The following is a 55,726-nucleotide window of genomic DNA, read 5'->3' on the forward strand; positions in this document are numbered from 1 at the left end:
GCCGCGTGCAACGGGCTGCATGATGATTTGCGGGCAATCGTAGCTGTGGTTCTGTATGATGAGTTTTTCGATGGCAGCGTAATGGCAGCGTGCGGTTTTGATAAGCATGCGGATTTCGCTGTCGCGGCAGAGTTTGCCTTCCCAAAGGTATTGGCTTTGAATGGTTTCGTATTGGATGCAGGCGGCCAGCTGCTTTTCCAGCAGCAGTGTGCCGGTTTTATCGGCTTCTTCTTGGTTGGGAAAGGTGGTGGTGATGACGACGGGTTTGAATACGGGCATTTTTCAGACGGCCTTTTGAGTAGTCATTCGGAATCGGAGAGATTTTTTTTTCCGGCTTTCCAGCGCCAGAAAATCTGTATCAGGGCATAGCCGCTGGCGGCAAAGGTGGAAGCCATGAGTATGCTGCCGAGCAGCCAGGGTTTGCCGAAGGTGGCTATCCAGGTGCCGATGTTGCGCCAAAAGTTTTCGCTGCCCAATTCGGGCATGATGAGTTCGGGATGGGCGACGTCGCCTTGCAGAATCCAAATGCCGAGTTCGTAAGCCAGAATATATAAGGGAACGAGGGTAACAGGGTTGGTGTAGAGCGTGGAAAACAGGGCGACCGGCAGTTGGGCGCGCAGGAAATAGGCGAGTATGAAGGCGCAGATAAATTGAAACGGCGTGGGAATCATGCCGCAATAAAGGCCGATGGCGGCGGCCAGTGCTACGCGGTCGCGGTCCAATGCCCAATAGTGGTCGTGTTCAAACCGCGGGGCAAAGGGTTTGAATATGGGAGAAGCAAAGATTTTTTCTCTGGTAGGCAGCTTCTGTATCCATTTGTTTTTATTCATGAGAGACGGTGCCAGGGGTTTGTGTTGTTATATTGGGTCGGTTTGTGTCGGAGCGGCGGGCATTTAGACGGCGGCATCCGAGCGTTCGCCGGTACGGATGCGGATGGCTTCTTCAACGGGCAGGATAAAGATTTTGCCGTCGCCGATTTTGCCGGAACGGGCAACTTCGACAATGGTTTCGGTAACGCGCTCGACATCGCTGTCGGCAACCACCAATTCGATTTTGACTTTGGGTAGGAAATCAACGGCATATTCTGCGCCGCGGTAAATTTCGGTATGGCCTTTTTGGCGGCCGAAGCCTTTGACTTCGCTGACGGTCATGCCGGTAATGCCCAACTCGGTTAGGGCTTCGCGAACGTCGTCGAGTTTGAAAGGTTTGATGATGGCTTCGATTTTTTTCATGATGTACTCCGTTCGGGAAAATGGTTTGAACAATCCGGCCAACGGCATGGATGCCGGCTTTTCAGTTGGAATGGGGTGGCTTGAGTCGGATAAACATTTGGCCGCGTTGGTTTTATCGGGCGGCTTGCGCGGAAAATTAGCACAAACGGGCGTTTTCTTCAATCGGATTCGCCAAACATGGATTGGTGTCATGAAGAAAACCGTTTGAGTGAATCTTGTATCGGCTGCCTGTGTTTTGAGGCCGTCTGAAAAAAGATAGGATTTGCCGGAAAAGCCAAGTACAATGCGCGGTTTGTTTTCGATTAAATATTGAATGTATTGAAATAAGATGACTGAGCAAAACGATTCTATCTTGCATGATGAAAACGGCGGTGCCGTTTCGGAAGATCCTAAACGCAGTATCCGCAGTTTTGTGTTGCGGCAGGGGCATATGACGGCGGCGCAGCAAAGGGCGATTGATACTTTGTGGCCGCAATTCGGCGTGGATTATCAAAGCAGTCCTGTCGATCTGAACCGTTGCTTTAACCGCGACAATCCGAAAATTCTCGAAATCGGTTTCGGTATGGGAACGGCCACGGCGGAAATCGCAAAGCGCTTGCCTGAAAAAGACTTTTTGGCCATTGATGTGCATGGCCCGGGCGTCGGCAATCTATTGAAACTGGTCGAAGAACAGCAGCTGGGTAATATCCGCGTGATGCGCCATGATGCGGTGGAAGTGGTGGAAAATATGTTGGCTGACGGCAGTTTGGACGGTATCCATATCTTTTTCCCCGACCCGTGGCATAAAAAACGCCACAACAAACGCCGTCTGATTCAAACGCCTTTTGTGGCCAAACTGCTGCCTAAGTTGAAAGTGGGCGGTTATATCCATTTGGCGACGGATTGGGAAGAATATGCGGTGCAGATGTTGGAAGTTTTGCAGGGATTCGAAGCTTTGCAGAACACCGCAGAACATTATGCGCCGACCCCGGATTACCGTCCGGAAACCAAATTTGAAGCACGCGGCAAACGTTTGGGGCACGGTGTTTGGGATTTGGTATTCGTCCGTAAACAGTAAATATTGATTTGAATGATTATAGGCCGTCTGAAATTTTCAGACGGCCTTTGGTTTAAGGGAAAGATGGATTAACGGTGTTTGTGTAAGTCCAATATCGCTTGCCGGTTGGAAGGCGAAAAGACTTTCTCCGCAGCCGCTTCGGCCGGCAGCCATTGATAGGCTGCATGTTCATCAGGGTTTAAGCAGACGGGTGTATCGGCAGGAATGCAGGCTGAAAACACATGCTCGGTATTGTGCGTGATCCCTTCGGGATAGCGGTGCCGCCAATGGTGGTAGATTTCGTAAACATTGGTTTGTTGCCAGTCGTTTAAAACCTGTTCAGAAAGACGGATGCCGGTTTCTTCCCAAACCTCCCGCAACGCCGTCTGTTGCGGCATCTCGCCCATTTCGATACTGCCGGTTACGGACTGCCAAAAACCGGGATTGGCAGCACGCTCTATCAGCAGAATACGGTTTTGGCCGTCGTGCAGCACAACCAAAACCGAAACGGGTTGTTTTAAAGGCTTGTTCACGCCTGTTCCTTAGTAGTTTGGGTTAAGGCGTTGTCGCTGTCGTTCAACACCCTAACTTCTCGTTGCGGGAATGGGAACTCGATATCGTTTTCTTTAAAGCGCTGCCAGATGTCAAACATAATGTCGGAAAATAAAACCGCAAAGCCGTTTTCAGGGTCTTTTACCCAAAAACCGATACGTAAATCGATGCCGTTTTCACCGAAATTTAAAATGACCGCTTTGGGAGCAGGTGAAGTTTCCACGCGCTCTTGCGCAGCGGCGGCTTGCTCCAACAGCGATAATGCCTGTGGCAGATCGGTTTTGTAGGCAACTTGGATATTCAGACTTTGCCACAGGGATTTACTGGTATAGGATTCGTTGATTACCGTTGAAGTTACAAAGGTCTCATTCGGAATCAGCGCTTCCGCACCCGAGGCATTTTTCAGCACCACGAAACGGGAAGTGATTTTGGTTACGTAGCCGGTAAAATCGTTTACGGTCAGCCGGTCGCCGGGGCGGATTGAGCGGTCGCCCAAAATAATAAAGCCCGAAATATAGTTGCTGGCTACTTTCTGCAAACCGAAACCGATACCGACACCCAATGCACCGCCGAAAACAGATAAAACGGTTAGGTCGATCCCGATTAAAGGCAGGGCAATCAATACGCCGAAAACCAGCATTAAGGTTTTCACGATTTTAGAAAGCACGATTCTCAAATTAATATCCAAGCGTTCGCTTTCCATCAATTTGACCTCGATGAATTTGGCTGCCCAAAGTGCCAACAATATAAACAGCGACAACCAAATCAAGCCGGTTAAAACCGTATAAAGATTCAAATTTACAGCTCCCACTGAGAAGGAAACCGATTGCAGAGATTGGATGATCAGATTGTCGATGCCTGAAATCCACAGAAGGAAAGCCACCCATAATGCACCGGAAAGAAAACGTTCCAGCCAGTCGGAAATACGGGTTTCGGGCAGAGCGGCATTAACAACGGCTAACACAAGGCGGATAAGGATCATCCAGCGCGCCGCCATGGCAAGTAAATGCAGCCAAATGGCGTTATGCCCCAATTTAGTCCAGATAAACAGGGCAGGAACGGCAGTAATCAGCAACAGCAAGGGCCACAGCATACGGTGCAGAATATGCAGCAAAAGCCGTTTCTTGTCTTCAGACGGCCCGAAGCGCTTTTTCCATAAGTAACGGGAAAGCAAAAATGTTAACACCATTAATGATATAGCGATTCCCAATTCAAGCCATCCCATAGGTTGGTTGAAGTTACGCTCTAAAAGGTGGGTGGTAAATTGCTTACGGGCGAAAAGATTGGCGAAAAAACCGGAAAGAAAATTAGCATCTACAGATTGAAGAGTGTTGCCTGTTGAGTGTGTATCCATAACTTAATTGTATTTTGTTTGGTTGCAAAATGTGAAAAACTTCGGATTATAGCTTATATATATCAAGTCTATAAAGATCAATCATCTAATCGTTATCTTTTAGTACCGATGAGGAAATGATGAGACATTATGAATGATATGTGAATGCGGCTGAATATATTTATTGTCAATGTCAGAAAATAGCGTACTTGCGTAAGGTTTCTTACTGGGTTATAATGCCACGTTTTTACAACCTTGCCTTTTACTTTCGCATGGTAAAAGGCTTTTATTAGCCGTAAGGAGATAACATGCGTCATTATGAGATCGTGTTTATCGTTCATCCAGATCAAAGCGAGCAAGTTAACGCTATGGTTGAGCGCTACAAAACCATGATTACTGAAGCCGGCGGTAAAATCCACCGCCTGGAAGATTGGGGTCGTCGCCAATTGGCTTATCCGATCAACAAAATCCACAAAGCACACTATGTTTTGATGAATATCGAAACTTCTCCGGAAGTTGTTGAAGAGCTGGAAACCGCATTCCGCTTCAACGATGCTGTATTGCGTCACCTGACCATCAAAACCAAACATGCTGTAACCGAAGCTTCTCCGATGATGAAAGAAGAGAAGTCTAAAAATTTGTTGGCCGGTGCAGCTGCACAAGCTGCTGCTGAAGCTTAATTTAGATTGAACAATTTTGTAAGGCTTACTGCAAAAATTGCCGAATGCGGTGAATTAAGATTTACCCCGGCAGGTATTCCGGTTTTAAATTTGCTGTTAAAACATGAATCTTGGCAAATTGAAAACGGACAACAATGTTTAGTTAAGTTTGATATACCTGCAAGACTCATCGGCAATCAAGCAGAGCTGTGGCAGTATCGTATAAATGACATGGTGGAAGTTGAAGGCTTTCTAACTCAAAAAAGCCTGAAATATACCAAAACGGTATTGCGAATACAGAATATTAAAGAATATAAAGGTTAAATGACATGGCTCGTCAATCATTCAAACGTAGAAAATTCTGCCGTTTCACGGCTGAAAAAATTCAAGAAGTCGATTACAAACAAGTAGACCTGTTGAAAGACTTCATCTCAGAAAACGGTAAAATTATTCCTGCCCGTATTACCGGTACAAAAGCAGGTTACCAACGCCAATTGTCTGTAGCGGTTAAACGCGCGCGTTTCTTGGCGCTGTTGCCTTACACCGACCAACATAAATAATTAACGGAGATTGATAAGATGCAAATTATTCTGTTAGAAAAAATCGGTGGTTTGGGTAATCTGGGCGATGTAGTAACCGTTAAAAACGGTTATGCACGTAACTTCTTGATCCCAAGTGGTAAAGCAAAACGTGCAACTGAAGCAAACATGAAAGAATTCGAAGCACGCCGCGCTGAGTTGGAAGCTAAGCAAGCTGAAATTCTGAAAGATGCCCAAGAACGCAAAGCCAAATTGGACGGTACTACGATTACAGTAGCTCAAAAAGCCGGTGTTGATGGCCGTCTGTTCGGTTCTGTAACCAATGCTGATATTGCTGCTGCTATCGTTGAAAGCGGTGTTAATGCTGCAAAAGCAAATGTACGTTTGCCTAACGGCCCTTTAAAAGCTGTTGGCGAATACGAAGTTGAAGTAGCATTGCATACCGATGCAGTTGCAACCATTACTGTAGCCGTTGTTGCTTTGGCTGAGTAATAGCAAAAAATTAGTTTAATCATTGAGTGTATTAAACTCGAAAAAACCGAATCCTTTAAGGATTCGGTTTTTTATATTGTTGTTCAGCATTAAAAAAAGTGTCGTTGGTTTGTTGTGCTATTTCATGGTTTTGTAATAAAGTGGCAATTTGATTGAAGATGAAAAAATTATTGAAGGGCACCTGAGAATTTCAGACGGCCTTTAAGGGTTTGGGCTTTTTAGTCGGTTGGAAAATAATCAATTTACTATATAAGACCATGCATACCACGCTAAAGCCAATAAAGCTGCGACTATAAAGACTTTAACGATTTCATGTAATGCGTGTTTTTGTTGCCGGTTGAAAAGTCGGTGGATGATAAAAGCGATAAATGCGGCCAACAAAATCAAACGTAGAATGCGACTGATCACTGTTTTACTCCGAATGCCGCCTGAAAAAAGCCTGTCATGCACAAAAGGCAGTCAAACCGTTATAATACCGTTTTTGTTGATTTTACCTAATAATCATGAGTCAGAATGCCGATATGGGAATTGTAGTTCCTGAAAAAATTGCGTTTGAAACCCCGTTGGTTTTACAAAGCGGGCAGACTTTACCGCGTTTTGATTTAATGATTGAAACCTATGGTGCGCTGAATGCTGAAAAAAATAATGCAGTTTTGATTTGTCATGCTTTGTCGGGAAACCATCATGTAGCAGGCCGTTATTCTGTTGAGGATAAATATCCCGGTTGGTGGGATACGATGGTGGGGCCTGGGAAGCCTATCGATACCAATCGTTTTTTTGTTGTGGGTTTGAATAATCTCGGTGGTTGTCATGGCAGTACCGGACCGTTGAGTATTAACTCTGATACAGGTGAAGAATATGGTGCAGATTTCCCTGTGGTAACGGTAAAGGATTGGGTAAAAAGCCAAGCGATGTTGTCGGATTATTTGGGCATCGAACAGTGGGCGGCAATTGTAGGCGGCAGCTTGGGCGGGATGCAGGCGCTGCAATGGACGATTGATTTTCCAAGTAGGGTACGCCATGCTTTGGTTATTGCTTCGGCAACGCGTTTGTCGGCGCAAAATATCGCATTTAATGATGTTGCTCGCCAGGCGATTTTGACAGATCCTGAATTTCATAATGGACATTACCGCCGGTTTAATGCGATTCCGCGCCGAGGTTTGCGCATTGCTCGCATGATGGGGCATATTACTTATTTGGCCGAAGAGGGGTTGGGTAAAAAATTCGGCAGAACGTTAAGTTCAGACGGCCTCAGCTATGGTTATGGCGTTGAGTTCGAAATTGAATCTTATCTGCGTTATCAAGGCGATAAATTTGCGGAGCGTTTTGACGGCAATACTTATCTGCGTATGACTAAAGCCTTGGATTATTTCGAGCCGGCTGCTGCTTTCGGCAATAACCTGACTGAAGCTTTGAAGACTGTTCAGGCCAAATTTTTTGTGGCAAGTTTCAGTACCGATTGGCGGTTTGCACCGGAGCGTTCCAGGGCGTTGGTTAAACATCTGATTAAGGCAGGTAAGTCGGTTCAATATATCGAAGTAGAATCTCATCATGGCCATGATGCTTTCCTGATGACGGATGAACCTTATATCCGTGCGGTTCGCGCTTATATCAACAATATCTATAAGGAGTTGCAGGCATGAATTTGCGCGATGACTTGCAATTGATTTACGACTGGATTCCTGCAAATAGCAGGGTTTTAGATTTAGGCTGCGGTAAAGGCGAGTTGCTTTCTGCTTTGGTAAAGAGAAAAAATTGTACTGGTTACGGTGTGGAAATTGATACTGAAGGTGTAATTGCCTCAATGGAGCGAGGTGTCAACGTTATCCAGGCTGATTTGGAGCAGGGTTTGCGAGATTTCGACGATAATAGTTTTGATGTTATTGTCTTAAGCCAAACTATTCAAGCGATGCAGAATACAGAGGATATTTTGAGGGATTTGACTCGAGTGGCGAAACAGGCGATTGTATCGTTTCCAAACTTTGGTTATTGGAGAAACAGACTCCAGATTGCATTGGGCGGACATATGCCTGTTAGCGAGAGAATGCCTTACCAATGGTATAACACGCCGAATATTCATTGGTGTACGTTACATGATTTTGATGCTTTATGCGCGAAAAACAATATCCGGGTTTTAGAAAGGGCGGTGATGACGGCTGGTAAGCGGATAGAAAAAATGCCTAATTTATTGGGGAGCTTGGCTTTTTACCGAGTAGGTTGATTAGATTAATACGTTTAACTTGAAAAATTAGCCGGTGTGCCATTATCCCGTTTAGTGTTGAGATGTGTATTTTTTATATAAAAAAGCTGCCGGAAAATTCGGCAGCTTTTTTATGGCTTATCAAGTTAAGCAAACGGATGTTGCAATACGATGGTTTCTTCGCGGTCCGGACCGGTTGAAACGATTGCTATCGGTGCTCCACATGCTTCTTCTATACGTTTTAAGTATGCTTTTGCATTTTCTGGAAGCTTGTTGAATTCTTTCACGCCGAAAGTGGATTCTGTCCAACCGGGCATGGTTTCATAGATCGGTTTGCAGCCTTCCACTGCATCCGAGCCGAAGGGCAGAATGTCGGTTTTGCTTCCGTCAGGTAATTCGTAACCGACACAGATGTTGATGTTTTCAATACCATCCATTACATCCAGTTTGGTAATACATATGCCTGAAATGCCGTTGACTTGAATAGAACGTTTTAAAGCGGCAGCATCAAACCAGCCGCAGCGACGCGCACGACCGGTTACCGAGCCGAATTCGTGACCGCGTTTGGCCAAACCTGCACCGATATCGTCAAACAATTCGGTAGGGAATGGACCCGAACCGACACGGGTAGTGTAAGCTTTCACAATGCCTAAAACGTAGTTCAGCATTTGAGGTGGCACGCCCGCGCCGGCAGAGGCGGCACCGGCTAAACAGTTGGAAGAAGTGACGAACGGATAAGTACCGTAGTCAATGTCCAATAAAGTGCCTTGGGCACCTTCAAACAACACTTTTTCACCTTTTTCATATTTTGCGTACAGCGTGCTGGATACATCGGTAATCATAGGTTTGATGCGGTCAGCAAATTTTTCGATGACAGCAAACACGTCTTCGAATTTTACTGGTTCGGCTTTATGCAGGTGCTCCAATTGGACATTGTAGTATTCAATATTGCTTTGCAATTTGGTTTTCAATTTCTCAACATCAAACAGATCTACCATGCGGATAGAACGGCGCGCTATTTTGTCTTCGTAAGCCGGGCCGATACCGCGTCCTGTCGTACCGATTTTACCGCTACCGCGAGATGCTTCGCGGGCTTGGTCTAATGCAATATGGTAAGGCAGGATTAAAGTACAGGTTGGTGCAATTTTCAGACGGCCTTCAACATTTTTAACGCCTGCTGCATTCAGCTCATCGATTTCTCCCAGCAGGGCTTCAGGGCTAACTACTACGCCTGACCCGATAAAGCAATCCAGTTTTTCATGCAGAATGCCACTTGGAATCAGGCGGAGAATGGTTTTCTTGCCGCCGACAACCAAAGTATGTCCGGCATTGTGGCCACCTTGAAAACGGACTACGCCCGAAGTTTCTTCAGCCAACCAGTCAACGATTTTGCCTTTGCCTTCATCACCCCATTGGGCGCCGATTACTACTACATTTTTAGCCATTTATTCAAACCTTTAATTGAGAAATTGATTTAAATTGGATATTCGGGTTTTTAATTTTCAGAATGGATGTTGTTTTCGGACACGATCCATTCACCGTTCTGTTTGGCCAAACGTCCTGTACAGATATGTGAAACATTAGACTTCAAGCCATAATCAATAACAACGCATTGCCCTTGTTTGCGTAATCTTTCGATTGTATCTCGCGCTTCCGAAACATCCTGATAATTAACCATGATGACTTTTGGGCGTTCATGCTTAGGCAGATGATCTGTGAAAGCACGCAAATCAAAGCTGAAACCGGTAGCCGGTCGGGCTCTTCCGAAATGTTGGCCCAGATCGTCGTAGCGTCCGCCACGAGCTACGGCATTGTGTGAATTATTGCCGTAAGCGGCATACAGTAAACCGGTATGGTAATTGTCGACACGCAGTTCGGATAAATCAATATGCACTTTTTGTTGTGGAAATGCGTTACAGATGGCTTGTAAATCATCCAGTGCTGTTTTGACAGCAAATAAATCCGGAAGCTTTTCACGTGCATATTGTAAAACTTCGCGCCCGCCGTAAAGTGTCGGAAGAAGAGTGAAGGCTTTTGACCACATGCCGTCCAACCTCCATGCTTTAACCCGCTCTGCTACTGCTTCGGTATCTTTATCCTGCATCAATTCCAACAAACGGGAGGATTGTTCTTGATCCAAGTTTGCTGCCGAAGCTAAAGCACGGAATACGCCTATATGGCCTAATGACAGCAGAATGTCTGCCATGCCGCCGATTTTCAAACTTTTTAACATTAGGTCGATTAATTCGACATCGGCTTCTATACCTTTGAAGCCATAAAGCTCAGCCCCTATCTGTAGCGGTTCGCGGGTGCTCAATAAACCTTCCGGGCGGGCATGGAGAACCGAACCGGCGTAACACAAGCGGTTTATGCCGTTATTCGCAGACAAAAGGTGTGCATCGATACGTGCAACTTGGGGAGTGATATCTGCCCGTATACCCAATTGGCGGCCACTGATTTGATCAACCACGCGAATAGTTTTTAACGATAGGCCGTTGTCTATTCGGGTCAGCAGGGACGTGCTGTATTCCATGAGCGGCGGTTGTACCAATTCGTAACCATGAACACGGAATAGAGCCAACAATTCTTCCCTAGCGCTTTCCAGTTGTCGTGCAGTCGACGGGAGAATGTCGGCAATATGTTCGGGTAATTGCCAGGATTTCATGGATTTCCTTTAATTAAACATGATAAAGGACTGTTTAAGCTTAAAACCGGACAAGCTTGAGTGATCGCTTATTGTTTCCAGATTTTAAATTTAAACAGTCCATTCGAATGGCGGTGTAAACCGCAGAATAATTAAAATCAGACTTTAACATAAAAAGGCATTTGATGCAGTCTGTTTTTTCTGAAAAAACGGAATTTGTATGGATTGGCTGCCAAAGTTCCCGATGAGGCCGTCTGAAAATTGTAGGGGTAGCATAAAATCCGGTGTTACGAGGTAGGATGGATGTTGTGTTTGATATTTTTTTCAAATTTAAGGTTATGTTTTTATTTTATATTTTTTAGTGTTTGTATCGGGATGTAGGGTAATGGATATATTGAATAAATTTAATGTACTAATTTACATTAATAATTACTTGCAACGGTAATCGTTTTTATTTATCATTGGGTAAAAATGAAATTAAGTATCAATTGTAAACTGATTTAATCAAGTTTAGATTGGGGGCACGCCATGTTTGTTTGTATCTGCAACGCAATTACTGATCATCAAATCAAGGAAACTATTGCTGCCGGCGCTTCTTCGTTGAGCGATTTGCAGGCGCAATTGGGTGTGGCTACTTGTTGCGGTTGTTGCAGCGAGGTAGCGTCTTCTTATTTAAGCAATGCCGCTCAAAGCCAAAGCAGTACTGTCATTGCCGGTATTAATGTTCAAAGCTGAATTTTGTTTTTAATGTTTGTTTGACAAGTTTTTAGTAAAACCGTCTTTTGTTTAAAACCAGGCGGTTTTATTGTTTGTGTAGGATATATTTATCGGTTGAAGAAACACCGGCTTCCATAATTCGGAAGCCGGTGTTTTGTTTTATGACTGTTTAAATAAGTTTGCTTTGATGTGTAATTTGAAAGCAAACGAAATTATTTTTTACAGCTCAAACCTTGGATTTTAGGTTTGTCACCTTCGCCTACTTTAAATTGGCAACTGGTGTGGTTGCTTCCGGTTACGGTCAGGGTGCCGTTGGTAAGATTAAGGTTAACGGGTTCGCCGACGCCCATGCTAACTGCTGTGGAGGCTAGTTGCTGTACGTCACTTGCTGTATATGGTGTATTGTTGTCGGCGATTTTGATTTCTTTGGCTGCGTAAGCTTTTACGCCGAAAGACAGGGCAGCAGTTGCGGCTAATAGGGTAAAAACTTTACTTTTGTTCATTGTATTTCCTGTGTGTTAAAGGGTTTGTAGCGTTTGCTACGTTTTTAGAATATAGGATAAATCGGCATTTTGGCAAGGTTTTGCTGCGTTTTTACGGAATTTTATGGTGTTGCCGTCTGATTTTACAGTTTTGCGGGGCGCTTTGTGTTTAAACGGTTGCAATGATATAGACCACTTGGTAATCCAAGGGATATCTGCCTTCCTGTGTTCGGTATTGCTCATAGGCCGTCTGAAAATTCTGCCATGTTTTTTTGCCTGTCAGCCCTGGTGTTGTGCGGTTGATGACATGATTGGCACCGACTTTTTTCAGTCCTTGCAGCAGTTGTTTCACGCTATCGAATTCTTGGGTAACGGTTTCACTATGGTGCCGGATTCGGGTAAATCCTTGAAAAGCTTGGCAGATGGTTTCTATGTCGAGAAATTCGTTGGTATGGATATTGTTGTCGGTGTGTTTCCATGCTTCAGTTAATTGCCAGAGGCTGCCGTTGCTTAAAGTGCTGACGGCGATGTGCCCGCCGGTTTGTGTTATGCGCTTCATTTCTTGGGCGGCTTGGCCAAGATTGCACCATTGTAATGCCAGGCTGCTGAAGCAGCCGTTTAGCGAATCGGATGCTAAAGGCAGGGTTTCTGCGTCGGCAAGAATGGTGTGTTCGGCTCGTTGGTTTTGTTGAATATAGGACAACATGCCTGGTGCGATGTCGAGTGCGTAAACAGTAGCGTGCTGTTGCTGCATGGCTTGGCTGAACCAACCGCTTCCGGCGCCGATATCGGCAATTTTTTTATGCCAGAGGCCGTCTGAAAATTGTTCGGTAAAAAGGGAAAGCAGCCGGGAGCCGACTGTTTGTTGCAGATTGGCGGCGGAATCGTAGCTGCCGGCGGCAAGACTGAATGTTTCGGCGATTTTAGTTTTGGTTTGTTGCGTGGAAAGCATGAATTAATCCTTCGACCAGTGTGTCGATGTGTCGGTGTTCGTGTGCGGCGGTTAGGGTAATGCGTAGGCGTGCTTGTCCGTTTGGAACGGTGGGTGGGCGTATTGCCGGTATGTATAGTTGGTTGGCGCGCAATAAGGCGGCGGTTTTCAGGGTGTGGCCGTTATCGCCGCACAGTACCGGCTGTATCGGTGTGGATGATGGTAAAAGCCGGTGGGCTAATCCTGCTTGGATGATGGCCGTCTGAAAATAGCGGATATTGTCTGTTAAGCGTTTGCGCAATTCGTCTCCCTGCCGTATGCGGCATAGGGCGGTGGAAAGTGCCACGGCTTGGGCGGGCGGAACGGCGGTGCTGTAAATCAGATGCCGGGCGAATTGTGTGAGATATTCCGCTACGGTATCGTTGCATAAGATGGCTGCGCCCATGAGTCCGAACGCTTTGCCGAAGGTAACGATCAGGATATCCGGTTTGGCTTGGCAATGCTCGGTACTGCCCATGCCTTCCCGTCCTAATACGCCGATGCCGTGTGCATCATCGATAATCAGCCAAGCATGGTGTTGCCGGCATAATTTTTTCAGACGGCCTATATCTGTAATGTCTCCGTCCATACTGAACACCCCTTCGCTGGCAACCAAAATGCGTTGTTTCTCGCATTGGTTGAGTTGCTGTTCGAGTGCGGCATGATTTTGGTGGGGAAAACGGCGGTATTGTGCAGGGCCGGACATGGCGGCTTCCTGCATGGAGGCGTGGCAATATTTATCTGCGATCAAAACATCGTTTTTTTTCAGCAGGCCGAGTAAAACCGCCTGATTGGCGGCGTAACCGCTGGGAAACAGCAGGGCGCGGGAATAGCCGAGCCAACCGGCAAGTTCTTGCTCGAATTGTTGATGTAGGTGGGTATGGCCGGTAACTAAAGGAGAACCGCCGCTGCCTGTTCCGTATTCGGCAAGTGCCTGCTGCCATGCGGAGATGATTTCCGGGTCTCGGCTTAGGCCCAGATAGTCGTTGCTGCCGAAATTCAAATAATCCTGTCCGTCGATATGGATATCGGGTAATGCGGATTGGGCGTGGCGCGGTGTTCGGGTGCGGTAGGCTTGTTTTTGGTGTTGCAGAACCAATTCGTTTTGCAGAGAGGCTGTCCAGCTCATAATGTTAAACGGCTTGTATGATACAAATTTGCATAGTGTGTTGTTTTTTGTCACTGATGTCAAAGAATGATGTCGATATATAAAAAAGGCCGTCTGAAATTTTCAGACGGCCTGTAAACATAAATTTGACTGTTTTTAGGTATTACAGCGCATTCAAAACGGCATTGCCCATTTCGGAGCAGGAAACGAGTTTGCAGCCTTCTTCAAAAATATCGCCGGTGCGGAAGCCTTGCTCCAACACGGTTTGAACGGCGTTTTCGATGCGTTTGGCTCCGGCTTCGTCGTTCAGGCTGTAACGCACGAGCATTGCCAGCGAAAGAATGGTTGCCAGCGGGTTGGCTTTGTCTTGGCCTGCGATATCGGGGGCGGAACCGTGCGAGGGTTCGTACAAACCTTTGCCGGTTTCGTTTAAAGACGCAGACGGCAGCATACCGATAGAGCCGGTCAGCATCGATGCCTGATCGCTCAGAATATCGCCGAAAATATTGCCGGTGGCAATCACGTCAAACTGTTTCGGCGCGCGCACAAGCTGCATGGCGGCGTTGTCGACATACATGTGCGAAAGTTCTACGTCAGGGTAATCTTTAGCGGTTTCGGTAAAGATTTCTTTCCACAATTCGGTGGTTTCCAATACGTTGGCTTTATCGACCGAACACAGCTTTTTATTGCGTTTTTGTGCGGCTTCAAACGACACTTTGGCGATGCGGCGGATTTCGCTTTCGCTGTATTTCATGGTGTTGAAGCCTTCGCGTTCGCCGTTTTCCTGCGTGCGGATGCCGCGCGGTTCGCCGAAATAAATATCGCCGGTGAGTTCGCGCACAATCAGAATATCCAAGCCCGCAACCACTTCGGGTTTGAGCGTGGAAGCATTGGCCAATTCTTTATACAGGATGGCGGGGCGCAGGTTGGCAAACAGGTTTAAATCTTTGCGGATGGCCAGCAAACCGCGCTCGGGGCGGAGCGGGCGGTCGAGATTGTCGTATTGCGGGCCGCCGACGGCACCGAGCAATACGGCATCGGCTTCGCGGCAGAGTTTTTGAGTGAATTCGGGGTAAGGGTGGCCGTATTCGTCGTAAGCGGCGCCACCGAGCGGGGCGTATTGATACTGGACATCGAGGCCGTCTGAAATCAATTTGTCTAACACGCGCACGGCTTGGGCGATGATTTCGGGGCCGATGCCGTCGCCGGGAAGAATGGCAATTTGTTTGGTCATGCAATATTTTCCTTTGCTGAACAGAATATTAAGTTTGATATTAAATATGTTTGGGTATGTAGTCAGGCCGTCTGAAATTTCAGACGGCCTTTATTGTTTTTAGGCATTAAACAGCCAAGGCTGGGTTTGTTTGCGTTTGGCTTCAAATGCTTTGATTTCGTCTGCATGCTGCAGAGTCAGACCGATTTCGTCTAAGCCGTTGAGCAGGCAGTGTTTGCGGTGCTCGGTGATGTCGAAGCCGAATGCTTCGCCGCTTGGTGTGGTTACGGTTTGTTTTTCCAAATCGATAGAAAGCCGGTAGCCTTCTGCGGCTTCGGTTTCCTGAAACAGTTTATCTACAATTTCTTCACTTAATACGATCGGCAGCAGGCCGTTTTTATAGCAGTTGTTGAAGAAAATGTCGGCGAAAGAAGGAGCGATAACGGCGCGGAAACCATAGTCGTCTAAAGCCCAGGGGGCGTGTTCGCGTGATGAGCCGCAGCCGAAGTTTTTACGGGTGAGCAGAATTTGCGCACCTTGGTAGCGTGGTTGGTTCAGTGAGAAATCAGGATTAAGCGGACGCTTGCTGTTGTCCATGCCGGGTTCGCCGTGATCTAAATAACGCCACTCATCGAAGCAGTTGGGGCCGAAGCCTGAACGTTTGATGGATTTGAGAAATTGCTTGGGTATGATTGCATCGGTATCGACATTGGAGCGGTCGAGCGGGGCAACCAATGCAGTAATTTTGGTAAAGGCTTTCATGGTGTACTTTCAGTCGGAATCACCCCGCCTTGCGGCGGGGGTAATGAATTACATAGCAGATTTAACGTCTTGTGCCGTGTTGGTTACAGCGTTACCTGCAGCGCTGACATCTTTACCTGCGCCGGCAATGGTATTGCAACCGGCCAAGAAAGAAACGGCGGTAAGAGCGATCAGTGCGAATTTTTTCATTATTAAACTCCTTTGATTGAACAATCCCAATTATTGGGCAACATGGGTAACAGCGCGTCCTACTGCGCTGACATCTTTACCTGCACCGGCAATGGTGTTGCAGCCGGTTAGCAATGCTACGGTAGCAATTGTGATTAAAGCTAATTTTTTCATCGTTTCCCACTCCTTATAAATGGTATATGGTGAAATCACTTATTAAGTACAACCAAGAACCTTGGTATTCATCATAATGCCAAATACTTCTTTGAAATTCAATGATACTTATGCAGGTTTGCTGAAGCTGCTTATAACCCTTTGATTTTCATTATTTGATATTGATAAAAATATTAAATTAAGCTGCGCACATCGGTAAAGTGTCCGGCCACCGCCGCCGCCGCCGCCATAGCGGGGCTCACCAAATGGGTGCGTCCGCCGTTACCTTGGCGGCCTTCGAAATTGCGGTTGGAAGTGGAGGCGCAGCGTTCTTGCGGTTCCAAGCGGTCGGCATTCATGGCCAAGCACATCGAACAGCCCGGCTCGCGCCATTCGAAGCCCGCTGCGGTGAAGATTTTGTCCAAACCTTCTTTTTCGGCTTGCTCCTTAACCAAACCCGAGCCGGGCACCACCAAAACGCGTTTCACGTTATCCGCTTTCAGACGGCCTTTAGCTACGGCGGCGGCTTCGCGCAAATCTTCGATGCGGCTGTTGGTGCAGGAGCCGATAAACACCACGTCTACCGGAATTTTGTTCAGCGGCGTGTCGGCGGTTAAGCCCATGTATTCGAGGGCGCGTTCCATGCCGCTGCGTTTAACGGGGTCGGATTCTTGCGCCGGATTCGGCACTTTGCCGTTGATGTCCAACACCATTTCGGGTGAAGTGCCCCACGTTACCTGCGGTTCGATATCGGCGGCATCAAACTCGAATACGCTGTCGAATGGCGCGCCTTCGTCGGAAACCAGCGTTTTCCAGTAAGCAACGGCTTGCTCCCATGCTTCGCCTTTGGGAGCGAAAGGTTTGTCTTTTACATATTCGATGGTGGTGTCGTCCACCGCCACGATGCCCGAACGCGCGCCGGCTTCAATCGCCATATTGCACAAGGTCATGCGGCCTTCCATGCTGAGCGAGCGGATGGCTTCGCCGCCGAATTCGATTGCATAGCCGGTGCCGCCTGCGGTGCCGATTCGGCCGATAATGTATAAGGCCACGTCTTTGGCGGTTACGCCCGGTTTCAGACGGCCGTTGACCTTAATCAGCATGGATTTGGACTTTTTGGCCGTGATGCATTGGGTAGCCATCACATGTTCGACTTCGGAAGTGCCGATGCCGTGTGCCAATGCGCCGAATGCGCCGTGGGTGGAGGTGTGCGAATCGCCGCAAACCACGGTCATGCCGGGCAGGGTGGCACCTTGTTCCGGCCCCATCACATGCACGATGCCTTGCCCTTTGTCTTTGAACGGGAAATAAGCCAGCGCGCCGAATTCTTTGATATTGCCGTCTAAAGTGTCAACTTGCAGCTTGGAAATCGGGTCTTGGATACCTTTGTCCCAGTTGTCGGTTGGCGTATTGTGGTCGGCGGTGGAAACCACGCTGTCGACGCGCCACAATTTGCGACCGGCCATTTTCAAACCTTCAAAGGCTTGCGGGCTGGTTACTTCGTGAACCAGATGGCGGTCGATATAGAGTAAAACCGTGCCGTCTTCTTCTTGGCGGACGATATGGCTGTTCCAGAGTTTGTCGTAGAGGGTTTGTGGATTCATGATCATTTGCTTTGGAAGTGGATGTTCGGAGAAATCAGTTAATTTATTAGGCTATATTAGACTCGTCGTTAACTTATTGCAACCTTTTTGTCTAATTTATTGTCAACAATCTGAACTCGCTCCTTTATATCGCAAAAATTAGACATTTTGTCTTTTTATTGTGTCCGGGAAAAGATTTTATTTAAAACATTCTTGCTTTTCAGAGGTTAAAAAATTTATTATCTACCAATGTTAATTTCAATATTAGGAAGTATAAATTATGAACTTGCCTGTGGTATCAGAAAAATATAAGCAGCATTTGCAGGATTTTGAAGCAAGAATCCTGCAAAACCAGCCTAAAATTGAAGCTTGGTTCCGTTCTAAATGGGCAAGTCACCGGCCGCCGTTTTATGGGTCGGTCGATATCCGCAACAGCGGCTATAAAATGGCTTCCATCGATATGAACCTGTTTCCCGGCGGCTTCAACAATCTTAATCCCAATTTTATTCCGCTGGCCGCTGTGGCCGCCCAAGATGCGGTGGAGCGGGCCTGTAAAGAAGCCAAATCGGTATTAATCGTGCCGGAAAACCATACCCGCAATACTTTTTACCTGCAAAATGTTTATTCACTCAGCAGCATTTTACGTTCGGCAGGTTTTGAAGTGCGTTTGGGCAGTTTGAACCCTGATATTGCCGAACCTACCGAGTTTCAGACGGCTTTGGGTGATAAAATTTTGCTGGAACCATTACTGCGCACCCGTGAACGGGTGCATTTGGCAGATGGTTTCTCCCCCTGTGTGGTGTTGTTAAACAATGATTTGTCAGGCGGTGTGCCTGATATTTTGAAGGGTGTAAACCAAACGGTATTGCCACCGTTGCACGGGGGATGGACAACGCGCCGTAAAACTACACATTTTGGCGCATACAATAAAGTAGCTGCCGAGTTTGCCGAATTAATCGGTATGGATGAATGGCAGATCAATCCTTATTTCGAGCAAATCAGCGGTTTGGATTTTCAAGAGCGTGAAGGCGAGGATGCTTTGGCGGATGCCGTCGAACGGATGTTGGCGAAGATTCAGGCGAAATACGATGAGAAAGGCATTGATGACAAACCTTTTGTGATTGTTAAAGCCGATGCGGGCACATACGGCATGGGGGTGATGAGCGTGAAGTCTGCCGATGAGGTGCGTAGCCTGAACCGTAAAAACCGCAATAAAATGGCGAAAGTGAAAGAAGGTTTGGAAGTCAGCGAAGTTATCGTTCAAGAAGGTATCTATACTTATGAGACTCTAAATGGAGCTGTGGCCGAGCCTGTTGTATATATGATGGATAGATTTGTTATCGGTGGCTTTTACCGCGTGCATGAAGGACGGGGGGCTGACGAAAATCTCAATGCTTCGGGTATGCTTTTTGTGCCACTGGAGCAGAGCATCCCCTCTGTAAGCAGTAGCGGTGATGCCGATCCAGAAGTATTGGCTGCCTGTAAGCGCGTTTTTGAACAATGGGACAGATTGGGGATGCCGTCTGCATCTGATGCGCCGGATTGCGAATGTAACCGTTTATATGTTTATGGTGTGATGGCGAGATTATCGCTGTTGGCTGCATCACTTGAGTTGGAACAAGGTTAATAATAATATTTCAAGTAAATATTAATAAGCCGTCTGAGTAGCAATATTCAGACGGCCTTATTTTTATCTTTACAATAATTAACAGATGTATTTTTTAATGCTACAAAGATAAAAATCCGCCTTTGTTAGGCAATACAAAGAACAATCCAAATCTCCTATTTATCTCCTATTTTTTTGAAGAAAAAAAACAGTCATGTCAAGACTGGTTATCAAAAGCAAAATCCATTATATTGTCTTCCCGGCTGCAAGACTTGATGAGTTTTGTGTTTGTAATAACCAAATTGGAATAAACCGATGAATGCTGCAACTAACCTGAAAGTAACTAAGCGAGATGGTCGCTTGGAAGAGCTAAATCTTGATAAAATTCACCGTGTTATCACATGGGCAGCTAAGGGTTTAAATAATGTTTCAGTTTCTCAGGTTGAGCTGAAATCGCATATCCAGTTTTATAACGGCATCCGCACCGATGATATTCATGAAACCATCATTAAAGCGGCTGCAGACTTAATCTCCCAAGAGACGCCGGATTACCAATATTTGGCAGCGCGCTTGGCAATTTTCCATTTGAGAAAAATTGCTTACGGCGAATATGACCCACCTCATCTGTTTGAGCACGTTTCCAAACTCACTGAAGCAGGCAAATACGACCGCCACATTTTGGCGGATTACAGCCGCGAAGAATTTGAAGAACTGAACGATTATATCGACCACGAGCGCGATATGACTTTCTCTTACGGCGCGGTCAAGCAGCTTGAAGGTAAATATCTGGTGCAAAACCGCGTTACCCGCCAAATCTACGAAACGCCGCAGTTTCTGTATATTTTGGTGGCTATGTGCCTATTTGCCAAATACCCGAAAACCACCCGTTTGTATTATGTGAAACGCTTTTACGATGCCGTTTCCACCTTCAAAATTTCCCTGCCTACGCCGATTATGTCGGGCGTACGCACGCCGACGCGCCAATTCTCAAGCTGCGTGTTGATCGAGTGCGACGACAGCCTCGACAGCATCAACGCCACCACCAGCGCGATTGTGAAATACGTTTCGCAACGTGCCGGTATCGGCATCAACGCAGGCCGCATCCGCGGCTTGGGCAGCGAAATCCGCGGCGGCGAAGCACAACACACCGGCTGTATTCCGTTTTTTAAAATGTTCCAAGCTGCGGTTAAGTCTTGTTCGCAAGGCGGCGTGCGCGGCGGTGCGGCCACTCTGTTTTACCCGCTGTGGCACATCGAAGTGGAAAGCCTGCTGGTGCTGAAAAATAACCGCGGCGTAGAAGACAACCGTGTGCGCCATCTTGACTACGGCGTGCAAATCAACCGTCTGCTTTATACCCGCCTGATTAAAGGCGGCAACATTACTTTGTTCTCGCCCAATGAAGTACCCGGCTTGTACGAAGCGTTTTTTGCCGATCAAGACGAATTCGAGCGTTTGTATACGCAATACGAACAGGATCCGAATATCCGCAAACGTGCGTTGCCTGCGACCGAACTGTTTTCATTAATGATGCAGGAGCGCGCCGGCACCGGCCGCATCTACATTCAAAACGTCGATCATTGCAACACGCACAGCCCGTTTGATCCCAAAGTCGCTCCCGTGCGCCAATCCAACCTGTGCTTGGAAATTGCCTTGCCGACTAAGCCGTTAAACGACATTAACGATGAAAACGGCGAAATCGCCTTGTGTACCCTGTCGGCATTCAACTTGGGCGCGTTGGAAAGTTTGGATGAACTCGAAGGCTTGGCCGATCTCGCCGTCCGCGCACTCGATGCCTTGTTGGATTATCAGGATTACCCCGTTAAAGCGGCCAAAGTCGCCACCATGAACCGCCGCACCCTCGGCATCGGCGTGATTAACTACGCCTACTATTTGGCCAAAAACGGTGTGAAATACAGCGACGATTCCGCTATCCCTTTAACCCACCGCACCTTTGAAGCCATCCAATACTACTTGCTCAAAGCCTCGGTGGAACTTGCCAAAGAATTCGGTGCCTGCCCGCTGTTCAACGAAACCACTTACGCGCAAGGCAAGCTGCCGATTGATACCTACAAAAAAGATTTGGATGCCATCTGCCAAGAGCCGCTGCATCTCGATTGGGAAAGCCTGCGTGCCGACATTGTGAAGCACGGCCTGCGCAATTCAACCTTAACCGCCTTGATGCCGTCTGAAACCAGCTCGCAGATTGCCAACGCCACCAACGGCATCGAACCGCCGCGCGGTTTGGTATCTGTGAAAGCCTCGAAAGACGGTATTCTGAAACAAGTAGTGCCTGAATTCGGCCGTCTGAAAAACCAATACGAACTGCTGTGGCAAATGCCTTCCAACGACGGTTATTTGAAACTTGTCGGCATTATGCAGAAGTTTGTCGACCAAGCCATTTCCGCCAATACCAGCTACGACCCGCAACGCTTCGAAGGCGGCCGTGTACCGATGAAGCAACTGCTGAAAGACTTGCTCACTGCTTACAAATTCGGCTTGAAAACCCTGTATTACCACAACACTCGTGATGGCGCGGACGATACGCAGACTGACTTGCAGGATGACGGCTGCGCGGGTGGGGCTTGTAAGATTTAAGAGTTTTTAAATTTTGAGTGTAAATAGACTTTCTTAATTGAGAGTCTTCTAAATTCAACAATTTAAAGATTCGAAATTAGGATTGTCGGATTTACATGGTACTACGTCTTATTATGTTATGAGGCATAATTAACTATGAAAATCAGTGACAAGATTATTAAAGAGGTTTTTACAAGTAAAGCATTTGTTTGGACCTTTTCATTCTTAATCGCGGTGTTAATTACTGTGGTTTCCATCCGATTTGTTGATGGTATTACTGAAGTTAAACACGGTAACACAATAATCAACAGAAAAGTTCAATAACCTCTTTAATTTAAAATATATTGGGAACTTTTATGTCCTGCGAACACTTAGTGATGTCATACAGCACATTCAGCAAAGAAAAAAATGATGCTTTGCTGGAGCCGATGTTTTTCGGTCAACCTGTGAATGTTGCCCGTTATGACCAGCAAAAATATGAAATTTTTGAAAAGCTGATTGAAAAACAACTGTCTTTCTTTTGGCGGCCGGAAGAAATCGATGTGTCGCGCGACCGTATCGATTACCAGAATCTGCCTGATCATGAAAAGCATATTTTCATCAGCAACCTGAAATACCAAACGCTGTTGGATTCGATTCAGGGGCGCAGCCCGAATGTGGCTTTGCTGCCGTTGGTGTCGATTCCGGAGTTGGAAACGTGGATTGAAACGTGGTCGTTTTCGGAAACCATCCACTCGCGCAGCTACACGCACATTATCCGTAATATCGTGAACGATCCTTCGGTGGTGTTCGATGATATTGTCGATAACGAATACATTATTGCCCGCGCGGAAGATATCGCCTGCTATTACGATGATTTGATTGAATATACCCAATACTACAATCTGTTGGGCGAAGGCGAGCATCATGTGAACGGTAAGGTGGTTACGGTTAACAAGCGCGAGCTGAAAAAGAAACTGTATCTGTGCCTGATGTGCGTGAATGTGCTGGAAGCGATCCGTTTTTATGTGTCGTTTGCCTGCTCGTTTGCTTTTGCCGAACGCGAGTTGATGGAAGGCAATGCAAAAATCATCAAGCTGATTGCGCGAGATGAAGCTTTGCACTTAACCAGCACGCAGCATATGTTGAACCTGATGCGCAGCGGTGCGGACGACCCTGAAATGGCACAGATTGCCGCCGAGTTGGAGCAGGAATGTTTCGAATTGTTTAAAACGGCGGCCACTCAGGAAAAAGAGTGGGCGGAGTATCTCTTTAAAGATGGTTCGATGATCGGCCTGAATAAGGAAATTCTCAGTCAGTACGTTGAATATATTACCAATCTGCGTATGGCGGCGGTGGGTTTGAAGCCTGCTTTTGAAGGAGCGAGCCAAAACCCGATTCCGTGGATTAATGCGTGGTTGTCGTCTGATAATGTTCAGGTGGCGCCGCAGGAAGTGGAAATCAGCTCTTACTTAATCGGCCAGATTGATGCCGAAGTGAGCGCGGATGATTTGGGCGATTTTGAGCTGTAAGCATTAATATCGAAGGCCGTCTGAAAATTTAAAAGTTCAGACGGCCTTAGTGTTTGGACATCGTTATAATTACGAACAGTAATGAATCATGGCCGAGCGTTTAATTTATTATTTTGAAACTGATCAGTCACATTATGGTTTTGATTACCACACGCGATAAAATTTTCAAACTCCAAGAAGGGGAAACTTTGCTTGAAGGGTTGGAACGTACGGGCCATGAAGTGGAATATCAGTGCAGAAGCGGTTATTGCGGTTCATGCAGGGTAAAGATTTTATCCGGAAAGGTCAGCTATAAAGAATTTCCATTGGCCTTTGTTGCTCCCGGTGAAATTTTACCTTGCTGTTGTCAGGTGGACGAGGCGGTGACTTTAGATTGCGGCTTGCCGCAGCAGGAGCCGGATTTGTTTGATCAAGATTTGTTTTCGGAATAACAGCTAAAGTGAGGAAGAGATGAAAACCAAATTATTTACGGTTGTCGGCGCATTGGTATTGGGTGCGTGTACTCATGTGGCGGTGAATGATTCAGGAAAAGTGGAAATGGGCGCAGAGTCAAAATTAAATCGGGTATGGATGCTTGACGAGTGGCCGGGCTTCACTCGTGAGCAGCTTCATCAGGCTAAAGCAGAAATGAATTTTACGGCTTTGCCGCATGTATCCGCTTATATGGGTTGCAACCGCATGATGTTTGAAGCCGATGTCAGCCAATCTTCCCGCACGGAAGGCCGATTAGCTTTTGGTGCCGTTGCTTCGACACGCAAGCTTTGTTTTGACAGCATGGCCTTGGAGCAGGATTTCGGCAACCGTATCGGCAGTTTTACCCGCTATAAGCTGGAAGGCCACCGCTTGATTTTACAAAACGGGCAAGGGCAAACCGCAAGGTTTGTGGCGCAAGATTGGGATTGAGTATTTCAACATTAAAGTACGCTGGAAAATAAACAAGGCCGTCTGAATTTTTCAGACGGCCTTCCTATCACTTCACCAATTATTTCAGCAAAACAATCTTTCTCACTCACTGTCCGCGCAAAAACAGTGCGTCCAATTCTTTCAAAGTGAGCTTCACCCAAGTGGGTCGGCCGTGGTTGCATTGGTTGCTGCGCGGGGTGTTTTCCATGTCGCGCAAGAGGGCGTTCATTTCGGGCAGGGTCAGCTGGCGGCCGGCGCGCACGGAGCCGTGGCAGGCCATGGTGGAAAGGATTTGGTTTTCACGCGCTTCGATGGTTTGCGAACTGCCGTTTTGGGCGATTTCGCGCAACATGTCGCGGGCGAGCGAGGCCACGTCGCTTTTGCCGAGCATGGCTGGCACGGCGCGCACGGCGATGGTGTTGCCGCCCATGTCGGAAAGCTCCATGCCGAATCCGCGCAGGGCTTCGGCATGGTCGGCAAGGGCGGCGGTTTCTTCGTGGCTGGCGGCAAAGGTTACGGGGATCAGCAGCCGCTGGCTTTGTAGGCTGCCGAGGGTGTTGCGCTGGGTTTTCATTTTTTCGTAGTTGATGCGTTCGGCGGCGGCGTGCATATCGATAAGCAGCAGGCTGTCTTCGGCTTGGGCGAGGATATAGATGCCTAAAAGTTGCGCGATGGCAAAGCCTAAAGGCGGCAGTTCGGCGGCTTGGGGATCGTGCTTTTCAGCATCGGTGCTGCTTGGTTGTTCTGCTGTTTCAGGGTGGATTTCAGACGGCCTTTGGATGCCGAAACGGGCTTGCTCAAACTGGCTAAGTTCGATGTCTTCATCCGGTTCGGTTTTGCGGTAGAGCTCGGCATAAGTATTTAAGGCGGCGCGGCTTTCGCGCAGGGATAAGGTGCGCTGTTGCGGTACGCGGGCGGCGGAGTAGGGCGCGGGTGCGGATTTGCCTCCAAAGCCGCCGAAATGTTGTTGCTGCGGCTGCGTAGTCAGCTTGAGGCCGTCTGAAAGGCTTTCCGGTGCGCTTGGGTTTTCAGACGGCATGGTTACGCCCAGCATGTCGTGCAATACGCTGCCGGCGTTGCTCACGCTTTCGGTTTGGTCGGCACGGGTACCGGCCAATGCTTTGTTGAGGGTGTGGAACACCAGTTGGTGTACGGCTTGGCTGTCGCGGAAACGGATTTCGGTTTTGGTGGGATGCACGTTTACGTCCACCGCTTCGGGCGGCAAGTCGAGAAACAGCACGAAAGCGGGCGTGAGGGCGTTGTGCAACACGTCGCGGTAAGCTTGTTTCACGGCGTGCAGCATCACTTTGTCGCGCACGAAACGGCGGTTGACGAAACAATACTGCTTGTCGGTTTTGCCTTTGGCAAAGGTGGGCTTGGCGATGAAACCGTGGAGCCGCATGATGCCTTCGCCGCTGTCGATCTCCAAAGAGGCCGTCTGAAAATCGTCGCCCACGATGGCGGCGACGCGTTCCCGCAAACTCTGGGCGGGCAGTTTGAAGATGCTTTTACCGTCGCGTTTGAGCGAAAAGGCAATATGCGGATGCGCCAGCGCAAGGCGTTCGAGCATGGTGGCACAATGGGCGTATTCGGTGTTTTCGGATTTTAAAAACTTGCGCCGCGCTGGGGTGTTGAAAAACAGCTCGGCTACTTCTACGGTGGTGCCGACGGGGTGCGCCGCCGCACCGCTTTCGCTGAGTTTGCCGTCTTCCGCTTTTATCTGATTGGCGTGCGCGCTGCTTTCGGTGCGGCTGGTAAGCGTGAGGCGGCTCACCGATGCGATGCTAGCCAAGCCTTCGCCACGAAAGCCCATGCTGGCAACGTGTTCCAAATCGGTGAGCGATTTGATTTTGCTGGTGGCGTGGCGGTGCAGGGCGAGGGAAATGTCGTCGGCATGGATGCCGCTGCCGTTGTCGGTTACGCGGATCAGCCTGATGCCGCCGCCGGCAAGCTCCACATCAACCGCCGTCGCGCCTGCGTCGATGCTGTTTTCTACGATTTCTTTCAAGGCGCTGGCGGGGCGTTCCACCACTTCGCCGGCGGCGATTTGGTTGACGAGATGGTCGGGCAGGGCGGCGATGCGGTTCATGGTTGTACTGGATGTAAGAATAAAAAAGTGGGTTTATTATATAGCAAATGGGCCGTGTTTCTGATACAGCTTCGGGCGGTTTTGTTTGTTGCCGGAGTGTGGTAAGGATATTTGGTGTGCCGAATGTTGTTTGTAGATGGGAAAAGGGGATATGGCCTTTATCATTGGTTTATTTTTGGATTTGTACTTGCTTGTTCTTGTGCTTGTCTTGCTTGTTCTTGTGCTTGTCTTGCTTGCTTTTTTGTTTGTCTTGGGTGTTGTGTTATTTGTGAACGTATGGCCGTTTATATTGTCTTGGCCTTGGATGGAGATTATTTGTGTTTCCGTAGGGATATTGACCGGTTGGCTGATGGCAGTAATGAGATACAGGTTGTCCGATAAAGATAAGTCAGGTGCATTGAATGACGGAGATGAAAAATTCAAACACTTTGAAGAAAAAATCGACAAATTTGTAGAAAAGGCGGAGTGCCGGTCAAGCCACATCAACAAAAAAATGGGCTTTACACGGTCTTTTGTCAGGAAACAAAACATCATAGCTTTAATGATGATGTTGTGTATGTTGGTCTTGAATTGGATACCTGAATCGGTCGTGGAACAATACCGCTGGTTGAAATCTGCCGTAGCAGTGTATTGGTTGGCGGTAATTGTAATGTTTTTGTGTTTGTGCGCGGTGTTTGTGAAGGGATTTTGGCTGTGGCTGTTTAAGCGAAATCCGGAATGATATTTTGCCTTCGCAAAGGCCGTCTGAAAATTTCAGACGGCCTTTGCGATTGCCGTCAGGTTTGCAGAATGGAGCGTACGGCAGAAACCGTCCATAGGCCTAAGGCCGTAAGCAAGACGGAGCCGAACACATGCAGCGAGATGGTTAAGGCGGCCTGCAGCAGACGCTGGGCTTGCAACATTTGGACGACTTCGAGAGAAAAAGCGGAAAAAGTGGTAAAGCTGCCGAGAAAACCGGTTATCAGCAGCAGTTTTAAATTGGGGTTACTGCTGGGGAATAGGGAAAATAATGCTGCCGAGATGCCGATTAGGTAAGCGCCGCCGAAATTGGCGGCGAGCGTACCCAATGCAGGCCAGTTTGCCTGTGCGGGCAGCCAAAGGCCGAGCAGCCAGCGCAGGGTAGCACCGGTAGCGGCACCGATGCTGATGCTTGCGATAGATTGAAACATAATGCTCCCGTAGCAGAGAGGCCGTCTGAAAACATAAGTATTTTCAGACGGCCTTGATTATTTCCAGATGTGGTTGGTTTTATGCAGATAGCGGTTGTCGTCAAACGTGATCAGCAACTGCGGCTTCAAGGCGACGAAAATGGCGGTAAAAATACCGCTTAAAAAGGCTTCGCCCCAAGCCAGCAGGAAAAACACGGGAAAGGCCGATTCCCATAAAACCGATGTCGGATAAGCGCCGGAAAGTTGTAGCGCAAATACCAGCAAAGCACCGGCTGAAATAAAACCGGCCGCCGCAGCGATAAAGCCGTTGGCAAAAATATAGATAAACAAATTGGCGGGCAGTTTGGCAGTCAGGTGCCGGAAAACGGCATTTAACAAAGCCGGCAGCAGAAACAGGCACAAGGCATTAAGGCTGGAAACATTCAGGCTCTCGGGATGGTGCAACAGGGTATAAGGCAGCCACAACAGGGCGGAAAGCCATAATGCGGCAGGCGTGCCGATAATCATGGCGGCCAAATTGATGCCGAGCAGATGGTAGGCCATACCGGAGAGTTGGCCGTTATCCAATTCGGTTCCCATGCTCCATAAAACCGACAAGATGAGAAGAACCAAGCCTGCCGATCGGGGATGTGATTTTATGGCTTTCCAAGCCGGTTTGGCGCACAGCAGCAATACGGCGGCCCAAAGTGCGTGGGCGGCATACTGCCATTCTTGGGAAAACCATTCGGATAAGAAATTCATCGGTTATCGAGTTGTCGGTAGAAAAGGGGGAAAGCTGTCATTATAAACGGGTTTCTTTTTTAAAACACACGGCAGATACGGCCGGAGGTTTTGCTCGGAGCGGTTCTTTTTATACGGGAAACACGCTAAAATAAGGCCTTTGCCGAAAATTGATAAGGCCGGTGCCGTTATGTTGTGGATGCTGTTACTCATTTTACTCTGTGCTACGGTGGTAGCATTGTGGATTTATTACCGTCAGGAGCGGGAATGGATGCGCGAACTGACGTACCTTACCCGTCATGAAACCGCCGGAATTGAGGGTGCGGACGAGCCTTTTCAGAGCTTGAAGCAGCCGAAAAACCTGCGCGGTGTCGATCCCAATCTGAAAAATACGCGCAGCAGCCATAAAGCGGCGGAAGAAGCGAAAGAAGTGTACGATAAAACCGTAGAAAAACTGCGTGCCTTGTCGCCGAAACACAGCCGTAAATTCGATGCGGTCAGCCGTAAAAAGAGCGATGCCGAGCTGGATAAAGAAGTCAGCGAGCTGCCTATTTTTGCGGCTGCCCAAACAGAAGCGCAACACGATAAACAAGCCGCTATCCGTTCTTTGAAGCCCGAGCCTTTTGCAGACGGCCTTTTGCAGACCGAACAGAACGAAACCGAATCCTTATCCGCTGCGGACAGTGTGGAAGCGGAGAAACAGGATATTCCGCTGTTTACGGCTTCCGTTGTCCGTCCCGAAGAATTGCAGCCCAAACATCAATCCCGTCCAAGCAAACATTCTGCCCAGCCTGTTTATTTCAATGATGAAGACGATGAATACCGTCCTGCCAAGCCGGTTGATTCGACTTTGGAAGTGATTACCATCGAAGAAGCAACCCGTGCTTTAACGGAAGCAACGTTGATGGATCGGGCCAAAGCGGAAGAGCTTCCTGTGGCGCACGCGGTGCGTGGCGACAAACCCGCCGCGGATTTGGAAGTGGTCGAATTGAGTAATTGGCATTTCCGTCCGGCATTGGAAACCGTTGAGCCGCCGAAACCCGTGCGCGATCTGAAAACCATTGAATTGACTGATCCTTCCGTACGCCGAACCCGGGAGCGCGTGCTGTCAGAAGTTCAGAAGATCAGCAGTGAAACGCCGAGAAGTATTGTTCCGCAACCCGTATCTTCCGTTCCCGAAACCATCGGTGAAGAAGACATCCGTACCAATCTGCTGCGGCAGCGCATGGCCCGCAACCGTCAGGCTGCAGCGCAAGCGCCTATTAAGGATTATTCGCCCAACGTTATTCCCGAGCGCGAAGTGTTTGCCAATTTGGCGAAAACCGATGCGCCTTCAGTGCGCCGTTTCCGCCGCGTCGATACAACGCAGCGCGAAAGTGTGATTCCCGAATCGGTTAGGGTAGAACGTCATGCAATCAAATTGCAGCCGCCCCGAACTCCCGTTCAGACACCGCGTATTGCCCCTTATGCCCCCCCGGTAGCGGCCGCAACCGTGGTTGAGCCGCCCGTGCTTGAAGATACGGCGCCTTTTTCCGTTGAGATGTCCGAGCCGGTGTTTGCACGCGAAGAATATGACGCGCCGAAAGTTTCGATTTCCGAACCGGTTTTTTTCAATGAAAGGCCGTCTGAATATTTGGAAAGCCCGGTAGGAGATGAGCTGCGGTTTACAGAATACCGTTATGCGGACGTTGAAGATGAAGCGGTTCTGGCCGATTTCGAAAGTGCAGATCGTTTTGACGCAGATGATATTCAGGAGTCCGATGCAGAGCATGAAGAGGCATATGCTTCAACTGCCGTTGTTGAAGAAAGAGCCGGTAATACGCAATTGCCAGGTTTGGATTTGCTGTTGCCGCCGCAATTTGATCCGAGTGCCATGCAGACGGAAGAAACATTGTTGGAGAACAGCATTACCATTGAAGAAAAGCTGAGCGAGTTTAAAGTTAAGGTTAAAGTGGTGGACGCTTATGCCGGTCCGGTCATTACCCGCTATGAAATCGAGCCGGATGTCGGCGTTCGCGGTAATGCGGTATTGAATCTGGAAAAAGATTTGGCACGTTCATTGGGCGTAGCTTCTATCCGTGTGGTGGAAACCATACCCGGCAAAACCTGCATGGGTTTGGAGTTGCCCAATCCCAAACGCCAAATGATACGTCTGAGCGAGATATTCAATGCGCCTGCATTTCAAAATTCCAAGTCTAAGCTGACCTTGGCTTTGGGGCAGGACATTACCGGCGAACCGGTCGTTACCGATTTGGCTAAAGCACCGCATCTTTTGGTGGCCGGTACGACAGGTTCGGGTAAGTCCGTCGGTGTGAATGCGATGATACTTTCCATGTTATACAAAGCTATGCCGGAAGATGTCCGCATGATTATGATCGACCCGAAAATGCTTGAATTGAGCATTTACGAAGGGATTCCTCATCTGCTGGCTCCGGTGGTAACCGATATGAAATTGGCGGCAAACGCTTTGAATTGGTGTGTCAACGAAATGGAAAAGCGTTACCGCCTGATGAGCCATATGGGTGTGCGCAATTTGGCCGGTTTTAATCAAAAAGTGGCCGAAGCGGCAGCACAAGGCAAAACTCTGGCCAATCCTTTCAGTCTGACGCTTGACGATCCCGAGCCTTTGCAGAAGCTGCCGTTTATTGTGGTGGTGGTCGATGAGTTTGCTGATTTGATGATGACGGCCGGCAAGAAAATCGAAGAGCTGATTGCACGCTTGGCACAAAAAGCGCGCGCAGCAGGTATCCATTTGATTTTGGCTACCCAACGTCCGAGTGTGGATGTGATTACCGGCTTGATTAAGGCCAATATTCCGACCAGAATCGCATTCCAAGTTTCCAGCAAAGTAGACAGCCGTACTATTTTGGATCAAATGGGTGCGGAAAACCTGCTCGGACAAGGCGATATGCTGTTCTTGCCTCCGGGTACAGGCTATCCGAAGCGTGTGCACGGCGCGTTTGCTTCCGATGACGAAGTGCACCATGTCGTCGAATATCTGAAGCAGTTCGGCGAGCCGGATTATGTTGACGATATTTTGACGGCCGGTGTCGGCAGTGACGATATCTTCAGTAACGCAAACGGTATGCGTAACAACGAGGGAGAGCAAGATCCCATGTATGACGATGCCGTATCCTGTGTTTTGAAAAGCGGTAAAGCCAGCATTTCTTCGATACAGCGCCATTTGAGAATCGGCTATAACCGTGCTGCACGTTTGATGGATCAAATGGAAGAAGACGGCATTGTTTCCGCTGCTGAATCCAACGGCAACCGCACTATTTTGGTGCCGAACGGCAAGCATTTGGAATAACCGTTCCGTATACAGGTTTCCTGCCGGATTGTTTACGGCAGGAAGATGGTTTTGACCGTGTTTTGATGAAATGGGAAACAGGTGGTTTTCATCTATAAAACGCCCTTTCCTGCTTGAAGTGATTTATGAAAACAGTAGAAAAAAACGTCTTGGTGCTGCACAGTGCCGAGCAGATGTTTGAGTTGGTTGACCGGGTGGAAGATTACCCGAAATTTCTGCCGTGGTATGGCAAAACAGAAATTATCGAGCGCAACGGCAATGAGCTTAAAGCGCGTTTGTATATGGATTACATGCGCGTGCAACAGTCTTTTGCCACGCATAACCACAATATCCCGGGCAGGGAAATCCGCATGAATCTTCTCGAAGGCCCGTTTAAAACGCTGCAAGGGACATGGAAATTTATTCCTTTGGGCGATGATTGCTGCAAAATCGAATTCAAACTTCAATATGATTTTGCAGGCGGCCTGTTGTCTGCTTTGATTTCTCCGGTGTTCAGCCATTTGTCGGGAACCTTGGTCGATGCATTTATCAAGGAGGCAGACCGCCGTTATGGTTGAGATCGAAGTGGTTTACGGAACGGCGGATAGGCAGTTTCTTCAAGTAATTCAAGTAAAAGCGGGGACAACGGCACGTGAAGCCGTTAGGTTGAGCGATGTGGCGGCACAATTTCCCGAAGCCGATATCGAGAAGTCTCCTTTGGGCATTTTCGGTAAAAGGGTAAAAGACGATACGGTTTTACGCAGTAAAGACCGTGTGGAAGTTTACCGGCCTTTGCTGATTGATCCGAAAGATGCACGCCGTTTACGGGTTAAAAATCAAGAATAAAACAATATTGAGGCCGTCTGAAAAAAATACTCGGTCAGTCGGGCGGTGCATGACAGATTTGGAATACGACATGTCGAAAATCAAACTGATTGTCGGATTAGGCAATCCGGGCAAGGAATACGAACATACCCGCCATAATGTCGGGTTTTGGTTTGCAGACGAGCTGGCTTGGCAGTGGAAAACCGCTTTCAAGCCCGAAAAGAAGTTTCACGGCGAGGCGGCAAAAGCAGTTCTGCCTGAAGGGGAAGTATGGCTGCTGAAGCCTGATACTTATATGAACCGCTCCGGACTATCCGTGTCTGCATTGGCTTCGTTTTACAAAATCAAGCCGGAAGAGATTTTGGTGGTTCATGACGAACTGGATATTGCCTGCGGTCGGATTAAGTTTAAATTGGGCGGCGGCAACGGCGGTCATAACGGTTTAAAAGACATTCAGGCCAAACTGGGTACGCCTAATTTCTACCGCTTGCGTTTGGGTATCGACCATCCGGGTGACAGGAATGTGGTGGCCGCTTATGTATTAAATAAACCCAGTGCGGACGACAGACAAAAAATCGACGATTCCATCAACAAATCTCTGCAGGCTATGCCGAAAATTATGGCCGGAGATTTTGAAGAAGCCATGCGAATGCTGCATGGAAAATAAATGAATCGATATAAATGATAAGGAGGCCGTCTGAAAAAGAGTGTTTTTTCAGACGGCCTGATTTGATTGGATATGGACAAAATATATAAAGACCGCTTAGGTGCGGGGTGGATACTGATTGCCGCACTGTGTTTTACTTTAATGAACTTCCAAGTTAAAGATGCCGCACAACGTTTCGGTTTGAGTACGGCAGAGCTGGTGTTTTGGCGGATGGGTTTCTCGGCGGTGTTTTTGGGGGCGATGGCCAGATTTCAAGGATTGGAATTTAAAACGCCGCATTGGCGCGCCCATTTAAGCCGCAGCATTTCCGGTTCGGTAGCGATGTTGTGTATTTTTTACGGCATTACCCACCTGCCTTTGGCAACCGGTGTGACTTTGAGTTACACCTCGTCGATATTTTTGGCTGTTTTTTCATTTTTGGTTTTGAAAGAGCGTATTTCGCCGTATACCGTAATGGTTTTGATATTAGGCTTTATCGGTGTAGCGGTGCTGCTCAATCCTTCTTTTAAAAGCGGGCAGGAGCTGGCGGCTATGGTCGGGTTGGCCGGTGGGGCTTTGGCAGGATGGGCTTATATGCAGGTGCGCGAGCTTTCTTTATTGGGTGAGCCGGGCTGGCGGGTGGTATTTTACTTGTCTTTGATCGGTATGCTGCTGGCCGGTATTTGGGCGACATTCGAAGGCTGGCATGCGTTTAACATTCAGGCACTACCGCATTTGTTGGGTGTCGGTGCATCTGCATTGGTGGCACAATTGTGCATGACCCGGGCATATAAGGTTGGCAATAAGTTTACCGTTGCTTCGCTTTCTTATTTAACGGTGGTTTTTTCTTCGCTGGCGGGCATGTGGTGGTTGGGAGACAAAATCGGCTGGCAGGAAACGCTGGGGATGGGTATCATTGTGATGAGTGGGGTGTTGAGCAGCATACCTCCGTCATGGTTGCAGCGATACCGCTTATTTCGACAATAAAATAAGGAGTAGTGGACGATGATTTCTATACGAGAACAATCTTATGGTCTGAATGTGGCTTTATTCAACGAATTCAGCTTGGAAGATTTCCATGAATTCGAGCAGGCCGCATTGGCATGTGCGCGGAAAATACACCGTCCGGATATGCTGATGGATCTGTCGATGCTGAAAGATTTTACGGTCGATATGGCGGTTGAACAGCTTAAATTTATGAATAAACACGAAAACGATTTCGGCCGTATCGCCATTGTGGTTGATGATGTTTGGATTAAACTGGCAACGCGTTTATCCAGCCTGCTGACCAACCAACATCCGAAATATTTTGAAACTGCCGAAAGTGCACAAGCTTGGTTGCTGGAAGAAACTGCGGATTGATTGGTTTTTCCGATTGTATAGTGGTTTTCTAGAACCATTGGAAATATAAATAGATGAGGCCGTCTGAATTTCAGACGGCCTCATTATATTCATAGCCTTTGGAGAGCTGCTAAAGTTTTATATATGTGTAATTACAATCCCATAGCGTGTCTGATCAGGCGGTTTTTCAGCCAAGGCAAGTCGTTGACCATGTTCAGGCCGGTGTTACGCAGCCAGGATTGTGCAGGCAGAATGTTGTTGCCGAATAATTTAAATAATCCGTCGCACCCCATCTGCATTGTGCGTACAGGTTCAAGACGGTTTTGCGCATAGCGTTGCAGCAGCCGGTGTGCGCCGATATCCGGTTGGTTGCGGCTGAGATTACAAAATTCGATAACATCGCCAAAGCCGAGGTTAACGCCTTGTCCGGCCAAAGGATGAATGGTATGTGCCGCATCGCCGATCAGCATTATGCGCGTTCCGACCGTGCTTGTCGGACGGCGCAAAACCAGATTGAATGAGAATGCAGGAGAGAGCGGGCTTAGTGTGCCCAGCACCTGTTCGCCTTGTGCCGTAACCGCAGCCGCCAGCGCTTGCGGTGAGAGCGAAGTCAGCTTTTCAGGCTCGGCCGTACTCCAAACAATAGAGATTTTTTTGTCGGGAAGCGGCAGATAAGCTAAAACTTCGCCGTTTTTAAACCATTGGAATGCCGTTCCGTGATGGTCTTTTTCGGTATGGAAATTGGAAACCACGCCGTGATGTCCGTAAGCGTCGCAACGGGTTTCGATACCGGCTTGTTTTCTTACCCAGGAGTTGGCACCGTCCGCACCGATAATCAATCGGGTGTTTAATGTTGTTCCGTCTGCCAGAGTTACAGAGGCCGTCTGAAAATCGGAGGACAGTGAAACGGCAGTTTCGGTAAATACGGGAATATCCCAAGCCTTGATTTGCCGCCACAGCGAGGCCAGCAGCCAACGGTTTTCAATAATGCTGGTTAGGCGGTTGCCGTGAATATCGTCCGCGCTGAATTCGATTCGCCCGCCGTTATCGCCGCGCACATCCATTTTAGCCACAGCCTGGACGCGGTTTTCAGACGGCCAGGCATTTAGAGATTGGAGAAACGTGCGATTGGCCGGGCTGACGGCATAAATTCTCGCATCCCAACCTTGCAGGAGTTTTTCCGTGTCGGTTTGGGGCGGACGGATTTCAACCAACGCGACTTTCCGTCCCTGTCGTGCGAGGGCAATAGCGGCAGCAGCACCGACTAAACCGCCGCCAATGATAACAGCATCATATTGTTGAGTGGAGATAGGGTTCATAATCAGATTTTCTATTCGATTGCAGTGGCATTCATGGTCATCAACGCTCCTTTTTTAGGCAGGTCGGCAACGCAGATAACGGTACGGGCAGGTTGGTTGTCGGGAAAAATGTCCAGATAAGCGCGGTTCATTTCCGCAAAATCGTCAACATTTTTTAGAAAAACATGGATATGCAGAATGCGGTTTAATTCCAAACCAACCGATTGCAGCATGGCTTGGAAGTTCAACAAAATCTGTTTGGCTTGTGAATAAGCATCTTCTCCGGCCATTTCGCCTGTTTCGGGTACGACACCGGGTGTGCCGGATATTTGGATGAAAGAACCTGCTTTGCTAAAGTGGCTGTACGGCCCGATGGGGCGGAACAGGGTATCTGGCGTATGGTGTTCTATCGGAGTCATGTGTTGTTCTCTTTTTATCAAATGGCCGGCATCGTCATTTTTCAGACGGCCTCACAAACCGAAGATCAAGTGTTCGGTAAATTTTTTTCTTAAGGCAGGAACGCTGTCCAGCAAACTCATGACACCGCCGCGTCCAAGTTTTAATAAAGCATTGGGGTGATCGAACAAAGTAACCAGGCTGTGCGTGAAGCCGACAACCGCTTGGGCATCCAAGCGGCGTTCGGCAGCATATTGCTCTGCAAGGCGGGTATTGTGCATGCTGTGCGGTTCGGCAAACTTATGTATTAAGGTTAAAACATCGCGCACTCCGAGATTGAAGCCTTGAGCGGCAACCGGATGCATGGTTTGTGCGGCGTTGCCGATACAGATAATCCGCCCGCTGTATACTTGGCTAAGCTGCTTCAGTTGGAGCGGAAAAGCGGCAATATCGCCGCAATTTTTCAGACGGCCTAAACGGTTGCCGAAAGCGGTTTCAAACATCTCGGCAAATTCCGTGAAAGCCATAGTTTTGATTCTGGCCGCTTCTTCGTGTGAGCGCGTCCATACCAAGCGGTAGGCGGTGCCGTAGGGCAGCAGGGCAAAAGGGCCGTCGTCGATAAAGCGCTCATAGGCCGTGCCGTTGCCGTCTTGCTCGAATTCGAGTGTGGTAACGATGGCGGATTGGTTATAGTCGAAACTGTGTCGGGTAATGCCCGGCAGGTTTTCAGTCAAATGCCCGCCTTCGGCAAGGATAACCCAATCGGCAGTCAGACTGTGGGGTTGCCGGCAGTGTCGGATATGGACTTCTGCAAAACGGTTTAATGTGCGGACATGGTTCACTTGGGTTTCCCACAAAACAGGTACGCCTTGTCGGATTAATGCCGCTTCGCATGCCTGCATTAATACGGCATAGTCTACGCTGTACCCTAAAACATCCGTTCCCATATCTTCGTTGCGCAGCAAGGCATGGCCGAATGTGCCTTGTTGGGAAATATGGACATGGGTAATCGGCGTATATTGGTTTTCGGGAATAGTAATTCCGGCGCGATGGAGTGCTTCCATACTGCTGAAAGATAAGGCGAGCGTGCGCCTGTCGCGGATAACGGTATTTGGGGGACGCATTTCCAAAAGCAAAACCTGTTTGCCTTGGCGGTGCAGCAGCAAAGCGGCCAACATGCCGACCGGACCTGCTCCGATAACGGCAACGGGAGTGTGAATGGGCAGAATATCCATAATCATTCGCAAGGTTGAAACCAGTCGTTATTTTAGCTTATTTCAATTCGTGCTGACCAATAAAAAGGCCGTCTGAAATTTTCAGACGGCCTTTGGATTTAATGTTTGTTTATGTTTGCTTATGCGGCAAAGCGTTTGGCAACTTCGTCCCAGTTAACGATTTCCCAGAAACCTTTCAGGTAGTTCGGGCGGCTGTTGCGGTAATCGATGTAGTAAGCGTGTTCCCACACATCGCAAGTCAGCAGAGGGGTGTTTTCGGTGGTTAACGGAGTAGCTGCGTTGGAAGTGGAAACCAAGTCCAATTCGCCGGCCGGAGTTTTTACCAACCATGCCCAACCTGAACCGAAAGTACCGGCGGCACAGGCATTGAACGCTTCTTGGAACTTCTCAAAGCTGCCCCATTTGGCGTCGATGGCGGCAGCCAGATCGCCGGAAGGTTTGCCTTGACCTTTAGGTGTAAAGCCCAGCCAGTAGAAGGTGTGGTTCCAAGTTTGGGCTGCGTTGTTGAATACGCCGCCTGAAGATTTCTTAACGATTTCTTCCAAAGACAGGTTTTCAAACTCGGTACCTTTGATTTGGTTGTTCAGATTGGTGATGTAGGTTTGGTGGTGTTTGCCGTAGTGGTATTCTAAAGTTTCTTTAGACAGATGCGGTTCCAAAGCATCGATTTCGTAAGGCAGTTGCGGTAATTGGTGTTCCATATCGGTCACTCCTGTTGTGGTTGCTTTTATAGATGGGATTTTTGATTTTGGTAAGGCTCTTCAGCCGCTTACCGCGCTATTTTACCCCGTACTGGTTTAAAAAAACAATAAAACTTGCGTTCGGTTATAATAGCCTACTTTTTGATTGCCCGTTGTTGAGGAGCCGTTATGGATAACTTTGCCGATATGATGCCGTCTGAAGACAGAGAGGTCAGCGCACTGTCGCTGCCGCCGCATTCCATGGAGGCGGAGCAGTCGGTAATCGGCGGTCTGCTTTTAGAAAACAATGCTTGGGATAAAATCGCCGACGTAGTGAGCGGAGAAGATTTTTACCGTCACGAGCATCGTTTGATTTTCCGAACCATCGCGGCGTTGATTAACGAAAGCCGCCCGGCCGACGTGATTACTGTGCAGGAAACATTGGAACGTCGTGAAGAATTGGAAGCGGCAGGCGGTTTCGATTATTTGGTGACTCTGGCACAAAATACACCCTCGGCCGCCAATATCAGACGCTATGCGGAAATCGTTCGCGAGCGTTCCATTATGAGACAGCTTGCCGAAGTCGGAACGGAAATTGCGCGCAGTGCCTACAATCCTCAAGGCAGGGATGCAGGGCAATTGTTGGATGAGGCGGAAAACAAAGTATTCCAAATCGCAGAGAGTACCGCCAAAGCCAAGCAGGGTTTTCTGACTATGCCGACTTTATTGGAAGAAATCGTTCAGCGTATTGAAATGCTGTACAGCCGTGATAATCCTGATGAAATCACCGGTACTTCTACCGGATTTATCGACTTGGATAAAAAAACCTCAGGCTTGCAGCCCGGCGATCTGATTATCGTGGCAGGGCGGCCCTCGATGGGTAAAACGGCTTTCTCCATCAATATTGCAGAACATGTTGCCGTTGAATCCAAATTGCCGGTAGCCGTGTTTTCTATGGAAATGGGCGGTGCGCAGCTGGTGTTGCGTATGCTCGGCTCGGTCGGCAGGCTGGATCAGCATATTCTGAAAACAGGCCGTCTGGAAGACGAGCATTGGGTGCGTTTAAACGAAGCATTTGTAAAGCTTTCCGATGCACCTATGTTTATCGATGAAACACCGGGATTGACGGCACTGGAATTGCGCGCGCGGGCACGTCGTCTTGCACGACAGTTTAACGGGAAATTGGGGTTGATAGTTATCGACTATTTGCAATTGATGTCCGGTTCGGGCAATTCCAATAACCGCGCTGCTGAATTGGGTGAAATTTCACGTTCGTTGAAAGCATTGGCAAAAGAATTGCAGGTTCCGGTTATCGCCTTGTCGCAATTAAGCAGGACCGTTGAGCAGCGTACGGATAAACGTCCGATGATGTCCGATTTGCGCGAATCCGGTGCGATTGAGCAAGATGCTGATTTGATTATGTTTATGTATCGAGATGAGTATTATAATGCCGAATCTCCTATGAAAGGTTTGGCCGAATGTATCATCGGTAAACACCGTAACGGCCCGACCGGAAAAGTGTTTTTAACTTGGATGGGACAATTTACCAAATTTGATAATGCAGCCTACATTCCGGATTCTGCAATGATGGAAGATTGATACAGATTGTCACGCAATGACAAAAAATTATTGAGACTCTTTTGGCAACAAGCATATTGTTGTTTATAATTAAGTAAACATAATTAATATAAAAAGTGGTAGTTTAAATGCTGCCACTTCTTTAAATCACATTACTATAGAAATAACATTTCGGGGTTGGGGTATGCTCATGCGTTTGAGACAAAACGGTTTTACCTTTATGGAGCTGTTGGTTGTCATTATTATTTTTGCAATTATGACAGTCATCGCTCTTCCCAATATGAGCCAATGGATAGCCGCCCGTCGATCAGCGACGCAGGCGGAAAACATGGCCAATCTTTTGCGCTTCGCGCGTTCGGAAGCCGTCAGGCTGAATCTTCCCGTTTACGTTTGTCCCGTTCAAATTAAGAAAGACGGTAATCCAGACCAATATTGCAACGCAGCTTATTCGGGGCAAGGTGTGGCAGCATTTGCCGATGTTAACCGCGACAGGATGTATACGCGCAAAGACGATAAGCCTTTGCGCCATGTTGTAATCAATCCTACTCAAAACAACCGTTTGGATTATATTGTTGAAGCTTATGATTTTGGCAAAGATAAGCCAAAATCGGGCAACAATAAATATCAGGCTTGGATTTTCTTGCCGGACGGAACATTCGGTTATTCCGATGCAAAAGGGCCTAAAACGCCGATTGATTTGGAAAACGTTGGTACTGGCATGATCCGTTTGATTTTAACCGATAAAAAAGCAGAAAACGGCAGTGAAAAACAGGCAAGAGCAACATTGGCAGTCATTGAAAATAACGGCAGAGTGAAAATCTGCCCAAAATACGAGAAAAATCACTCTGATGCCGGTTCCGCTTTGTGCAAACTTCAATTTTAACGGCGTAGCTTTAAAAGAATAACAATTATCAAATAACGGATAATATTATGGATTTTAATAAGGAAAGCAGGATTTTCCCAATAGCGGTAATTCGGGAAGGCCGTCTGAAAACTCAGCAGCAGGGCATGACATTGCTGGAAATCTTGATTGCCATGTTTGTATTGACGGTAGGTGTATTGGCTTTGCTGGCTACCCAGCTGCAAACTGTAGTTGCCGTAAGAGAGGCTGAAGGACAGACAATTGTTGCCCAGGCCGCACAGAATTTGATTGAAGGGATGGCGATTAATCCGGTTTTATGCAAAAACAGTATTCCCGGATGTGAAGATGTTATGCTTCCTGGTGACAGCGATGATTTGATTCGTCGGAGAAATGATGCGTTCCGCCCCCAGTTAAAGGTTAATTCAAAAAGTGAAACATTAAGTTATCGCTTCTCAAACCCTATTAAGGTAAGGTCTTGCAGTAAGAATGCTTGGTGTAAAAAAAATAAAACAGACTTGAATAAGCGCCAGATATTGGAAGATCATTTGGGCAAATTTGAAGATACTTTATTTAAAGGTTTACCGGAAGCGGATATTTACTACATTATATGTAATGATAAATCAGGGGTAAAACCGACCATTAATAATAATGTAATGCAACCTAATTGCAATGGCGGAGCGAAAGACCCGATAAGTATCAAGGTAGCATGGCAACAGAATGTTGAGCGCTCCGATGGAAGCGGCAAGGTTGTTTACAGTTATCAAGTTCGGGTAGCAGAATAATGATGAAGCAAAAATATACCAAAAACGTCATAGCACCTTGCAAAGACAAAACCGCAATGTCGGGTTTCAGCTTGATTGAATTTCTGATTGCCAGTGCATTAAGTGTGATTGTGCTGATTGCTGTCGGAACGGGATATTTATCTTCTCGTAAATTGAATGATGGCACTAATTCCCGTTTAGCCGTGCAACAGGATTTGCGTCATGCTTCCAATATGATTGTTCGCGATGCACATATGGCGGGTTTGTTTGGTTGTTTCAACATGTCGTCGCGCATGAGGGCAGATATCGTTGATAATCAGAGCAGTGCTCAAGAAGCATTTAGATTGGCAGGTTCTACCGATTACCTGATTCCTGTTAAAGAAATTCCTGCAGGTCAATTTTCTGTTAGCGGATTTATTCCTAATTCTCCTGTGTTGGTTTTCCGCTATGGCGTGGGCACGGGATCTATCAATAATCTGACTGAGGATATTCCTGACAATGCACCTTTGGTTTACGGTAATTGCAATAAATTGGTGAGACCGGCAGCTGACGGCACGGCAGGTGTTGACTTGCAGACGGTATCGGCAGCGTTGGGAGCTACCGGACAAATACATGATATTTCCGTGATGCGATATGTGGTTCATGCTTATGCAACAGGAACGGTGGGAGGACAACCAGGGTTATATAGATTCCGATTGGAAAATGGAAATCGTTGGGGATCGCCTCAATTATTGATGAAGCCCAAAGAGATACCTCCATCAATACGGACTTCAAATGATGAAGATCGTATATTGGAGATGTCGATGGAGTATGTTTACGTAAGTAATTGTCCTGATGGTCATGGACTGTCAGAAAGGTTTGAATACACGACGACCTTAAAAAACAGTATTTCTGGTGCAACAACTTCAACCGTACCTGCAAATCAGACGGCTTCTCCGGCAATGGTAAGCATCACCATCAAAGAAAAAGAAAATGGAATAGAGACTAAGGATACGTTTATTTACAATATTGATGCTTCATTGAAAGGGGGGAATGTATGCGCAGAACGAACATTCTAAAAACAGGCCGTCTGAAATCCAAACAGCAAGAACAGGGGTTTACGCTGTTTATCGTGATGATGGTAATGATTTTGGTGGCGTTTTTGGTGGTTGCGGCTACACAATCCTACAATACAGAGCAGCGTATCGGTGTGAACGATGCAGATAGAAAATTTGCTTTGGAATTGGCAGAGGCTGCATTACGTAAGGGAGAGAATGACATTGTCGATTTTGAAGCGGTAACATTCAGAGCAGATTGTCAAGACGGATTATGTGCATCGGCAGGCTCCGCAGCAGTTGTTGTCAACAATCTGACGATTGAAGCAGAGACGGGGAATACCCCTGCCTGGAAGCGTATGTGTGATTCCAAGCTTTGTATAGAAACCAATGGTAGAATATATGAAACGGCAGCCAAATTTTCCAGCAAAAAGCCGCGTTACATTATTGAATATATTAGAACTCAGGACGACGGAGCGGTTATTTTCCGAGTAACTTCCAGAGCATGGGGAAGAAATAAAAATACGGTGGTAACACTCCAATCTTATGTTCAGGTAGGTTGATATGCATTTCGACAATAAAAAAATTAATACACGGGGATTTACGCTGCCTGAAATGATGGTGGTGGTGGGGATTATTGCTATTCTGTCTATGATTGCCATTCCCGTTTATACTGGCTATTTGGAAAAAGGCCGTCTGACCATGGCTCAGGCGGAGTTGATGGATTTGAATAATGTTATCCGGCTTGATCGTGTTAGAAATCCCGGAAAGAGCAATATTCATGCTGAATACTCGGGAAGCGAGTTGGCAAAAAAATTTAGAGTCCATCCCAAAGTTGCCGAATATTACGATATTTCTGTTGCACCACCGGGTAATACGGCAGCAAAAAGCACACCGGCTTACTATTTGTTGGCTGTGCCGAATGCCAAATCGGGATACAGTAAAGCGGTTTGGATGAAAAGCACCGGTGAAGTCTACCGTTGTGATTCCGCAGACAGCGCCAGAAATTTTGAAACCTCCGGTAAATGTGAGCGTGTGGGTGGAGCTGAATAGTTTGCAAACCGGGATATAGAATTAAATCTGTTTTCGTAATATAAAAGGCCGTCTGAAAATTTCAGACGGCCTCTTATATTAAACGATTCAAATTAATTTAAGTTTTCTCAACAACGCTTCGCTGCCGGTTTTGACCAAATGATAAGTTTCATCAAAGTCTCCGGTATACCAAGGATCGGGAACCATTTGATAGCCTGATTCTGGTATTAAATCGGTAAGCTTGAAGATTTTATCAGGGTGCAGACCAAACAGTTTTTCGAGGTCTGCCAGATTGTTGTCGTCCATTGCAACCAAAAAATCATATTCGGCGAAATCGCTTTGTTTTACTTGGCTGCTGATAAAACCTTGTGTGGAGATATTGTGTTTTTGCAAGGCGGCCAATGTGCCGCGGTGCATATTTTCACCATTGTGCCAGCCTGATGTGCCTGCGCTGTCGGTTTGGATACGGTGGCCGATTCCCGATTCTTCGGCTATGTGCCGGCACACATATTCCGCCATAGGCGAGCGGCAGATATTGCCTAAGCATACAAAAAGAATTTTATAGGCCGACATTAGGCTTCCTCTGCAAAAAGCGGATTGTGTCCCGGCAGCTTCAAGGCTTGAGCGTAGTTTGGCAGTTCGTCCTGATCATGTAGAACGTCATGCAGCAGACGGATATTTTCCACGCGGCATTCCATCATTAAATCGAGAAAATCGCGTTGCACGGTTTCGATGCGTTCGGAAGGAGAAAGCGGCCATGAGAAGACTTGGGGTTGCAGTTCAAACTGGCTGTCTGTGGCGTTGAAGCCGAATAAAAGCTGACCGTCTTGGGAAGCCATGACAACACCTACACGCGGACTTTGCAGGCGGATAGCACGGATGGCGTTAGTGGCAAATACGTCTAAAGCCATACGTAATCGCATATGGTTGCCTTCGGTGAGTGCGCAAAGCGGTGTTGCCGGACTTAGAGGGTTGGTAAATAAGGTAAGGCCGGGCTGGCTTAATGCCTGCTGCCATACTTGCATTAAAGGTAATGCGGCTTCGCGCAGGTTGCCATTGAGTGCGTCGATTATGGATGCATCGCCGTAACCTAAAGCATATAAGACATGTACGGATTGGTCGGAGGGAATGTTTAATGTTTGTACGGCGTTGAGTTTCTGAGCCAATTCTTCGGCGGCAGATTGATGGAGCTTGGCGTTAAACCATTGGCCGGCATTGATTTCGGCTAATTGTTTGGATGTAACCAATGACGGCAGCCAATTCGCGCGCTCTAATATTCTCAAGTGGGGGTAGTTGGCCAAGCAGGCTGAGATTTCCACAGAAGGCGCGGATAGAGGCAGTGAGATTTCTTGATTGCAGCCGGCTACCAGCACAACAGGCAAGGCAAACCATTGGACTTCGTTTTCTTCTTTGGCCTGCAATACGGAATCCAATGCATTCAGCAGAGCGCGGTAGGATTCGGAATTGGGAGCCATGCTCATGGCCACAGACAGATTCAAGTAGAAATTTTGCTTCAACATCATGTAGATTTCGGCGTGAAGCGACTCTTCTGCCAATTTGCGTTGTGCCCCGGATTGGTTGGCGGCAATGTGTCCGGCGTGTACCAGCAATTGGTTTTTGACCGGATCGGTAGGATAGGGGCGTGAGTCAGGTAGTGTGTGTTGCGGATTGCTCATCGTATTTCTCGGCTGCATTTAAATAGAAAGAGAGATTATATCAATATCAGGCCGTCTGAAAAGTTTTCAGACGGCGATAAGGTTTGTTGATGGACACCCAAATAAGATTCAAGCAGTTTGCTGTTGCAGATGCGGGGGGAGTGGATTGGGGAAATGTTGTTGCTGTGCTATAATCCTGCCCATTTGATTTTAATTTTCGATAAGGCTTGAATAATGATTTCTACTAACGGCATTACCATGCAGTTCGGCGCGAAGCCGCTGTTTGAAAATGTGTCTGTGAAATTCGGCGAAGGCAACCGCTATGGCTTGATCGGCGCCAACGGATCGGGGAAATCCACCTTTATGAAGATTTTGGGTGGGGATTTGGAGCAAACCAGCGGAGAGGTGGCGATTGAGCACGGTGTCCGTTTGGGTAAATTGCGCCAGGATCAGTTTGCTTACGAAGATATGCGCGTGTTGGATGTCGTATTGATGGGGCACACGGAAATGTGGGCGGCGATGACCGAGCGTGATGCGATTTATGCGAATTTGGAAGCGACGGAGGACGATTACATGCGTGCCGCCGATTTGGAAGCCAAGTTTGCCGAATATGACGGTTATACAGCCGAAGCGCGTGCAGCGGAATTGTTGAGCGGTGTCGGTATTTCCGAAGAGCTGCATAACGCCACCATGAGCGAAGTCGCCCCCGGCTTCAAGCTGCGCGTGTTGTTGGCACAGGCTCTGTTTTCCAAACCCGATGTATTACTGCTCGACGAGCCGACCAATAATTTGGACATCAATACCATCCGTTGGCTTGAAGGTGTGTTGAACCAGTATGATTCAACGATGATCATTATTTCCCACGACCGCCACTTCTTAAATGAAGTATGTACTCACATGGCGGATTTGGATTACAACACCATCACCATTTATCCCGGCAATTACGACGACTATATGCTTGCCTCGGCTCAGGCGCGCGAGCGTACCATGAAAGACAATGCCAAAGCCAAAGAAAAGCTGCAGGAATTACAAGAATTCGTCGCACGCTTCTCTGCCAACAAATCCAAAGCCCGTCAGGCGACCAGCCGCTTGAAACAGGCAGATAAAATTAAAGCGGAAATGGTGGAAGTAAAGCCTTCTACCCGCCAAAATCCCTACATCCGATTCGAGAGCGATGAGAAATCAAAACTCCACCGTCAGGCGGTTGAAGTGGAGGGTTTGAGTAAGCGTTTTGAAACCCAACTGTTTAAAAACTTGAATTTCATTTTGGAAGCCGGGGAGCGTTTGGCGATTATCGGTCCGAACGGTGCCGGTAAATCAACTTTACTGAAATTGCTGGCAGGTGCATATAACCCTGAATACAGCGAAGGCGTACAAGCGGATAGCGGCACGATCAAGTGGGCTGAAAAAGCGCAAATCGGTTACTACCCGCAAGATCATGAAAATGATTTTGATGTCGATATGGACTTGACCGAATGGATGCGTCAATGGGGTCAGGAGGGTGACGACGAGCAAGTGATCCGCGGTACACTGGGCCGTTTGTTGTTTGGCAGTAATGATGTGGTGAAAAAAGTCAAAGTGCTGTCGGGCGGAGAGAAAGGCCGCATGCTTTACGGCAAACTGTTGTTGCTGAAGCCAAACGTGCTGATTATGGACGAACCAACCAACCATATGGATATGGAAAGTATCGAATCCTTGAATATGGCATTGGAAAAGTATAACGGAACATTGATTTTCGTTTCACACGACCGTCAATTCGTGTCTTCTTTGGCCACTCAAATTATCGAGCTGGACGGTAAAGGCGGTTACGAACATTATTTGGGCGATTACGAAAGCTATCTGGAGAAAAAAGGCTTGGCATAAGCCGGTGCCTTTTAGAAAAGAGGCCGTCTGAAAATTCAGACGGCCTCTTTCTTTTTAAGAAAAATCAATTATTCAAAAACTTTCAATATCAAGCAATGCATAATATAAATTTATTTCGCATAAATAATTCATTTTTTAAGGCAAATCATCTAATTTTGACCTGTATCAAAAAGCTAAAGCAGTTTTTATCTATAATGAAATCCAATAATTTAATAATAAGTCTGAATAGGAACAAAATTATGGAGCTGATTAACGAGTTATTGAAATCGACTATGGGGATTTTATCGTTATTCACCATTACATTTATTATTGCAATGGCGATTTTTTTATTTTTCTGGGTGAAAAAACAAGCAGATAAAAAGCCTGGAAACTGATTTCTCTTTCCTCTTGATGTGTGTGTGTTTGGGTGTGGCCGAGGTCACCCCCTTTTTTTTTGGACATTTGAATTGTATTAATCTGTATTTGAAGTCTTATTCTTATATAGAGTTGTTTCGTTAAGCATGCTGGTTTAACATATCCCGCTGGCAAGTCAGATTCTATAAAGGTAAGAAACATGAGTGGGACAGAAAATATTTCAGCGGCATCCAAAGCCGCTATTTTGGCGGAAGCTCTGCCTTATATCCGCCGTTTTTCCGGTAAAACCGTTGTGATCAAATACGGCGGTAATGCCATGATCGAGCCGCATTTGAAGGAAGGTTTTGCCAAAGATGTGGTTTTGCTGAAGTTGGTCGGCATCAATCCGGTTATTGTGCACGGCGGCGGGCCGCAAATTAATGAAATGTTGGAAAAAGTCGGCAAAGAAGGCACATTCGTACAAGGGATGCGTGTCACTGATGGAGAAACCATGGATATTGTTGAAATGGTTTTGGGCGGACACGTCAATAAAGAAATTGTTTCACTGCTTAATCTGCACGGAGGCAATGCAGTCGGCGTAACCGGCCGGGACGGTCATTTTATCAAGGCGAAAAAACTGTTTATCAATACGCCGGAGCGAAACGGAGTGGATATCGGGCAAGTGGGTATTGTCGAAAGCATTGATTGCACCTTGATTAAAGGTATGGTCGAGCGCGGCTACATTCCTGTTGTTGCCCCCATCGGCGTCGGCCGTCAAGGCGAAGCATTCAATATTAATGCTGATTTGGTGGCAGGAAAATTGGCGGAGGAGCTGAATGCGGAAAAGCTGCTGATGATGACCAATATTACCGGTGTGATGGATAAAGAAGGTAATCTGCTGACTAACCTGACGCCGAAACGTATTGACGACTTGATTGCAGACGGAACGCTTTACGGCGGCATGTTGCCGAAAATCAGCTCTGCTGTAGAAGCTGCCGTGAACGGCGTAAAAGCCACGCATATCATCGATGGTAGGGTGCCGAATGCTTTATTGCTGGAAATCTTTACAGACAGCGGTATCGGTTCAATGATTTTAGGCTCGGAATAATTTCTATATCTCGATTTTGAGCATTAATTTGAAAGAGGCCGTCTGAATTTTCAGACGGCCTCTTTATGCTCGATTAAAGATTATCGGAGCAGATTGTTCATTATGCAAGTATTTGACTGAAAATATAGATTATTGCTTTTGTAAAATAGAAAAAAAGGATTTTTAGGATTATAATCCGTTAAGTAGGGAATGAATTTTGAAATATTCTGCTTAATTGCTTGAAGCAGGGTGTAGGCAGGATATTTTATTTAATAGTCATACCTTGTTAGAAAAATTGAAACGATTAGGAGAATTGGTTTTATGTTTGATTTTGCCCAACATAAATCAGAGTTGCGTCAGGCTGTTACGGCAGCGTACAGACGAAATGAGGCTGAAGCGGTAGCCGATATGCTGAAACAGGCGGAGATGAGTGCGGAAGAAAAAAACGCCGCTGCCGCTCTTGCCCGCCGTTTGGTTACGCAGGTTCGTGCGAACCGTACCAAAGCCAGCGGTGTGGATGCGCTGATGCACGAATTCTCTTTGTCGAGCGAGGAAGGCGTGGCTTTGATGTGCCTGGCTGAAGCTTTATTGCGTATTCCGGATAATGAAACGCGTAATAAATTGATTCAGGATAAATTGGCCGGTGCGGATTGGAAAAGCCATCTGAATAACAGCCCGTCTTTGTTTGTGAATGCGGCGGCTTGGGGTTTGTTGATTACCGGTAAATTGACAGCGGCAACAGACGAGAAAAGCATGGGTATGGCGTTGACGCGTATGTTGGGTAAGGGCGGTCAGCCTTTGATCCGAAAAGGCGTTGATTATGCAATGCGCCTGCTCGGTAAACAGTTTGTAACCGGACAGACTATCGAAGAAGCACTGCAAAACGGTAAAGAGCGGGAAAAACTGGGCTACCGTTTTTCCTTCGATATGTTGGGCGAAGCGGCAATGACTCAGGAAGATGCCGACCGATATTATCAAGATTACGTCAATGCCATCCACGCAATCGGTAAAGATGCGGCTAATGCCGGTGTTTATGAGGGTAACGGTATTTCCGTGAAGCTGTCGGCGATTCATCCGCGTTATTCACGCGCGCAGTATGACCGTGTAATGGGCGAACTGCTGCCGCGCTTGAAAGAGCTGTTTGTCTTGGCAAAACAATACAATATCGGTTTGAACATCGATGCAGAAGAAGCCAATCGTTTGGAGTTGTCTTTGGATTTGATGGAGGCTTTGGTTTCCGACCCTGACTTGGCTGGCTATAACGGAATCGGTTTTGTAGTTCAGGCCTATCAAAAGCGTTGCCCGTTTGTAATTGATTATTTGATTGATTTGGCGCGTAGAAATAATCAGAAGTTGATGATCCGTTTGGTAAAAGGTGCGTATTGGGACAGTGAAATCAAATGGGCGCAGGTTGATGGTTTGGAAGGCTATCCTGTTTACACGCGCAAAGTACACACCGACGTTTCTTATTTGGCTTGTGCGCGTAAGTTGTTAGCTGCGCAAGATGCGGTTTTTCCGCAGTTTGCTACGCATAATGCTTATACTTTGGCAGCCATTTATGAAATGGGTAAAGGAAAAGATTTTGAACACCAATGCCTGCACGGTATGGGTGAGACTTTGTACGACCAAGTGGTCGGTCCGCAAAATTTAGGCCGTAGGGTGCGTATTTATGCGCCTGTCGGTACGCATGAAACTTTATTGGCCTATTTGGTCCGCCGTTTGTTGGAAAACGGTGCGAACTCCTCATTTGTTAATCAAATTGTGGATGAGAAAGTCAGTATTGATGATTTGATTAAGTGTCCTTTGGAAACGGCGGCACAAACGCAAGGAACGATGCATGCCGCTTTGCCTTTGCCACGTAATCTTTATGGTAAAGGCCGTCTGAATTCCCAAGGCTTGGATTTAAGCAATGAGTTTGTTTTAAAACAATTGCAGCAGGATATGAATGAAGCTGCAAACCAAACTTGGCATGCAGAATCTGTTGCGGCGGTTCCGGTAGAAAACCGACAGCCGCATGCAGTTAAAAATCCTGCGGATCATCACGATGTTGTCGGTCAAGCCGCATTTATTCAGACGGCCTCTATTGCAAACGTTATTGGAGCGGCAAAAGCAGCGGAGCGGGAATGGGCCGGAAAAATGCCGTCTGAACGGGCGGAGTGTTTGCGCCGTTTTGCCGATTTATTGGAAAGCCATACTCCCGCATTGATGATGCTGGCGGTACGGGAAGCCGGTAAAACTTTGAATAACGCGATTGCCGAGGTTCGGGAAGCGGTGGACTTCTGCCGTTATTATGCGAATGAAGCAGAGACAACGTGTTCAGGCCGTTTGCCGGTCGGAACGATTGTGGCCGTCAGCCCGTGGAATTTCCCGTTGGCGATTTTTATCGGAGAAGTGGTAGCGGCTTTGGCTGTGGGCAATACTGTGGTTGCCAAGCCTGCGGAACAAACCAGTTTGATTGCACATTATGCCGTCCGTTTGCTGCATTCTGCAGGTGTTCCTACCAATGTTTTGCAGTTGGTGTTGGGCGCAGGCGAAGCGGGTGCGGCGTTAACTCAGGATGATCGTATTAACGGCGTCATCTTTACCGGTTCGACCGAAGTGGCCAAGTTGATTAATCAATCTTTGGCAAAACGCGAAGACAATCCGGTGTTGATTGCAGAAACAGGCGGTCAAAATGCCATGATTGTCGACAGCACGGCTTTGGCTGAGCAGGTTTGTATGGATGTATTGAATTCGGCTTTTGACAGTGCCGGTCAGCGTTGTTCCGCATTGCGCGTGTTATGTGTGCAAGAAGATGTTGCCGACCGAATGTTGAAAATGATTAAAGGTGCGATGCGCGAATTGCGTGTCGGTAATCCTATCGATTTGAAAACCGATGTCGGCCCCGTTATCGATATGGAAGCGCAGCAAAATCTGTTGTCACATATCAACCGAATGAAAGGCGTGGCTAAGGCTTATCACGAAATTGCATTGCCCGAAAATGCCGAAAATTCAACTTTTGTTGCGCCGATTTTATTTGAGTTAAACAACTTAAACGATTTGCAGCGCGAAGTATTCGGCCCCGTTTTACATGTTGTGCGTTATCGTGCCAACCAGCTGGATAGTCTGATAGATCAAATCAACAGCAAAGGTTACGCGCTTACACACGGTATTCACAGCCGCATCGACAGTACAATCGAGCATATCAGCCGCCGTATTGAAGCCGGTAATATTTATGTTAACCGCAATATTGTGGGGGCAGTAGTTGGTGTTCAGCCGTTCGGAGGACACGGTTTGTCGGGAACAGGGCCTAAAGCAGGCGGTGCCTTCTATCTGCAGCGCTTGAGTCAAGGTAAACATTGGGAGATTCCTGCGGTATCCAAACCGGGCGTAGCAGAGGAAAAATATTTGGCTGTTTTGGAAAACTTAATGCGCCAAATGGGTTTTTCCCATGAGCAAAAGGTTCAGTTGGGCGGCCTGATGGGACAAGCTAGAGTGCATAATTTACGTGAGGCTGAGCAGATGTTGCCGGGGCCGACGGGGGAATACAACTGTGCACGTTGGCATGCGCCTAAGCAGATTTGGCTGTATGGCGGCAATATCGAACAATCTTTTGCTGCTTGGATTGCTTTGGCGGCAGCTGGTGTGAAAGTTATTGTTAATCAAAACCATCCTTTGGCAATTTGGCGTGAGCATTCAGACGGCCTGTTAACCGTCAGCACTCAAAATATTCCGGCTGGTATCAGCCATTTGATTGCTTTGGAAGCTCTGGACATTGAGCTGAAACAGCAGATTGCCTTGCAGGACGGGGCCATTATTAAAGTGCTGGATGCAACATCGGGCTTGGATATACTGCAAGTGTTCGAGGAGGTTAGTTTGAGTGTAAATACTACTGCTGCAGGCGGTAATGCAAGTTTGATGGCGATGTCTGAAGTTTGATTGGGCTGAACCGTAAGATCGGAAGCAATAAGATATTGCTTCCGATTTTTTTTAATGTTTTTGTTTGGGTATAGACCGGAAAAACATCAAATCAGGTTGTAAAGATAAATAAAAAAACAGCAGACTTTTATGAAAAAAGTCTGCTGTTTTTTTAAAACTTGGTGCCCAGGAGAAGACTCGAACTTCCACACCCGTTAGGATACTAGCACCTGAAGCTAGCGCGTCTACCAATTCCGCCACCTGGGCTTTGTATTTTTAAATTTTTAAACCGATGTTTTCAAAATGATTATATATAAAATAATTTTTTGGTGCCCAGGAGAAGACTCGAACTTCCACACCCGTGAGGATACTAGCACCTGAAGCTAGCGCGTCTACCAATTCCGCCACCTGGGCTTTGCTTTAATTTTTACTTTCGGTTAAAGTGTCAAAGCTTGTCGCTAAAACAAGACGCAAATTATATATTTAAATAAAAGATTGTCAACCATACAGATGAAAAAAAGTTCTAAATTATTGAGTGTTCGAAAAAAAGAAAATATTCGGAAAAATGATCCGTTTCTTGAGAGAGAGAAACAAAAATATGAATTCCCGCTGCCCAGCCGTGAATGGATTATCCAAATTTTGGAAAGAGAAGGCGTACCGCTGAAAATTTCGGCATTGGCGGCAAAATTGGATATTACGGATTCGGAAGATGAGTTTTTCGAGCGCCGTATCAAAGCAATGGCCAGAGATGGTCAGGTGCTGATTAACCGGCGTGGTGCAGTGTGCGTAGCTGAAAAATTAGATTTGGTAAAATGCCGTGTCGAAGCACATAAAGACGGTTTTGGTTTTGCGGTTCCGCTGGATTCCGGCGAAGGAAGCGATTTAGTACTTTATGAGCGCCAGATGCGCGGCGTCATGCACGGTGATACTGTAATGGTGCGACCGGCCGGGTTTGATCGCAGAGGCCGTCGCGAAGGTCAGGTTTTGGAAATTGTCGAAAGAGGCAATAAACAGGTTGTCGGCCGTTTTTACATCGAACGCGGCGTCGCAATTTTAGAGCCGGCCGATAAGCGTCTGACACAAAGTATTGTATTGGAGCCGGAGAGTCTGGCAGGATTTGAACCAAAATCCGGTCAGGTTGTGGTTGGTGAAATTGAGATCTATCCCGATAACCACAGGCCTGCAGTTGCCAAGCTGACCGAAGTATTGGGGGAATATGCGGACAGCGGCATGGAAATAGAAATCGCTGTAAGAAAACACCAGCTTCCCCATCAGTTTAGCGAAGCATGTTTGAGAGCTGCCGACAGAATTCCCAGTGAAGTAACGAAGCGCGATTGGTTAGGGCGGGTTGATTTAAGGGATATTCCCTTGGTGACGATAGACGGTGAAACTGCCCGTGATTTTGATGATGCGGTGTATGCGGAGAAACAAGGCCGCAATTACCGTTTGATTGTTGCCATTGCAGATGTAAGCCATTATGTCCGCCCGGGAGATGCAATCGATACGGATGCTGTTGAGCGTACGACCAGTGTGTATTTCCCCCGCAGGGTGATTCCGATGTTACCCGAAAAACTCTCCAACGGTATTTGTTCGCTGAATCCTAATGTAGACCGCTTGTGTATGGTTTGCGATATGGTGGTAACTTATGCGGGCAACATCAAGGAATATGAATTTTATCCTGCTGTGATGCGCTCCCAAGCCCGACTGACTTACAACCAAGTTTGGAACTGGATTGAATCCGGTGAGGAACATGATTTAAAACCGCAAATCGATACCTTGTACAAACTGTTTAATATTCTGCAGAAAAAACGTTCGCAACGCGGCGCGATGGAGTTTGACAGCGTTGAAACTCAAATGTTGTTTAACGATCAGGGAAAAATCGACCGCATTGTGCCGGTTGTCCGCAATGACGCGCATAAGTTGATTGAAGAATGTATGTTGGCGGCCAATGTGTGTGCGGCAGATTTTCTGCTTAAAAATAAGCATACTGCCTTATTTAGAAACCATTTGGGCCCGACAGATGAAAAATTGGCAGTATTAAGGGAGCAGCTGGGTTTGCTCGGTTTGAGTTTGGGAGGCGGGGAAAAGCCGTCGCCGAAAGATTACGCCGAGTTAGCCGAAAAAATCAAAGACCGCCCGGATAGAGAGCTGTTGCAGGTGATGTTGTTGCGTTCAATGCAGCAGGCTATGTACGAACCGCATAACGAAGGGCATTTCGGTTTGGCATATGAGGCGTATGCGCACTTTACTTCGCCGATTCGCCGTTATCCTGATCTGACTGTACACAGGGCGATTAAGGCTGTATTGAACCATGAAACTTATCAGCCCGAGTCTTGGCAAAAATTGGGCGTGAATTGCTCCTTGAATGAGCGACGTGCGGATGATGCTTCCAGAGACGTTGAAAACTGGCTGAAAACTTATTATATGCAGGATAAGTTGGGCGAAGTTTTCCAAGGTCGGGTATCCAGCCTGTCAAATTTCGGGGTGTTTGTTACTTTAGATGACATTTATATCGAAGGCTTGGTTCATATCAGCGATTTGGGGGAGGATTATTTCAACTTCCGTCCTGAAGTGATGGCCATTGAAGGCGAGCGTAGCGGCGTTTCTTTCCGCATAGGCGATAGCGTAGTGATTAAAGTGGTTCGTGCCGATTTGGATACGGGTAAAATTGACTTTACTTTAATCAGCGGTGGACAAAAGCGTAAAAAGAGTGCGTCTAAGGCTGAAGTTTTCAAAAAGAAACGAAGCCGTTCCACTGAAAACCGCAGAACGCGCAAGTCTGAAGAAGCTGGAAAGCCTCCTCGTAAAGCCAAGCGTAAGAAACACAAATAGCCGATCTCCGGTTTGTTGATCATTGAAGAATTGAAAAGGCCGTCTGAAATTTCAGACGGCCTTTTGATTTTAGATAATGGCGATTGAAATGGTTGCCGACTTATTTACCCCAAATAGATTGAACTCCGTCTTTTAAAATGTTTAACACCGGGTCGGCAGCGTATTCATCTAAATAAATAAAATTCAACGGTAAGGTTTGGCGGTAATCTTCCAGCATAACAATAGGTTTGCCACTTTTGCAGGCGGATAATGCTTTATGCTCCGGCACCATTGCCACGCCCACGCCCTCGCAGACCAAATCAATGATGGTTTGCGGATAATCGCAGACAATCTGTTGTTTCGGCGAAATATTATGTTGGCGCCAAAAACGCTGCATATATTTGCGGCTGCTGGAAACTACCGACATTTCAATCCAAGCGTAACGTTCCAAGCTGCAAGGCAGGTCTTTCAATATTGTTTCAGCATCTCTTTGGTGGCAAATCAGGGAATAATGGATGTCTTCCAAAAAGATGTTTCTCAAACCCCGATGGGTAACCGGGCCTAAAAAGAAACCGCCGTGAAGCTGCTTTTCCAGAATGCGTTGTTCGATTTCGCCACTCATCCCGTATTGGATATGTAGTTGCAAATTGGAATTGTCTGCCAATATCTTTCGGGTTAGGGCGGTGAT

At 47.3% G+C, this 55,726-nt stretch carries 58 protein-coding genes and 2 tRNA genes (2 of these 60 running past the window's edge); 32 read left to right on the forward strand and 28 right to left on the reverse strand.

The window, feature by feature from the left end; genetic code table 11:
- The 3 genes from cutA to EL309_RS10170 all read right to left on the reverse strand — a co-directional run.
- Window positions 1-279: the 5' portion of a divalent-cation tolerance protein CutA gene (cutA, locus tag EL309_RS10160; RefSeq protein ID WP_004283432.1), read on the reverse strand. 45 nt of this gene lie to the left of the window's left edge; the window shows 279 of its 324 coding nt (coding positions 1-279); its start codon is at window positions 277-279; the stop codon falls past the left edge of the window.
- Between the two features lie 23 nt (window positions 280-302).
- Entirely contained in the window at window positions 303-830 is a 528-nt protein-coding gene (locus EL309_RS10165; protein WP_004283431.1) for a DUF2062 domain-containing protein, read from the reverse strand.
- 63 nt (window positions 831-893) lie between these two features.
- Window positions 894-1,232 (reverse strand): P-II family nitrogen regulator, encoded by a 339-nt coding sequence (locus EL309_RS10170; RefSeq protein ID WP_004283429.1) that lies wholly within the window; start codon window positions 1,230-1,232, stop codon window positions 894-896.
- Between EL309_RS10170 and EL309_RS10175 the strand changes: the two genes are divergently transcribed.
- Window positions 1,231-1,440 carry a hypothetical protein gene (locus tag EL309_RS10175; RefSeq protein ID WP_004283428.1) on the forward strand — a complete coding sequence of 70 codons (210 nt, stop codon included), beginning with the start codon at window positions 1,231-1,233 and terminating at the stop codon, window positions 1,438-1,440. The two genes, EL309_RS10170 and EL309_RS10175, sit on opposite strands and share 2 nt — an antisense overlap.
- 120 nt (window positions 1,441-1,560) lie before the next feature.
- A complete protein-coding gene (gene trmB / locus EL309_RS10180) occupies window positions 1,561-2,289 on the forward strand; it encodes a tRNA (guanosine(46)-N7)-methyltransferase TrmB (protein ID WP_004283427.1) in 729 nt (242 codons plus the stop codon).
- A 68-nt stretch (window positions 2,290-2,357) separates the two neighbouring features.
- Here trmB and nudB read toward each other — a convergent pair whose 3' ends face one another.
- Complete coding sequence (gene nudB, locus EL309_RS10185) at window positions 2,358-2,801, reverse strand: dihydroneopterin triphosphate diphosphatase (RefSeq protein ID WP_004283426.1); 444 nt, start codon at window positions 2,799-2,801, stop codon at window positions 2,358-2,360.
- On the reverse strand, window positions 2,798-4,009 hold the full coding sequence (locus EL309_RS10190; protein ID WP_004283425.1) for a mechanosensitive ion channel family protein: 1,212 nt from the start codon (window positions 4,007-4,009) through the stop codon (window positions 2,798-2,800). The genes nudB and EL309_RS10190 overlap by 4 nt, the downstream gene beginning before the upstream one ends.
- A gap of 452 nt (window positions 4,010-4,461) precedes the next feature.
- Between EL309_RS10190 and rpsF the strand changes: the two genes are divergently transcribed.
- Genes rpsF through rplI form a run of 4 tightly spaced genes read left to right on the forward strand, consistent with a single transcriptional unit; the run spans window position 4,462 to window position 5,843 of the window.
- Window positions 4,462-4,833, forward strand: coding sequence for a 30S ribosomal protein S6 (rpsF, locus tag EL309_RS10195; RefSeq protein ID WP_004283424.1), 372 nt, complete (start codon window positions 4,462-4,464; stop codon window positions 4,831-4,833).
- 6 nt (window positions 4,834-4,839) lie between these two features.
- Window positions 4,840-5,136 (forward strand): primosomal replication protein N, encoded by a 297-nt coding sequence (gene priB / locus EL309_RS10200; protein ID WP_004283423.1) that lies wholly within the window; start codon window positions 4,840-4,842, stop codon window positions 5,134-5,136.
- A gap of 5 nt (window positions 5,137-5,141) precedes the next feature.
- On the forward strand, window positions 5,142-5,372 hold the full coding sequence (gene rpsR / locus EL309_RS10205; protein ID WP_004283421.1) for a 30S ribosomal protein S18: 231 nt from the start codon (window positions 5,142-5,144) through the stop codon (window positions 5,370-5,372).
- Between the two features lie 18 nt (window positions 5,373-5,390).
- On the forward strand, window positions 5,391-5,843 hold the full coding sequence (gene rplI / locus EL309_RS10210; protein WP_004283420.1) for a 50S ribosomal protein L9: 453 nt from the start codon (window positions 5,391-5,393) through the stop codon (window positions 5,841-5,843).
- A 237-nt stretch (window positions 5,844-6,080) separates the two neighbouring features.
- On the opposite strand, the gene EL309_RS10860 is transcribed toward rplI, so the two are convergent.
- Window positions 6,081-6,293, reverse strand: a complete 213-nt coding sequence (locus EL309_RS10860; RefSeq protein ID WP_408634022.1) for a protein MIGRI — start codon at window positions 6,291-6,293, stop codon at window positions 6,081-6,083.
- 53 nt (window positions 6,294-6,346) lie between these two features.
- Here EL309_RS10860 and metX point away from each other — a divergent pair, with 53 nt between their 5' ends.
- Together metX and metW are read left to right on the forward strand one after the other, a co-directional pair.
- On the forward strand, window positions 6,347-7,486 hold the full coding sequence (gene metX / locus EL309_RS10215) for a homoserine O-succinyltransferase MetX (RefSeq protein ID WP_004283417.1): 1,140 nt from the start codon (window positions 6,347-6,349) through the stop codon (window positions 7,484-7,486).
- Window positions 7,483-8,064 (forward strand): methionine biosynthesis protein MetW, encoded by a 582-nt coding sequence (gene metW / locus EL309_RS10220; RefSeq protein WP_004283415.1) that lies wholly within the window; start codon window positions 7,483-7,485, stop codon window positions 8,062-8,064. The genes metX and metW overlap by 4 nt, the downstream gene beginning before the upstream one ends.
- Window positions 8,065-8,189: 125 nt before the next feature.
- On the opposite strand, the gene EL309_RS10225 is transcribed toward metW, so the two are convergent.
- The gene (locus tag EL309_RS10225) at window positions 8,190-9,488 is read right to left on the reverse strand and encodes an adenylosuccinate synthase (protein WP_004283407.1); all 1,299 of its coding nucleotides are present in this window, start codon (window positions 9,486-9,488) and stop codon (window positions 8,190-8,192) included.
- 50 nt (window positions 9,489-9,538) lie between these two features.
- Entirely contained in the window at window positions 9,539-10,708 is a 1,170-nt protein-coding gene (locus EL309_RS10230; RefSeq protein WP_004283406.1) for an ATP phosphoribosyltransferase regulatory subunit, read from the reverse strand.
- 507 nt (window positions 10,709-11,215) lie between these two features.
- Between EL309_RS10230 and EL309_RS10235 the strand changes: the two genes are divergently transcribed.
- Window positions 11,216-11,422 (forward strand): (2Fe-2S)-binding protein, encoded by a 207-nt coding sequence (locus EL309_RS10235; RefSeq protein WP_004283404.1) that lies wholly within the window; start codon window positions 11,216-11,218, stop codon window positions 11,420-11,422.
- A 194-nt stretch (window positions 11,423-11,616) separates the two neighbouring features.
- Here the strand turns inward: EL309_RS10235 and EL309_RS10240 are convergent, their stop codons facing one another.
- The 8 genes from EL309_RS10240 to leuC form a co-directional block, all read right to left on the reverse strand.
- Window positions 11,617-11,907, reverse strand: a complete 291-nt coding sequence (locus tag EL309_RS10240) for a hypothetical protein (protein WP_004283402.1) — start codon at window positions 11,905-11,907, stop codon at window positions 11,617-11,619.
- Window positions 11,908-12,055: 148 nt separating this feature from the next.
- Complete coding sequence (gene bioC / locus EL309_RS10245; RefSeq protein ID WP_004283400.1) at window positions 12,056-12,838, reverse strand: malonyl-ACP O-methyltransferase BioC; 783 nt, start codon at window positions 12,836-12,838, stop codon at window positions 12,056-12,058.
- Window positions 12,810-13,985: an 8-amino-7-oxononanoate synthase gene (gene bioF / locus EL309_RS10250; RefSeq protein WP_004286307.1), complete on the reverse strand. Its 1,176-nt coding sequence runs from the start codon at window positions 13,983-13,985 to the stop codon at window positions 12,810-12,812. The genes bioC and bioF overlap by 29 nt, the downstream gene beginning before the upstream one ends.
- Window positions 13,986-14,127: 142 nt before the next feature.
- Window positions 14,128-15,198, reverse strand: coding sequence for a 3-isopropylmalate dehydrogenase (leuB, locus tag EL309_RS10255; protein ID WP_004283398.1), 1,071 nt, complete (start codon window positions 15,196-15,198; stop codon window positions 14,128-14,130).
- Window positions 15,199-15,297: 99 nt separating this feature from the next.
- Entirely contained in the window at window positions 15,298-15,939 is a 642-nt protein-coding gene (leuD, locus tag EL309_RS10260) for a 3-isopropylmalate dehydratase small subunit (RefSeq protein WP_004283397.1), read from the reverse strand.
- Window positions 15,940-15,987: 48 nt separating this feature from the next.
- On the reverse strand, window positions 15,988-16,128 hold the full coding sequence (locus EL309_RS10265) for an entericidin A/B family lipoprotein (protein WP_004283396.1): 141 nt from the start codon (window positions 16,126-16,128) through the stop codon (window positions 15,988-15,990).
- A gap of 30 nt (window positions 16,129-16,158) precedes the next feature.
- Entirely contained in the window at window positions 16,159-16,281 is a 123-nt protein-coding gene (locus EL309_RS10270; protein WP_004283395.1) for an entericidin A/B family lipoprotein, read from the reverse strand.
- Between the two features lie 173 nt (window positions 16,282-16,454).
- Entirely contained in the window at window positions 16,455-17,864 is a 1,410-nt protein-coding gene (gene leuC / locus EL309_RS10275; protein WP_004283394.1) for a 3-isopropylmalate dehydratase large subunit, read from the reverse strand.
- 259 nt (window positions 17,865-18,123) lie between these two features.
- Between leuC and gshA the strand changes: the two genes are divergently transcribed.
- The 5 genes from gshA (at window position 18,124) to EL309_RS10300 (ending at window position 24,437) form a co-directional block, all read left to right on the forward strand.
- A complete protein-coding gene (gene gshA / locus EL309_RS10280) occupies window positions 18,124-19,470 on the forward strand; it encodes a glutamate--cysteine ligase (RefSeq protein ID WP_004283393.1) in 1,347 nt (448 codons plus the stop codon).
- A 294-nt stretch (window positions 19,471-19,764) separates the two neighbouring features.
- A complete protein-coding gene (gene nrdA / locus EL309_RS10285; protein WP_004283392.1) occupies window positions 19,765-22,044 on the forward strand; it encodes a class 1a ribonucleoside-diphosphate reductase subunit alpha in 2,280 nt (759 codons plus the stop codon).
- A 356-nt stretch (window positions 22,045-22,400) separates the two neighbouring features.
- Entirely contained in the window at window positions 22,401-23,534 is a 1,134-nt protein-coding gene (nrdB, locus tag EL309_RS10290; RefSeq protein WP_004283390.1) for a class Ia ribonucleoside-diphosphate reductase subunit beta, read from the forward strand.
- 134 nt (window positions 23,535-23,668) lie between these two features.
- The gene (gene yfaE, locus EL309_RS10295; RefSeq protein WP_004283389.1) at window positions 23,669-23,965 is read left to right on the forward strand and encodes a class I ribonucleotide reductase maintenance protein YfaE; all 297 of its coding nucleotides are present in this window, start codon (window positions 23,669-23,671) and stop codon (window positions 23,963-23,965) included.
- Between the two features lie 19 nt (window positions 23,966-23,984).
- A complete protein-coding gene (locus EL309_RS10300; RefSeq protein WP_004283388.1) occupies window positions 23,985-24,437 on the forward strand; it encodes an META domain-containing protein in 453 nt (150 codons plus the stop codon).
- Window positions 24,438-24,543: 106 nt separating this feature from the next.
- Here EL309_RS10300 and mutL read toward each other — a convergent pair whose 3' ends face one another.
- The gene (gene mutL, locus EL309_RS10305; protein WP_004283387.1) at window positions 24,544-26,526 is read right to left on the reverse strand and encodes a DNA mismatch repair endonuclease MutL; all 1,983 of its coding nucleotides are present in this window, start codon (window positions 26,524-26,526) and stop codon (window positions 24,544-24,546) included.
- Window positions 26,527-26,662: 136 nt separating this feature from the next.
- Here mutL and EL309_RS10310 point away from each other — a divergent pair, with 136 nt between their 5' ends.
- Window positions 26,663-27,247, forward strand: a complete 585-nt coding sequence (locus EL309_RS10310) for a hypothetical protein (protein WP_040669698.1) — start codon at window positions 26,663-26,665, stop codon at window positions 27,245-27,247.
- A 55-nt stretch (window positions 27,248-27,302) separates the two neighbouring features.
- On the opposite strand, the gene crcB is transcribed toward EL309_RS10310, so the two are convergent.
- A complete protein-coding gene (gene crcB / locus EL309_RS10315) occupies window positions 27,303-27,695 on the reverse strand; it encodes a fluoride efflux transporter CrcB (RefSeq protein ID WP_004283384.1) in 393 nt (130 codons plus the stop codon).
- Window positions 27,696-27,752: 57 nt separating this feature from the next.
- Window positions 27,753-28,436 (reverse strand): energy-coupling factor ABC transporter permease, encoded by a 684-nt coding sequence (locus EL309_RS10320; protein ID WP_081463191.1) that lies wholly within the window; start codon window positions 28,434-28,436, stop codon window positions 27,753-27,755.
- A 139-nt stretch (window positions 28,437-28,575) separates the two neighbouring features.
- Between EL309_RS10320 and EL309_RS10325 the strand changes: the two genes are divergently transcribed.
- From EL309_RS10325 to EL309_RS10350, 6 genes are all read left to right on the forward strand, one after another.
- Window positions 28,576-31,725 carry a DNA translocase FtsK gene (locus tag EL309_RS10325; RefSeq protein WP_004283381.1) on the forward strand — a complete coding sequence of 1,050 codons (3,150 nt, stop codon included), beginning with the start codon at window positions 28,576-28,578 and terminating at the stop codon, window positions 31,723-31,725.
- Window positions 31,726-31,850: 125 nt separating this feature from the next.
- Window positions 31,851-32,282: a type II toxin-antitoxin system RatA family toxin gene (locus tag EL309_RS10330; protein ID WP_004283380.1), complete on the forward strand. Its 432-nt coding sequence runs from the start codon at window positions 31,851-31,853 to the stop codon at window positions 32,280-32,282.
- Window positions 32,275-32,550 (forward strand): RnfH family protein, encoded by a 276-nt coding sequence (locus EL309_RS10335; RefSeq protein ID WP_004283379.1) that lies wholly within the window; start codon window positions 32,275-32,277, stop codon window positions 32,548-32,550. Before EL309_RS10330 ends, EL309_RS10335 begins: the two co-directional genes overlap by 8 nt.
- Window positions 32,551-32,599: 49 nt before the next feature.
- Window positions 32,600-33,196: an aminoacyl-tRNA hydrolase gene (gene pth / locus EL309_RS10340; protein WP_004283378.1), complete on the forward strand. Its 597-nt coding sequence runs from the start codon at window positions 32,600-32,602 to the stop codon at window positions 33,194-33,196.
- A 72-nt stretch (window positions 33,197-33,268) separates the two neighbouring features.
- A complete protein-coding gene (locus tag EL309_RS10345; protein ID WP_004283377.1) occupies window positions 33,269-34,162 on the forward strand; it encodes a DMT family transporter in 894 nt (297 codons plus the stop codon).
- Window positions 34,163-34,180: 18 nt separating this feature from the next.
- Window positions 34,181-34,537 carry a SpoIIAA family protein gene (locus EL309_RS10350; RefSeq protein WP_004283376.1) on the forward strand — a complete coding sequence of 119 codons (357 nt, stop codon included), beginning with the start codon at window positions 34,181-34,183 and terminating at the stop codon, window positions 34,535-34,537.
- A gap of 131 nt (window positions 34,538-34,668) precedes the next feature.
- Here the strand turns inward: EL309_RS10350 and EL309_RS10355 are convergent, their stop codons facing one another.
- The 4 genes from EL309_RS10355 to EL309_RS10370 all read right to left on the reverse strand — a co-directional run bounded on the left by EL309_RS10355 (window position 34,669) and on the right by EL309_RS10370 (window position 38,146).
- A complete protein-coding gene (locus EL309_RS10355; protein ID WP_004283375.1) occupies window positions 34,669-35,835 on the reverse strand; it encodes an FAD-dependent oxidoreductase in 1,167 nt (388 codons plus the stop codon).
- 11 nt (window positions 35,836-35,846) lie between these two features.
- A complete protein-coding gene (locus EL309_RS10360; protein ID WP_081463190.1) occupies window positions 35,847-36,233 on the reverse strand; it encodes a RidA family protein in 387 nt (128 codons plus the stop codon).
- A gap of 51 nt (window positions 36,234-36,284) precedes the next feature.
- Window positions 36,285-37,445, reverse strand: coding sequence for an FAD-dependent monooxygenase (locus EL309_RS10365; protein ID WP_232014419.1), 1,161 nt, complete (start codon window positions 37,443-37,445; stop codon window positions 36,285-36,287).
- Window positions 37,446-37,564: 119 nt separating this feature from the next.
- Window positions 37,565-38,146 carry a superoxide dismutase gene (locus EL309_RS10370; RefSeq protein ID WP_036494970.1) on the reverse strand — a complete coding sequence of 194 codons (582 nt, stop codon included), beginning with the start codon at window positions 38,144-38,146 and terminating at the stop codon, window positions 37,565-37,567.
- A gap of 168 nt (window positions 38,147-38,314) precedes the next feature.
- Between EL309_RS10370 and dnaB the strand changes: the two genes are divergently transcribed.
- The 6 genes from dnaB (at window position 38,315) to EL309_RS10400 (ending at window position 43,413) form a co-directional block, all read left to right on the forward strand.
- On the forward strand, window positions 38,315-39,724 hold the full coding sequence (dnaB, locus tag EL309_RS10375) for a replicative DNA helicase (RefSeq protein ID WP_004283371.1): 1,410 nt from the start codon (window positions 38,315-38,317) through the stop codon (window positions 39,722-39,724).
- Between the two features lie 169 nt (window positions 39,725-39,893).
- A complete protein-coding gene (locus EL309_RS10380; protein WP_004283370.1) occupies window positions 39,894-40,586 on the forward strand; it encodes a GspH/FimT family pseudopilin in 693 nt (230 codons plus the stop codon).
- 47 nt (window positions 40,587-40,633) lie between these two features.
- Complete coding sequence (gene pilV, locus EL309_RS10385; RefSeq protein WP_004283369.1) at window positions 40,634-41,347, forward strand: type IV pilus modification protein PilV; 714 nt, start codon at window positions 40,634-40,636, stop codon at window positions 41,345-41,347.
- Window positions 41,347-42,384 carry a PilW family protein gene (locus EL309_RS10390; RefSeq protein ID WP_004283368.1) on the forward strand — a complete coding sequence of 346 codons (1,038 nt, stop codon included), beginning with the start codon at window positions 41,347-41,349 and terminating at the stop codon, window positions 42,382-42,384. The genes pilV and EL309_RS10390 overlap by 1 nt, the downstream gene beginning before the upstream one ends.
- Window positions 42,363-42,923, forward strand: coding sequence for a pilus assembly PilX family protein (locus EL309_RS10395; protein WP_004283367.1), 561 nt, complete (start codon window positions 42,363-42,365; stop codon window positions 42,921-42,923). Before EL309_RS10390 ends, EL309_RS10395 begins: the two co-directional genes overlap by 22 nt.
- A 1-nt stretch (window position 42,924) precedes the next feature.
- The gene (locus EL309_RS10400; RefSeq protein ID WP_004283366.1) at window positions 42,925-43,413 is read left to right on the forward strand and encodes a type IV pilin protein; all 489 of its coding nucleotides are present in this window, start codon (window positions 42,925-42,927) and stop codon (window positions 43,411-43,413) included.
- Window positions 43,414-43,500: 87 nt separating this feature from the next.
- Here EL309_RS10400 and EL309_RS10405 read toward each other — a convergent pair whose 3' ends face one another.
- Window positions 43,501-43,965, reverse strand: coding sequence for a low molecular weight protein-tyrosine-phosphatase (locus EL309_RS10405; RefSeq protein ID WP_081463189.1), 465 nt, complete (start codon window positions 43,963-43,965; stop codon window positions 43,501-43,503).
- Window positions 43,965-45,068, reverse strand: coding sequence for a hypothetical protein (locus EL309_RS10410; RefSeq protein ID WP_004283364.1), 1,104 nt, complete (start codon window positions 45,066-45,068; stop codon window positions 43,965-43,967). Before EL309_RS10410 ends, EL309_RS10405 begins: the two co-directional genes overlap by 1 nt.
- Window positions 45,069-45,281: 213 nt before the next feature.
- Here EL309_RS10410 and EL309_RS10415 point away from each other — a divergent pair, with 213 nt between their 5' ends.
- From EL309_RS10415 to putA, 4 genes are all read left to right on the forward strand, one after another.
- Window positions 45,282-46,910: an ABC-F family ATPase gene (locus tag EL309_RS10415; protein WP_004283363.1), complete on the forward strand. Its 1,629-nt coding sequence runs from the start codon at window positions 45,282-45,284 to the stop codon at window positions 46,908-46,910.
- A gap of 239 nt (window positions 46,911-47,149) precedes the next feature.
- Window positions 47,150-47,284: a DUF3149 domain-containing protein gene (locus tag EL309_RS10420; protein ID WP_004283362.1), complete on the forward strand. Its 135-nt coding sequence runs from the start codon at window positions 47,150-47,152 to the stop codon at window positions 47,282-47,284.
- Window positions 47,285-47,463: 179 nt separating this feature from the next.
- Window positions 47,464-48,351: an acetylglutamate kinase gene (gene argB, locus EL309_RS10425; protein ID WP_004283361.1), complete on the forward strand. Its 888-nt coding sequence runs from the start codon at window positions 47,464-47,466 to the stop codon at window positions 48,349-48,351.
- A 300-nt stretch (window positions 48,352-48,651) separates the two neighbouring features.
- Window positions 48,652-52,248 carry a bifunctional proline dehydrogenase/L-glutamate gamma-semialdehyde dehydrogenase PutA gene (gene putA / locus EL309_RS10430; protein ID WP_004283360.1) on the forward strand — a complete coding sequence of 1,199 codons (3,597 nt, stop codon included), beginning with the start codon at window positions 48,652-48,654 and terminating at the stop codon, window positions 52,246-52,248.
- Window positions 52,249-52,407: 159 nt separating this feature from the next.
- Here putA and EL309_RS10435 read toward each other — a convergent pair.
- Both EL309_RS10435 and EL309_RS10440 read right to left on the reverse strand, forming a co-directional pair.
- Window positions 52,408-52,494 (reverse strand) — tRNA-Leu (locus EL309_RS10435).
- Window positions 52,495-52,554: 60 nt separating this feature from the next.
- Window positions 52,555-52,641: transfer RNA gene (locus EL309_RS10440), tRNA-Leu, on the reverse strand.
- A 96-nt stretch (window positions 52,642-52,737) separates the two neighbouring features.
- Between EL309_RS10440 and rnr the strand changes: the two genes are divergently transcribed.
- Entirely contained in the window at window positions 52,738-55,059 is a 2,322-nt protein-coding gene (gene rnr / locus EL309_RS10445) for a ribonuclease R (protein WP_004283359.1), read from the forward strand.
- A 100-nt stretch (window positions 55,060-55,159) separates the two neighbouring features.
- On the opposite strand, the gene EL309_RS10450 is transcribed toward rnr, so the two are convergent.
- On the reverse strand, window positions 55,160-55,726 hold the 3' portion of the coding sequence (locus EL309_RS10450; protein ID WP_004283358.1) for a LysR family transcriptional regulator. Its footprint extends 315 nt past the window's final position; 567 of the gene's 882 nt are visible here — the last part of the coding sequence; its start codon lies off the right edge, out of view; it ends in the stop codon at window positions 55,160-55,162.

Source organism: Neisseria weaveri (genome assembly GCF_900638685.1).
In the GTDB taxonomy this organism is placed as follows: domain Bacteria; phylum Pseudomonadota; class Gammaproteobacteria; order Burkholderiales; family Neisseriaceae; genus Neisseria; species Neisseria weaveri.

What these genes read in the sequence shown, in the direction of transcription:
- EL309_RS10165 (WP_004283431.1), bottom strand. Translation starts at nt 830, where the DNA reads ATGAATAAAAACAAATGGATACAGAAGCTGCCTACCAGAGAAAAAATC.
- EL309_RS10175 (WP_004283428.1), top strand. Translation starts at nt 1,231, where the DNA reads ATGATGTACTCCGTTCGGGAAAATGGTTTGAACAATCCGGCCAACGGC.
- EL309_RS10170 (WP_004283429.1), bottom strand. Translation starts at nt 1,232, where the DNA reads ATGAAAAAAATCGAAGCCATCATCAAACCTTTCAAACTCGACGACGTT.
- trmB (WP_004283427.1), top strand. Translation starts at nt 1,561, where the DNA reads ATGACTGAGCAAAACGATTCTATCTTGCATGATGAAAACGGCGGTGCC.
- EL309_RS10190 (WP_004283425.1), bottom strand. Translation starts at nt 4,009, where the DNA reads ATGGTGTTAACATTTTTGCTTTCCCGTTACTTATGGAAAAAGCGCTTC.
- rpsF (WP_004283424.1), top strand. Translation starts at nt 4,462, where the DNA reads ATGCGTCATTATGAGATCGTGTTTATCGTTCATCCAGATCAAAGCGAG.
- rpsR (WP_004283421.1), top strand. Translation starts at nt 5,142, where the DNA reads ATGGCTCGTCAATCATTCAAACGTAGAAAATTCTGCCGTTTCACGGCT.
- rplI (WP_004283420.1), top strand. Translation starts at nt 5,391, where the DNA reads ATGCAAATTATTCTGTTAGAAAAAATCGGTGGTTTGGGTAATCTGGGC.
- metX (WP_004283417.1), top strand. Translation starts at nt 6,347, where the DNA reads ATGAGTCAGAATGCCGATATGGGAATTGTAGTTCCTGAAAAAATTGCG.
- metW (WP_004283415.1), top strand. Translation starts at nt 7,483, where the DNA reads ATGAATTTGCGCGATGACTTGCAATTGATTTACGACTGGATTCCTGCA.
- EL309_RS10225 (WP_004283407.1), bottom strand. Translation starts at nt 9,488, where the DNA reads ATGGCTAAAAATGTAGTAGTAATCGGCGCCCAATGGGGTGATGAAGGC.
- EL309_RS10230 (WP_004283406.1), bottom strand. Translation starts at nt 10,708, where the DNA reads ATGAAATCCTGGCAATTACCCGAACATATTGCCGACATTCTCCCGTCG.
- EL309_RS10235 (WP_004283404.1), top strand. Translation starts at nt 11,216, where the DNA reads ATGTTTGTTTGTATCTGCAACGCAATTACTGATCATCAAATCAAGGAA.
- EL309_RS10240 (WP_004283402.1), bottom strand. Translation starts at nt 11,907, where the DNA reads ATGAACAAAAGTAAAGTTTTTACCCTATTAGCCGCAACTGCTGCCCTG.
- bioC (WP_004283400.1), bottom strand. Translation starts at nt 12,838, where the DNA reads ATGCTTTCCACGCAACAAACCAAAACTAAAATCGCCGAAACATTCAGT.
- bioF (WP_004286307.1), bottom strand. Translation starts at nt 13,985, where the DNA reads ATGAGCTGGACAGCCTCTCTGCAAAACGAATTGGTTCTGCAACACCAA.
- leuB (WP_004283398.1), bottom strand. Translation starts at nt 15,198, where the DNA reads ATGACCAAACAAATTGCCATTCTTCCCGGCGACGGCATCGGCCCCGAA.
- leuD (WP_004283397.1), bottom strand. Translation starts at nt 15,939, where the DNA reads ATGAAAGCCTTTACCAAAATTACTGCATTGGTTGCCCCGCTCGACCGC.
- EL309_RS10265 (WP_004283396.1), bottom strand. Translation starts at nt 16,128, where the DNA reads ATGAAAAAATTCGCACTGATCGCTCTTACCGCCGTTTCTTTCTTGGCC.
- EL309_RS10270 (WP_004283395.1), bottom strand. Translation starts at nt 16,281, where the DNA reads ATGAAAAAATTAGCTTTAATCACAATTGCTACCGTAGCATTGCTAACC.
- leuC (WP_004283394.1), bottom strand. Translation starts at nt 17,864, where the DNA reads ATGAATCCACAAACCCTCTACGACAAACTCTGGAACAGCCATATCGTC.
- gshA (WP_004283393.1), top strand. Translation starts at nt 18,124, where the DNA reads ATGAACTTGCCTGTGGTATCAGAAAAATATAAGCAGCATTTGCAGGAT.
- nrdA (WP_004283392.1), top strand. Translation starts at nt 19,765, where the DNA reads ATGAATGCTGCAACTAACCTGAAAGTAACTAAGCGAGATGGTCGCTTG.
- nrdB (WP_004283390.1), top strand. Translation starts at nt 22,401, where the DNA reads ATGTCATACAGCACATTCAGCAAAGAAAAAAATGATGCTTTGCTGGAG.
- yfaE (WP_004283389.1), top strand. Translation starts at nt 23,669, where the DNA reads ATGGTTTTGATTACCACACGCGATAAAATTTTCAAACTCCAAGAAGGG.
- EL309_RS10300 (WP_004283388.1), top strand. Translation starts at nt 23,985, where the DNA reads ATGAAAACCAAATTATTTACGGTTGTCGGCGCATTGGTATTGGGTGCG.
- mutL (WP_004283387.1), bottom strand. Translation starts at nt 26,526, where the DNA reads ATGAACCGCATCGCCGCCCTGCCCGACCATCTCGTCAACCAAATCGCC.
- EL309_RS10310 (WP_040669698.1), top strand. Translation starts at nt 26,663, where the DNA reads ATGGGAAAAGGGGATATGGCCTTTATCATTGGTTTATTTTTGGATTTG.
- crcB (WP_004283384.1), bottom strand. Translation starts at nt 27,695, where the DNA reads ATGTTTCAATCTATCGCAAGCATCAGCATCGGTGCCGCTACCGGTGCT.
- EL309_RS10320 (WP_081463191.1), bottom strand. Translation starts at nt 28,436, where the DNA reads ATGAATTTCTTATCCGAATGGTTTTCCCAAGAATGGCAGTATGCCGCC.
- EL309_RS10330 (WP_004283380.1), top strand. Translation starts at nt 31,851, where the DNA reads ATGAAAACAGTAGAAAAAAACGTCTTGGTGCTGCACAGTGCCGAGCAG.
- EL309_RS10335 (WP_004283379.1), top strand. Translation starts at nt 32,275, where the DNA reads ATGGTTGAGATCGAAGTGGTTTACGGAACGGCGGATAGGCAGTTTCTT.
- pth (WP_004283378.1), top strand. Translation starts at nt 32,600, where the DNA reads ATGACAGATTTGGAATACGACATGTCGAAAATCAAACTGATTGTCGGA.
- EL309_RS10345 (WP_004283377.1), top strand. Translation starts at nt 33,269, where the DNA reads ATGGACAAAATATATAAAGACCGCTTAGGTGCGGGGTGGATACTGATT.
- EL309_RS10350 (WP_004283376.1), top strand. Translation starts at nt 34,181, where the DNA reads ATGATTTCTATACGAGAACAATCTTATGGTCTGAATGTGGCTTTATTC.
- EL309_RS10355 (WP_004283375.1), bottom strand. Translation starts at nt 35,835, where the DNA reads ATGAACCCTATCTCCACTCAACAATATGATGCTGTTATCATTGGCGGC.
- EL309_RS10360 (WP_081463190.1), bottom strand. Translation starts at nt 36,233, where the DNA reads ATGACTCCGATAGAACACCATACGCCAGATACCCTGTTCCGCCCCATC.
- EL309_RS10365 (WP_232014419.1), bottom strand. Translation starts at nt 37,445, where the DNA reads ATGGATATTCTGCCCATTCACACTCCCGTTGCCGTTATCGGAGCAGGT.
- EL309_RS10370 (WP_036494970.1), bottom strand. Translation starts at nt 38,146, where the DNA reads ATGGAACACCAATTACCGCAACTGCCTTACGAAATCGATGCTTTGGAA.
- dnaB (WP_004283371.1), top strand. Translation starts at nt 38,315, where the DNA reads ATGGATAACTTTGCCGATATGATGCCGTCTGAAGACAGAGAGGTCAGC.
- EL309_RS10380 (WP_004283370.1), top strand. Translation starts at nt 39,894, where the DNA reads ATGCGTTTGAGACAAAACGGTTTTACCTTTATGGAGCTGTTGGTTGTC.
- pilV (WP_004283369.1), top strand. Translation starts at nt 40,634, where the DNA reads ATGGATTTTAATAAGGAAAGCAGGATTTTCCCAATAGCGGTAATTCGG.
- EL309_RS10390 (WP_004283368.1), top strand. Translation starts at nt 41,347, where the DNA reads ATGATGAAGCAAAAATATACCAAAAACGTCATAGCACCTTGCAAAGAC.
- EL309_RS10395 (WP_004283367.1), top strand. Translation starts at nt 42,363, where the DNA reads ATGCGCAGAACGAACATTCTAAAAACAGGCCGTCTGAAATCCAAACAG.
- EL309_RS10400 (WP_004283366.1), top strand. Translation starts at nt 42,925, where the DNA reads ATGCATTTCGACAATAAAAAAATTAATACACGGGGATTTACGCTGCCT.
- EL309_RS10405 (WP_081463189.1), bottom strand. Translation starts at nt 43,965, where the DNA reads ATGTCGGCCTATAAAATTCTTTTTGTATGCTTAGGCAATATCTGCCGC.
- EL309_RS10410 (WP_004283364.1), bottom strand. Translation starts at nt 45,068, where the DNA reads ATGAGCAATCCGCAACACACACTACCTGACTCACGCCCCTATCCTACC.
- EL309_RS10415 (WP_004283363.1), top strand. Translation starts at nt 45,282, where the DNA reads ATGATTTCTACTAACGGCATTACCATGCAGTTCGGCGCGAAGCCGCTG.
- EL309_RS10420 (WP_004283362.1), top strand. Translation starts at nt 47,150, where the DNA reads ATGGAGCTGATTAACGAGTTATTGAAATCGACTATGGGGATTTTATCG.
- argB (WP_004283361.1), top strand. Translation starts at nt 47,464, where the DNA reads ATGAGTGGGACAGAAAATATTTCAGCGGCATCCAAAGCCGCTATTTTG.
- putA (WP_004283360.1), top strand. Translation starts at nt 48,652, where the DNA reads ATGTTTGATTTTGCCCAACATAAATCAGAGTTGCGTCAGGCTGTTACG.
- rnr (WP_004283359.1), top strand. Translation starts at nt 52,738, where the DNA reads ATGAAAAAAAGTTCTAAATTATTGAGTGTTCGAAAAAAAGAAAATATT.